General features: G+C 35.2%; 58 protein-coding genes (2 of these 58 cut by a window edge). 39 read left to right on the top strand and 19 right to left on the bottom strand.

Annotated features, from left to right (window positions below; all coding sequences use genetic code 11):
- Together ND812_RS04885 and ND812_RS04880 are read right to left on the bottom strand one after the other, a co-directional pair.
- Positions 1-242 carry the 5' end (the start) of an HXXEE domain-containing protein gene (locus ND812_RS04885; RefSeq protein ID WP_265374519.1) on the bottom strand. It extends 265 nt beyond the left edge of the window, so the window shows 242 of its 507 coding nt (coding positions 1-242); it begins with the start codon at positions 240-242; its stop codon lies off the left edge, out of view.
- A gap of 29 nt (positions 243-271) precedes the next feature.
- Positions 272-1,453, bottom strand: a complete 1,182-nt coding sequence (locus ND812_RS04880; protein WP_265374518.1) for a lactonase family protein — start codon at positions 1,451-1,453, stop codon at positions 272-274.
- Positions 1,454-1,802: 349 nt separating this feature from the next.
- On the opposite strand from ND812_RS04880, the gene ND812_RS04875 reads away from it, so the two are divergent.
- From ND812_RS04875 to ND812_RS04860, 4 genes are all read left to right on the top strand, one after another.
- Positions 1,803-2,222: a DUF4215 domain-containing protein gene (locus ND812_RS04875; protein ID WP_265374517.1), complete on the top strand. Its 420-nt coding sequence runs from the start codon at positions 1,803-1,805 to the stop codon at positions 2,220-2,222.
- Positions 2,223-2,447: 225 nt separating this feature from the next.
- The gene (locus ND812_RS04870; protein WP_265374516.1) at positions 2,448-3,545 is read left to right on the top strand and encodes an alpha/beta hydrolase; all 1,098 of its coding nucleotides are present in this window, start codon (positions 2,448-2,450) and stop codon (positions 3,543-3,545) included.
- A gap of 196 nt (positions 3,546-3,741) precedes the next feature.
- Positions 3,742-4,704, top strand: coding sequence for a DUF6242 domain-containing protein (locus ND812_RS04865; RefSeq protein WP_265374515.1), 963 nt, complete (start codon positions 3,742-3,744; stop codon positions 4,702-4,704).
- Between the two features lie 213 nt (positions 4,705-4,917).
- Entirely contained in the window at positions 4,918-5,376 is a 459-nt protein-coding gene (locus tag ND812_RS04860) for a DUF3995 domain-containing protein (RefSeq protein ID WP_265374514.1), read from the top strand.
- Between the two features lie 80 nt (positions 5,377-5,456).
- On the opposite strand, the gene ND812_RS04855 is transcribed toward ND812_RS04860, so the two are convergent.
- Positions 5,457-6,017 carry a phage tail protein gene (locus ND812_RS04855; protein WP_265374513.1) on the bottom strand — a complete coding sequence of 187 codons (561 nt, stop codon included), beginning with the start codon at positions 6,015-6,017 and terminating at the stop codon, positions 5,457-5,459.
- A gap of 31 nt (positions 6,018-6,048) precedes the next feature.
- A complete protein-coding gene (locus tag ND812_RS04850) occupies positions 6,049-7,434 on the bottom strand; it encodes a hypothetical protein (RefSeq protein WP_265374512.1) in 1,386 nt (461 codons plus the stop codon).
- Between the two features lie 536 nt (positions 7,435-7,970).
- On the opposite strand from ND812_RS04850, the gene ND812_RS04845 reads away from it, so the two are divergent.
- Genes ND812_RS04845 through ND812_RS04830 form a run of 4 tightly spaced genes read left to right on the top strand, consistent with a single transcriptional unit; the run spans position 7,971 to position 10,839 of the window.
- Positions 7,971-8,534: a dihydrofolate reductase family protein gene (locus ND812_RS04845; protein ID WP_265374511.1), complete on the top strand. Its 564-nt coding sequence runs from the start codon at positions 7,971-7,973 to the stop codon at positions 8,532-8,534.
- Positions 8,535-8,537: 3 nt separating this feature from the next.
- Positions 8,538-8,900: a DUF2200 domain-containing protein gene (locus ND812_RS04840; RefSeq protein ID WP_265374510.1), complete on the top strand. Its 363-nt coding sequence runs from the start codon at positions 8,538-8,540 to the stop codon at positions 8,898-8,900.
- A 21-nt stretch (positions 8,901-8,921) separates the two neighbouring features.
- On the top strand, positions 8,922-9,809 hold the full coding sequence (locus tag ND812_RS04835) for a hypothetical protein (protein ID WP_265374509.1): 888 nt from the start codon (positions 8,922-8,924) through the stop codon (positions 9,807-9,809).
- A gap of 55 nt (positions 9,810-9,864) precedes the next feature.
- On the top strand, positions 9,865-10,839 hold the full coding sequence (locus ND812_RS04830) for a hypothetical protein (RefSeq protein ID WP_265374508.1): 975 nt from the start codon (positions 9,865-9,867) through the stop codon (positions 10,837-10,839).
- Between the two features lie 38 nt (positions 10,840-10,877).
- On the opposite strand, the gene ND812_RS04825 is transcribed toward ND812_RS04830, so the two are convergent.
- Complete coding sequence (locus ND812_RS04825; protein WP_265375904.1) at positions 10,878-13,616, bottom strand: CHASE domain-containing protein; 2,739 nt, start codon at positions 13,614-13,616, stop codon at positions 10,878-10,880.
- Between the two features lie 144 nt (positions 13,617-13,760).
- Positions 13,761-14,207, bottom strand: coding sequence for an SRPBCC family protein (locus ND812_RS04820; protein WP_265374507.1), 447 nt, complete (start codon positions 14,205-14,207; stop codon positions 13,761-13,763).
- 87 nt (positions 14,208-14,294) lie between these two features.
- Here ND812_RS04820 and ND812_RS04815 point away from each other — a divergent pair, with 87 nt between their 5' ends.
- On the top strand, positions 14,295-15,101 hold the full coding sequence (locus tag ND812_RS04815; RefSeq protein ID WP_265374506.1) for an AraC family transcriptional regulator: 807 nt from the start codon (positions 14,295-14,297) through the stop codon (positions 15,099-15,101).
- A gap of 42 nt (positions 15,102-15,143) precedes the next feature.
- On the opposite strand, the gene creD is transcribed toward ND812_RS04815, so the two are convergent.
- From creD to ND812_RS04790, 5 genes are all read right to left on the bottom strand, one after another.
- Positions 15,144-16,475 (bottom strand): cell envelope integrity protein CreD, encoded by a 1,332-nt coding sequence (gene creD, locus ND812_RS04810; RefSeq protein ID WP_265374505.1) that lies wholly within the window; start codon positions 16,473-16,475, stop codon positions 15,144-15,146.
- 75 nt (positions 16,476-16,550) lie between these two features.
- A complete protein-coding gene (creC, locus tag ND812_RS04805; protein WP_265374504.1) occupies positions 16,551-17,990 on the bottom strand; it encodes a two-component system sensor histidine kinase CreC in 1,440 nt (479 codons plus the stop codon).
- A 4-nt stretch (positions 17,991-17,994) separates the two neighbouring features.
- Positions 17,995-18,672 carry a response regulator gene (locus ND812_RS04800; protein WP_265374503.1) on the bottom strand — a complete coding sequence of 226 codons (678 nt, stop codon included), beginning with the start codon at positions 18,670-18,672 and terminating at the stop codon, positions 17,995-17,997.
- A 147-nt stretch (positions 18,673-18,819) separates the two neighbouring features.
- The gene (locus tag ND812_RS04795) at positions 18,820-19,695 is read right to left on the bottom strand and encodes a DUF4349 domain-containing protein (RefSeq protein WP_265374502.1); all 876 of its coding nucleotides are present in this window, start codon (positions 19,693-19,695) and stop codon (positions 18,820-18,822) included.
- 123 nt (positions 19,696-19,818) lie between these two features.
- On the bottom strand, positions 19,819-21,075 hold the full coding sequence (locus ND812_RS04790; RefSeq protein ID WP_265374501.1) for a U32 family peptidase C-terminal domain-containing protein: 1,257 nt from the start codon (positions 21,073-21,075) through the stop codon (positions 19,819-19,821).
- A gap of 126 nt (positions 21,076-21,201) precedes the next feature.
- Here ND812_RS04790 and ND812_RS04785 point away from each other — a divergent pair, with 126 nt between their 5' ends.
- Genes ND812_RS04785 through ND812_RS04765 form a run of 5 tightly spaced genes read left to right on the top strand, consistent with a single transcriptional unit; the run spans position 21,202 to position 24,490 of the window.
- Positions 21,202-21,702, top strand: a complete 501-nt coding sequence (locus ND812_RS04785; RefSeq protein WP_265374500.1) for a hypothetical protein — start codon at positions 21,202-21,204, stop codon at positions 21,700-21,702.
- 47 nt (positions 21,703-21,749) lie between these two features.
- Positions 21,750-23,147, top strand: a complete 1,398-nt coding sequence (locus ND812_RS04780) for an OmpP1/FadL family transporter (RefSeq protein ID WP_265374499.1) — start codon at positions 21,750-21,752, stop codon at positions 23,145-23,147.
- 10 nt (positions 23,148-23,157) lie between these two features.
- A complete protein-coding gene (locus ND812_RS04775) occupies positions 23,158-23,640 on the top strand; it encodes a hypothetical protein (protein ID WP_265374498.1) in 483 nt (160 codons plus the stop codon).
- Positions 23,641-23,656: 16 nt separating this feature from the next.
- On the top strand, positions 23,657-24,076 hold the full coding sequence (locus ND812_RS04770; protein ID WP_265374497.1) for a hypothetical protein: 420 nt from the start codon (positions 23,657-23,659) through the stop codon (positions 24,074-24,076).
- Between the two features lie 3 nt (positions 24,077-24,079).
- The gene (locus ND812_RS04765) at positions 24,080-24,490 is read left to right on the top strand and encodes a hypothetical protein (RefSeq protein ID WP_265374496.1); all 411 of its coding nucleotides are present in this window, start codon (positions 24,080-24,082) and stop codon (positions 24,488-24,490) included.
- Positions 24,491-24,496: 6 nt separating this feature from the next.
- On the opposite strand, the gene ND812_RS04760 is transcribed toward ND812_RS04765, so the two are convergent.
- A complete protein-coding gene (locus ND812_RS04760) occupies positions 24,497-24,934 on the bottom strand; it encodes a bacteriohemerythrin (RefSeq protein ID WP_265374495.1) in 438 nt (145 codons plus the stop codon).
- A gap of 221 nt (positions 24,935-25,155) precedes the next feature.
- Here ND812_RS04760 and ND812_RS04755 point away from each other — a divergent pair, with 221 nt between their 5' ends.
- From ND812_RS04755 to ND812_RS04650, 22 genes are all read left to right on the top strand, one after another.
- The gene (locus tag ND812_RS04755; protein ID WP_265374494.1) at positions 25,156-25,692 is read left to right on the top strand and encodes a fasciclin domain-containing protein; all 537 of its coding nucleotides are present in this window, start codon (positions 25,156-25,158) and stop codon (positions 25,690-25,692) included.
- A 28-nt stretch (positions 25,693-25,720) separates the two neighbouring features.
- Entirely contained in the window at positions 25,721-26,182 is a 462-nt protein-coding gene (locus ND812_RS04750) for a c-type cytochrome (protein ID WP_265374493.1), read from the top strand.
- Positions 26,183-26,190: 8 nt separating this feature from the next.
- A complete protein-coding gene (gene nosZ / locus ND812_RS04745) occupies positions 26,191-28,110 on the top strand; it encodes a Sec-dependent nitrous-oxide reductase (protein WP_265374492.1) in 1,920 nt (639 codons plus the stop codon).
- 5 nt (positions 28,111-28,115) lie between these two features.
- Positions 28,116-28,727, top strand: coding sequence for a hypothetical protein (locus ND812_RS04740; RefSeq protein ID WP_265374491.1), 612 nt, complete (start codon positions 28,116-28,118; stop codon positions 28,725-28,727).
- Positions 28,717-29,103 carry a nitrous oxide reductase accessory protein NosL gene (locus tag ND812_RS04735; RefSeq protein WP_265374490.1) on the top strand — a complete coding sequence of 129 codons (387 nt, stop codon included), beginning with the start codon at positions 28,717-28,719 and terminating at the stop codon, positions 29,101-29,103. Before ND812_RS04740 ends, ND812_RS04735 begins: the two co-directional genes overlap by 11 nt.
- Positions 29,075-30,382 (top strand): nitrous oxide reductase family maturation protein NosD, encoded by a 1,308-nt coding sequence (locus tag ND812_RS04730; RefSeq protein WP_407658454.1) that lies wholly within the window; start codon positions 29,075-29,077, stop codon positions 30,380-30,382. Before ND812_RS04735 ends, ND812_RS04730 begins: the two co-directional genes overlap by 29 nt.
- Complete coding sequence (locus ND812_RS04725) at positions 30,379-31,086, top strand: ABC transporter ATP-binding protein (protein WP_265374488.1); 708 nt, start codon at positions 30,379-30,381, stop codon at positions 31,084-31,086. The genes ND812_RS04730 and ND812_RS04725 overlap by 4 nt, the downstream gene beginning before the upstream one ends.
- Complete coding sequence (locus tag ND812_RS04720; RefSeq protein ID WP_265374487.1) at positions 31,083-31,868, top strand: ABC transporter permease subunit; 786 nt, start codon at positions 31,083-31,085, stop codon at positions 31,866-31,868. The genes ND812_RS04725 and ND812_RS04720 overlap by 4 nt, the downstream gene beginning before the upstream one ends.
- A gap of 90 nt (positions 31,869-31,958) precedes the next feature.
- Positions 31,959-32,372 (top strand): LIC_11090 family protein, encoded by a 414-nt coding sequence (locus tag ND812_RS18430; protein WP_407658453.1) that lies wholly within the window; start codon positions 31,959-31,961, stop codon positions 32,370-32,372.
- A gap of 104 nt (positions 32,373-32,476) precedes the next feature.
- Entirely contained in the window at positions 32,477-33,262 is a 786-nt protein-coding gene (locus tag ND812_RS04710; protein WP_265374485.1) for a hypothetical protein, read from the top strand.
- Positions 33,263-33,341: 79 nt separating this feature from the next.
- Complete coding sequence (locus ND812_RS04705; protein ID WP_265374484.1) at positions 33,342-34,952, top strand: copper chaperone PCu(A)C domain-containing protein; 1,611 nt, start codon at positions 33,342-33,344, stop codon at positions 34,950-34,952.
- A gap of 152 nt (positions 34,953-35,104) precedes the next feature.
- On the top strand, positions 35,105-35,728 hold the full coding sequence (locus ND812_RS04700) for a GNAT family N-acetyltransferase (RefSeq protein WP_265374483.1): 624 nt from the start codon (positions 35,105-35,107) through the stop codon (positions 35,726-35,728).
- Between the two features lie 14 nt (positions 35,729-35,742).
- Positions 35,743-36,501 carry a phytanoyl-CoA dioxygenase family protein gene (locus ND812_RS04695; RefSeq protein ID WP_265374482.1) on the top strand — a complete coding sequence of 253 codons (759 nt, stop codon included), beginning with the start codon at positions 35,743-35,745 and terminating at the stop codon, positions 36,499-36,501.
- Positions 36,502-36,735: 234 nt separating this feature from the next.
- On the top strand, positions 36,736-37,035 hold the full coding sequence (locus ND812_RS04690; protein WP_265374481.1) for a PadR family transcriptional regulator: 300 nt from the start codon (positions 36,736-36,738) through the stop codon (positions 37,033-37,035).
- A gap of 27 nt (positions 37,036-37,062) precedes the next feature.
- A complete protein-coding gene (chrA, locus tag ND812_RS04685; protein WP_265374480.1) occupies positions 37,063-38,235 on the top strand; it encodes a chromate efflux transporter in 1,173 nt (390 codons plus the stop codon).
- 83 nt (positions 38,236-38,318) lie between these two features.
- On the top strand, positions 38,319-38,816 hold the full coding sequence (locus ND812_RS04680) for a DinB family protein (RefSeq protein WP_265374479.1): 498 nt from the start codon (positions 38,319-38,321) through the stop codon (positions 38,814-38,816).
- A gap of 1 nt (position 38,817) precedes the next feature.
- Complete coding sequence (locus tag ND812_RS04675) at positions 38,818-39,234, top strand: hypothetical protein (protein ID WP_265374478.1); 417 nt, start codon at positions 38,818-38,820, stop codon at positions 39,232-39,234.
- On the top strand, positions 39,215-39,664 hold the full coding sequence (locus ND812_RS04670; RefSeq protein WP_265374477.1) for a GNAT family N-acetyltransferase: 450 nt from the start codon (positions 39,215-39,217) through the stop codon (positions 39,662-39,664). Before ND812_RS04675 ends, ND812_RS04670 begins: the two co-directional genes overlap by 20 nt.
- Positions 39,665-39,692: 28 nt before the next feature.
- Positions 39,693-40,304 (top strand): FMN-binding negative transcriptional regulator, encoded by a 612-nt coding sequence (locus ND812_RS04665; protein WP_265374476.1) that lies wholly within the window; start codon positions 39,693-39,695, stop codon positions 40,302-40,304.
- A 71-nt stretch (positions 40,305-40,375) separates the two neighbouring features.
- Positions 40,376-41,938: an NAD(P)/FAD-dependent oxidoreductase gene (locus ND812_RS04660; protein ID WP_265374475.1), complete on the top strand. Its 1,563-nt coding sequence runs from the start codon at positions 40,376-40,378 to the stop codon at positions 41,936-41,938.
- 49 nt (positions 41,939-41,987) lie between these two features.
- Positions 41,988-42,563, top strand: a complete 576-nt coding sequence (locus ND812_RS04655; RefSeq protein ID WP_265374474.1) for an LBF_2127 family putative lipoprotein — start codon at positions 41,988-41,990, stop codon at positions 42,561-42,563.
- On the top strand, positions 42,533-42,895 hold the full coding sequence (locus ND812_RS04650) for a hypothetical protein (protein WP_265374473.1): 363 nt from the start codon (positions 42,533-42,535) through the stop codon (positions 42,893-42,895). The genes ND812_RS04655 and ND812_RS04650 overlap by 31 nt, the downstream gene beginning before the upstream one ends.
- On the opposite strand, the gene ND812_RS04645 is transcribed toward ND812_RS04650, so the two are convergent.
- Genes ND812_RS04645 through ND812_RS04620 form a run of 6 tightly spaced genes read right to left on the bottom strand, consistent with a single transcriptional unit; the run spans position 42,892 to position 54,263 of the window.
- Positions 42,892-44,205, bottom strand: a complete 1,314-nt coding sequence (locus ND812_RS04645; RefSeq protein WP_265374472.1) for a TolC family protein — start codon at positions 44,203-44,205, stop codon at positions 42,892-42,894. The two genes, ND812_RS04650 and ND812_RS04645, sit on opposite strands and share 4 nt — an antisense overlap.
- Before the next feature lie 53 nt (positions 44,206-44,258).
- Positions 44,259-47,324 (bottom strand): ATP-binding cassette domain-containing protein, encoded by a 3,066-nt coding sequence (locus tag ND812_RS04640; RefSeq protein ID WP_265374471.1) that lies wholly within the window; start codon positions 47,322-47,324, stop codon positions 44,259-44,261.
- A gap of 2 nt (positions 47,325-47,326) precedes the next feature.
- Positions 47,327-48,430 (bottom strand): beta-barrel domain-containing protein, encoded by a 1,104-nt coding sequence (locus ND812_RS04635; protein WP_265374470.1) that lies wholly within the window; start codon positions 48,428-48,430, stop codon positions 47,327-47,329.
- Positions 48,423-51,488: a peptidase domain-containing ABC transporter gene (locus ND812_RS04630; RefSeq protein ID WP_265374469.1), complete on the bottom strand. Its 3,066-nt coding sequence runs from the start codon at positions 51,486-51,488 to the stop codon at positions 48,423-48,425. Before ND812_RS04630 ends, ND812_RS04635 begins: the two co-directional genes overlap by 8 nt.
- Positions 51,489-53,075: a methyltransferase domain-containing protein gene (locus ND812_RS04625; protein WP_265374468.1), complete on the bottom strand. Its 1,587-nt coding sequence runs from the start codon at positions 53,073-53,075 to the stop codon at positions 51,489-51,491.
- Between the two features lie 6 nt (positions 53,076-53,081).
- Complete coding sequence (locus ND812_RS04620; protein WP_265374467.1) at positions 53,082-54,263, bottom strand: acetyl-CoA C-acetyltransferase; 1,182 nt, start codon at positions 54,261-54,263, stop codon at positions 53,082-53,084.
- A gap of 89 nt (positions 54,264-54,352) precedes the next feature.
- On the opposite strand from ND812_RS04620, the gene ND812_RS04615 reads away from it, so the two are divergent.
- Positions 54,353-55,750, top strand: a complete 1,398-nt coding sequence (locus ND812_RS04615; RefSeq protein ID WP_265374466.1) for a DUF6938 domain-containing protein — start codon at positions 54,353-54,355, stop codon at positions 55,748-55,750.
- A gap of 4 nt (positions 55,751-55,754) precedes the next feature.
- Here ND812_RS04615 and ND812_RS04610 read toward each other — a convergent pair whose 3' ends face one another.
- Positions 55,755-56,108 carry an Hpt domain-containing protein gene (locus tag ND812_RS04610; protein ID WP_407658451.1) on the bottom strand — a complete coding sequence of 118 codons (354 nt, stop codon included), beginning with the start codon at positions 56,106-56,108 and terminating at the stop codon, positions 55,755-55,757.
- A 99-nt stretch (positions 56,109-56,207) separates the two neighbouring features.
- Between ND812_RS04610 and lpxA the strand changes: the two genes are divergently transcribed.
- Together lpxA and galE are read left to right on the top strand one after the other, a co-directional pair.
- Positions 56,208-57,014 (top strand): acyl-ACP--UDP-N-acetylglucosamine O-acyltransferase, encoded by an 807-nt coding sequence (gene lpxA / locus ND812_RS04605; protein WP_265374465.1) that lies wholly within the window; start codon positions 56,208-56,210, stop codon positions 57,012-57,014.
- Positions 57,011-57,671 carry the 5' portion of a UDP-glucose 4-epimerase GalE gene (gene galE / locus ND812_RS04600; RefSeq protein ID WP_265374464.1) on the top strand. The gene runs 308 nt beyond the window's last position, so 661 of the gene's 969 nt are visible here — the first part of the coding sequence; the start codon lies at positions 57,011-57,013; its stop codon lies beyond the right edge, outside the window. Before lpxA ends, galE begins: the two co-directional genes overlap by 4 nt.

Genomic DNA, 57,671 nt, shown 5'->3' with positions numbered 1-57,671 from the left:
AAAAATAATAAAAAGGTAGAAATCGCATTCTGCTTTTTGAAAGCAAAAAATGTAAGAAGGAGTAGGACGACCATAAACATAAGATTGTTTATATAAAATACACTAACATCCATTTGGCCTTCTAATATAGTAGTGACCCAATAGGAAAATCCGTTTGATTCTTCAATCACATGAAAAAAAAATGCAATCGGAAAGAGCCAAATCAACTTTTGGTAAAAGGAATGTTTTTCAAATTCAATCATATTCTAGTCTCCTATTTACTTCAATTTCCTTAATATGATACAATCTCTACGGAAAATGTATTGATTCCAGCAGCAACAGGTAATCCGGCTATTGGAGTTAATCCACCAGTTTCAGAAATCGTGTAACCAGAAACATTCCCATCTTGTGTATTTGAAGTATACAAATACTTTCCACTTTGGTCTATACTGATCCCAATTGGGCTAAATCCAGAACTAAACGGTGACCCACTAAGAGACGTTAAAGTTCCATTCACTTGGTCAATTTTGTAAGCAGAAATGGTACCTTGTCCCGTTCCACTATTCGCAACATATAAAAATCGATTGAATGGATCAACAAGAGTATAAGCAGGAGCCGATCCTGCCGTAATCGTAGTTTGAGCTGTTAGAGTTCCATTTGTTTGGTTCCTAACAAATGGAAAAACATCTTGTGAAAAATAATTGGCTCCATATACAAATTGTCCATTGGGAGAGATTGCAACGGATATATTGTTCTCACTTGTATTGTAAACACCAATGGATGTTAACGATCCACTAAGAGAATCCAAACTAAATGCTTGGATTCCTGATACATTTGCAGCAGCACCTGTGAGTCCAACATACAAATGCCTTCCAGTTGAATCAAATACCAGCCTACCGACTGCTCCAGAAGTTGGATTCAAAGTTGCAGTAGCAGGAGATATGATTGATATATTTCCAGAGGAATCAATTGCCATTCTATGAATTTGTTGGGTGGTTTCAGAACTCGCAAACAAGTATTTTTCGGAAGGATCCATCACCAATGAATAGGGAGTAGATGGTAAAACCAAATCAGATGATTTAGTCGATAATTCACCATTCTCTGGATTCAGACTCAATGTAGATACAGAAGTATTACCAACATTAGCAACATAAACGATTGTCCCAGTTGAATTCGTAAGTGTAAACCGTGGGCGGTTTGTTAGTTGAAAGGGAGATCCAGGAACGGAGGTAATTTCACCATTGTTTGAATTGATTCGAAATACACTGATGTTACTTGTTGCAGATGTAGTTCCAACATTCGAGACAAGTAAAAAACGGGGTGTCTTGATTCGCTTTTGGAAAACTGTTCCACCACAAAATTGAAACCTATCACTCGTTGCGAGTAAAAGTATGATCGAATCTTTATATGATTTTGAACTCGAATCACAGACAGAATTGAGCTCTTTCGGTTTGCAATGAAAGGTAACTTCCATACAGACAAAAATGCTAATCAACAAAAATAGACGATGGATTGATTTCCCTAGTATGAATCCTGGGGAATTTTGAATCCAAATAATTTGCTTTTTCGATTCCATGGAGAATATAACTTAATCAAACGGAACCAATCAAAATAAAGTCAATTAATTGTTGAATCCAGAAAAATTGGCTCTCCGTAGTTGCCATATCAGCTACAGCAGGGACTGTCGCACCTACATTAACAGCTACAGGTGGCAACCTCCAAATTGTACTATCTTGGGATAAGTCGCAGGTGCAGAATCTTATAACCTCTATCATTCAACTTCAGCAAGTTTCACATCACAAACAGGTTCAAAAATTACTGGGGTGACTTCACCATATGTACACACAGGCCAAGTGGATGCAACTTCAAGGTCATATATCCTTACAGCAGTATGTGGTGGGCAAGAAGGACCAGCTTCGAGCATTCAAACAGCTACGGCAGGTCTTTGCGGTAACAATATCACTCAGACATATGCATCAGAAGCATGCGATGATGGCAATACGATTGATAACGGCAATGGGTGTTCAACTACTTGCAAACGTGTTGGTTTCTGTGGCGATGGTACAAGACAGAGTATTTTTGAAGCCTGTGACTCGTCAGGTGTGAATGCAGTAACTTGTGACTCGGATTGTACAGCTCCAGTATGTGGTGATGGCATTCGCAACGCAGCAGCTGGCGAAGCATGTGACGATGGTAATGTGAACAACGGTGACACTTGCAATAGCACATGTTCTGGACCTTGACCTTTCGAAAAATAGATAAGGTCACTGGATCCATGGTAACATTCAACTCTTCATATCATCATTCTCTGATTTAACATCTAAGAAATAATTTTTTCCCAACAATTGACGGGAATTCTCTTGTCACATAGAAAAAATGGAATCTGCTTTTCAGATGAATTCCTAAAAAAAATTACTTAAGACGATTTAAATTCATTCGAATTAACGATCCCAACTGTCGTAATAGGTATGAAACAAAGGAATCAATTTTTACATCTTCCCAATTGTTTTCGTTTTCACATGACTTTGGCATTCGTATTGAGTGCACTTGCGATTACATCATCTTGTTCAGCCCTTCCAAATGAAATCACAGGAAAGTCGGATGCAGACAATCATATGTTACTCTCCACTCTACTCCTCGTTCAACTCAGCCAAACAAACGTCCCACCGACTGTGAAACAAAATTCAACCTATACAGTTTCCAAATCGACATTTGTGTATGCACAAGCACTAAGCCATTCAAATTGGGGGACAAGCACAACCAGTGTTGTCAATTTAAGTTTAGATTTATATCTACCCGAGAACGCACCAACAAACCGACCTGCTATGGTCCTCATCCATGGTGGAGGGTTCACAACAGGATCAAAAGAAGATACAAACATCGTTGAGATTGCCAATTATTTTGCCAGTCGTGGCTGGGTTTGTATTTCCATCGACTATCGATTGGCATCTGCATACGGTACACTTTCTACTGCCTGGGGTACATATGTGTTAAACTCATCACTTACACCCACAGAAAAACAACAAAGTTATGCCATGTATCCAGCTGCTCGTGATGCAAAGGCTGCTGTTCGTTGGCTTTATGCCAATGCTTCAACATATGGGATTAACACTAATTATGTGACCGCGTTAGGTGGATCTGCTGGATCTTTTTTAGCCAATATGTTAGGGATCACCAATGTAAGCGATTTTCGAGATGAGAATTTAACTTTAACTGATTCCACTCTTTCAACAACAAACCTTACAGCCGGTTCCAAAATCCACACCATCATTGACCATTGGGGTGGGATCAATCATATGACATACCTCCAAGCCATAACAGGACAATCTAGGTTTGATGTTAACGATCCTCCTGTGAGCATTGTACATGGCACAGCTGATGCAGATGTTCCCTTTACACAAGCAGAAGCACTCCGAGATGCATACATTGCTTCCGGGGCATCCTATGAGTTTAATCCACTGGTAGGTGCTGGCCATGGGGCTTGGACTGCTACGATCAACGGTAAAACCTTATCTGAGAATGCATTCCAGTTCATTACTACCAAACAAAAGCTTACCGTTAACTAATTTGATCTTTTAGCGATAGAAGGCACATGCATTTTAGGACATCCTAATCGATACTATGTATGATTAATATATACCTAATTTTTAAAATACTTTCGGTATTTACCTAAAATTGACAACTAACAAATGCAGATTTTTATCTAATTAGATACTATATAATTTATTGACTCGATTTTTTTTGGGTAAATAGAACAATAGTTTGGATGGAAAAGTTTACACGACGACACTTATTACAAAATTAATTTCGCGAGACCAGTCTTCTCATTGTGGAGCCAATTTATTATCGTTTTCCAACTCTCGCTTTGCTTCCGATGGAAGTTTATGGACATCGCGAACCATCCCGACTGGAAATTGGGTATCTATAGCGTACGGTAATGGAGTATTTGTTGCAATTGCTGATGGAGTTGGAAATACAATGGCAGCTACTTCTACCGACGGAATCAATTGGACACAACGAACAATGCCAGTTGGCGCTTGGTGGATTTCAGTTACATTTGGGAAAGGACTCTTTGTAGCTGTTGCAAGTAGCAATAGTACGATTGCAGCTACTTCTACTGATGGCATCAATTGGACACAACGTACGTTACCTTCACCAACAACAGGCTGGCAATCAGTAACATTTGGAAATGGCGTATTTGTTGCCATTGACATTGCGAGCACACGTGCAGCTTCATCTACTGATGGAATCAATTGGACATTAAGGACACTCCCAGTTTCTTCTACTTGGTGGTCAGTCAGCTATGGAAATGGTCTATTTGTTGCTATTACTTTTGGTGATTCCATCGCTGCCACATCTCCTGACGGTATCATCTGGACACAACGTACGTTACCAAGTGCAATCAACTGGCAATCAATCACATTTGGAAATGGTATGTTTGTGATTGTTGCTGATAATAGCAATACCTCGGCAACATCCACTGACGGTATTACTTGGACCCAACGAACACTCCCGCTCAACAGGTATTGGTATTCCGTTACATATGGCAACGGTGTTTTTGTTGCAATCGCTTATAATTCTTCCATTGCCATCACATCAAATGATGGAATCAATTGGACAGAACGTACATTACCAAACGTTGCTGACTGGTATACTGTTGCCTATGGTGATGGAGTATTTGTTGCTGTATCATATGGTTCTTCCTCTGCTGCATCATCCCCTTAATTTTGATATTCTGGGCGCACATTTCCGGCTCTCCTTCGGCGAGGGCGCTCAGTCGATCCGGGGCGCAATGGATCAAAATATTATCCATATTTAAATACTTTCGAATTCAAAATCATCTAGAATCGACGGAATTCTATAAGGTTAATTCTTTTTCGAGATTCTAATTTTAATGAAAGGAGAGAACAAAAAAGTTATATCTCTTTCTGAAATTTTATGACTATATCGAGTGCAGCTGATATGAATACAAATTTCATTCTTTCCATTTTCACTTCCCTTTTACTCAACATCCTCGCCTGTATTCACATTTACTGGGCGTTTGGTGGTTTATGGCCAGGAACCAATCAACAAGATTTAATTAACAAAGTATTTGGACGGGGAAATCAATTTCCATCACCATTCAGCTGTTTAGTGGTAGCGGTTGGATTGGTTTTGTTTTCAAGTTTACCAGTTTTATGGTTGGTTCGAATCAATTTAGATCTAAGTCCGCAAATCACCAATCTGATTCGGTATAGCATGATTTTTGTAGCCATTGTCTTCCTTGTAAGAGGAATAATCGGTTATCTCCCTTGGGTCACCAAACATTGGGAGCCAATATTTGTACGCTATACAAAACGATTGTATAATCCAATTTCTCTTTTGATTGGATTTTCATTTTTACTGATGAGTATTTGATTGGGTGGAACTGAGTGAGGAAAAAACACAATCGATTGTAATTATCGATTGTGTTTTATTCTTGAAACGAATTTAATCGCTTAATTTTTTCGCATACAATAAGTCAAAGCTATGTTTTTAGGACGAGTTTCATTTCCATATCGAACTGTTCCATTAACACCATCTGTAGGACTTCCAATAGTAACAGAACCAGAACCAACATATGCGGTTCCAGCACCACTCCAAGCATTTTGTTGCATGACACTGGCCGAAATTCCTGTAACTTGGTGAAAGTGACCTTGGAAACTATCGTTTTGAAAATCTCCAATTGGTCTTGAACCCGCTTCATCTCTACCTGCTGCACCTGTTCCGATATCATCCCTTCCTCTTACAAAAGCTCCTCTTAAGTTTGGTGTGCCGTTCGTTCCATCTGCAGGTGCCCAACCTTCAGGGCAGTTGTTAAGATAAAATGCAACAACCGCACCTTCGGGAGCAGCAATGAGAAAGTTCTGATTGATCCTTGCAGAACTAATCACTTCTCCTGGAGCAAATAAGTTCATCGCTGCCGCAGCTGCCACTAAACTTGTTGTAAAAAATCCTAAAGTAATCCCAACACCTTTATAAAATCCGCTTCTCAAATATTCTTTAATATTACCTTTCATTTGTTTTTTCCTCTTATATTATTTAAACGTTCTAATTAAAAATACATGTAGAATCAAAAGTTCCTACATCATACGGACAAAGTATTCCAAACCCTTTGACTAAAATATTGTATGTAGATGTAAATCCACCTAAACTTACTGATATTGTGCCTGTTTTGTCTGTTGGAGGATACGATGCGGTGAACTTTCCAAATTCAGAAAATGGATCACCGAAGGCTCCAATGATTGGTTCCGAAGTGAATGTTGGATGGACAAATATGAAATTATTAAATGCATCATAACCTGCTGCATCTAACGCAGTTGTCGTACCAGCATTCACTTGGAATGGATTCGGTAACTCAGCTGAGTTATATAGGACAATCATCCTCACCATAACACCTGGATATACATTAATCGGCATGGAAAGATTTAGATTTCCATAACTTGCTTGGATGTATGATCCACCAATCACTTGGGCAGTATAACGAGCACTTAACCAATTCGGTCGTGATGTTACCCCCTTTCCACCTGCAAATGTCATTGTTTCCGCTGGCACTGGGTAATACGTTGCTGAGGAATTTCCTTTCACTTGAATGGTCAAGTCTCTTGAAAAACCAGCTGTCATCTTGGTGATTGTATTTTGAAACCGAATTGGTGTTACACTATCTCTTATATCACCACTTATGGTATCAAAAGAAGTTGGTGCAGTTGTTGGCCGAGTGACTCTTGCATTTAACGAATCATATACTTCAATATAGTATTCTAAACCAGCTGCAAAAATATCTGTTGCAGGAATTTTAGCCTGGTAAAACTGACCAGTACCATCATTTTCATCAGGCAACATAACAATACTTTTGAAAATAGAACCACTCCCTTGGGTTCTATAATAAAATCTTGCAGTCACAATTGCAGATGCATCCCAATCAAGAATACTCGTTCTTACAACCGCTGGTAGTCCCTCGATCAATCGACCAGGAAAAAAAGTAGCACCACCGATTGTAGGAGGATTGTTAGTTAATACTAAGTTTTGAGCTGTCAGAATATAATTTGAAAAGTGGTAAATAGAAGTTGTGACACAATGGTTCACTAAGTCAACATCACCACCATAACTTATATATCGTTTTGTTGCCGGATCATAGTGCTGGATCTGTAACGTTTTTTCACTCTTGCCTTGCAAAAATTCAGGTCGACCATCATAACATATTTTCATTTCTGCTGGTTTGTTGAATTGCAAATTCTCAGGCCCGAATTTATAGGCAACTTGGAGAGGTACAATCGAATCAGTTGCTGGTGGCAGACTTGTTTCCGAATATGTAATCACAGTTTCTTCATCTAACGCACCTAATGGTATCGTTAAACTCATGGTTGGAGCTTGGATTACAGCGCCAGTTTCAGGTGTAACAACAACCGAACTAGATGCAAAAAAAGAACCAAACATAAACATTTTGTTAAAATTGGAAATCTTGTTTTCGCTGCTACACATTATCAAATTGCAACAACTAACAACAAAGATCACAATCAATACTTTGCGCATGTTTTTTACCTTTTAGTTTTTTCAAATATACGAATCAATTATAGGAATTTCTTGATTCCAATAATTGACAATGTCGCCAAATCTGAGTAATCCGAAAGAAACAGTCAACTAATTTTTCGCATAACATAGAATTTTTAAATATCAACTATTGTTCGTTAATGCAAAATACATATCCATAAAACTTATATTCTTATACTTATCCCTAATTTAGCGAATGAATGATCTATAATATTTGTTATATTATTGTTTATATACAGGACAATTGACACTTGATTGCAAATCTTGAACAGAATTCAAAATGATTTCTTCCTAATTGAGATCCAAAATATCTCTTACAAACAAAAGTTTTATGTAACATTTGCTTAGAAAATTTCTAATTTGGCCTTTCCAAAGTCCAAAATGTACTTCCAAGACAAGACAAAGTTTATATAAAAAGGCGAATGAGAAAAGTTGTCTTTGGAATCAATGTATCGTCGGATGGATTTTATGGTCATACAGGAATGGTTGTCGATGAAGACCTACACCAATACTTCACCAATTTTTTGAAACAATCGGATCAAATCCTATATGGACGAATCACCTATGATCTGATGGTTCCATTTTGGCCTGAAGTCTCAAAAAATAAATCTATGTCTTCCGTTAGTAATGAATTTGCTCACGTTTTCACTTCCCTTGAAAAAATTTTGTTTTCTCATACGGTCACGAAGGTAACAGATCCCAAGACAACCATTGCTACTCGGTCACTCGAGGAAGAAGTGAAATTTCTTAAAAAACAAGTTGGTAAGGACATTAGTGTTGGTAGTTTAAGTATTGCTTCTCAACTTTCTAGCCTTGGTCTAATCGATGAATATCGATTTGTCATCCATCCCGTCATTGTGGGACAAGGTCCCAGGTTATTTAGTGATCATCTTTTGGAAACTCCAGTAAAATTAGATTTGATAGATGTCAAAACGTTTTCCTCTGGGAATATTGCACATCATTACCAAACTAGAAGAGAGAATTAAAGTATGGAACCTACCCTAGAGCACCATCAAAAAATTGCGAAAATGTCCTTTGCCTCCGTATATCCTATGTATGTTGCAAAAGTTGAAAAAAAAGGAAGAACTGTAAAAGAATTAAACCAAGTGATCGAATGGCTCACATCCTTTGATGAGAAAAAAATAAAAGAACTAATCAATGAAAATGTCACCTTTGATACATTTTTCTCAAGAGCTTCATTAAATGAAAATGCATCACTAATCAAAGGAATGATTTGTGGGTATAGAGTCGAAGAAATCCAAAACCCTTTGACAAGGAATGTTAGGTACTTAGACAAACTAGTTGATGAGTTGGCCAAAGGGAAATCCATCGATAAAATCTTAAGAAAATAAATACTTCCTTATAAATATTAAATGAATTCAAAAATAACGATACCTATTCTAATCGTAATTGTTCTTCTCCCATTCTCCATTTTTGGAGAATCAAAACTCTTCATGATGTATGGAATTAAACTCGGTCAAAAACGAAATTTAGTTTCCGATCTTTATGGCAAACCATTTAAATCCCATACATTTGAAGATGGATATAGTTACGATGCCTACAAATTAGAAGAACATATATTAGTTGTGGAATCTGAGAATAAAAGACCAGACTTAGTGTGGGCGATTCAAATCCAAGGAAACAAAAATCCAAAATACTTTGGGCTCAATGTGATAAATTTAGGAGATCCAATAGAAAAGGTTGTCTCTACATTTGGAAAACCGGACGAAATCAGAAAGGCATTTGATGAAGAAACGAAAGAAGAACTAACTTCAATACAATATTACTCATATGATCAAAGTAGAAATTTCAGCATTGAAGTTCAAAATCAAAAGGTTTCAAGTATTAAACTTACTTTTAAAGGCTCAGCTAATGTAAATGAAACACTGGACATCAATGAAACATTTAGAATCTTAAAAGAAAAAAACATATATCAGGTTGCACAATTATTGGATCAAAATTTCATTTTAAAAGAGAAAGATAAAAAAGAATTCAAAATGTCAGGAAATCCAATTCAGACTTTAAATTCTAAAAATGAAATATCCAATCGATTCTTTTTTCTCCAAAACTCCCTTATCAATTTGAATCCAAATGAAATTTTAGAAAACTTAGACTTAAGAAACAACGAACAATACATTTTTGGGAAGTATTTAAAATTTAAATCAGGCGAAGAAATGTTCCATTTATTCTTTTTGAAAACGTATGAAGGATGGACTCTAAAAGAAGTCAATATTGAAACTACTCCTAAATCTTCGGAATAAATTTTTAAGTTAATCCGATTAAACAAGCAAATAACAATTAATCAAGGCAAATCAAATGAAACAATATTCCTTACTATTACTCCTATTTATTTTCCCAACGATAATTTTGGGAGATGAAACCAAACCAAAAACACTCATTGACTATGAACCTATTTTAAGAAATGCAATCACACAATTTGAAACTGTATTTAAATCTTCGCCGACAAAACATGATCTTGTTGAACAGAAAGTAAATTTTATAATAAGACAAGCTATGAAAGGTGAAATTACATTTTTAATCGATGTCAATGGCAATCAAGATCTATCAGCTATGGGTTTTGTTGATTTTTACAATGAAAATAAAAAACCAGCAATTGTCATAGGAACTTACTTTTTAGATCAATTTGAGAAAAATCCAAGTATATTCTATTCTGCCTTAGTCCACGAATTCACACATGCTTATGATTTTTTTAATAGCCAACGGTATTTTTTATTTTATAAAAATAATCGCATCGTAAAGGCACTTTTTGAAGCTGATGCCTATGCAATTGAATCATTGTTCATTCAAAATTACCTTGTTTCTCAAAAAATCAAATTAACAAAATTCGAACAGTTTTTAATGGATGATTTTGAAAAAACACAATTGTCGAAAATCATTTTGATCAATCAAATTGCAAGTTTACCATTATTACACGCATTCCTCGAAATAAGAGATTCTAAAGATTCAATTGAGAAAAAAGTTACTTCATTGAATGACATTGGAAAAAACTTAATTGAAAAGTTCGATTCCATTAAATCTTTAAAAGACTATGATAACAAAATGGAGATTATTGCTTTTTATTTCACATATCATTTACTTTTAGACCAACTAGTTTACGATATTGAACAAAAGGAAAGTGAAGTGATGATTGAACCCGAAACCTTTTCACTGCAAAAATATCCAACACTCTATCAAACCAAAAAACAAATTTCTGAAAAAGTAAAATCTTATGAAAATGAATTTGAAGATTATATCATAAAAGAAAACCAACGAATTCGAACCGAAATATAATTGAATCTACTACGCCGTCATTGCTTTTTGATGTTCATTCACATTTTGGATTCAATTGATTTCGAAAATATTTTATAAATCGAATTGAGTAACTCAGATAGAATAATTGGTTTTTTTACACAATCATCCATTCCATTTTCGAGGTATTCTTGTATCTGTGAATCCATGTTATTAGCAGTTAATGCAATGATAGGCACCCTTTGGTATTCGTCTTTACGATTCCTGATACGTTTGGTAGTTTCCAAACCATCTAATTCTGGCATTTGAATATCCATAAGTATAAGATCATATTTTTTACTATCACTGACAAGAGATGCATCCAAAAGTTGAATCGTTTCAATTCCATTAGAAGCTATTGTTACATGAACTTTTTCTTTCTCTAAGACCTTTCTAACAAATTTCTGATTCAAGAGATTATCTTCAGCAACAAGAACGTTAATGTTTTTTAAATTAAATGTCTCAGGTGATTCTATTCGAGGAATGAATTGTTTAGGAACAGATACTTGGTGGAATGGAATCGTAAACTTAAACGTAGATCCAATATTCAAAATACTATCAACTTTGATTTCTCCGCCCATCAAATTGACTAACTGTTTTGAAATGTATAAACCTAACCCAGCACCTTCAAATCGTTTAGTTCTTGCATCTTCCAATTGAACGAATCGATCAAACAATCTTTTTATATTCTCATCTGAAATTCCTATTCCGGTATCGTGAACACAAAATTCGATAAACTTTCGACTTGGATCTAATTTGACTGCTAATGTAATGATTCCACTTGGAGTAAATTTTAACGAATTACTAATCAAATTGTTTAATACTTGTCTCAATCGATTTTCATCGACTAAAATATGTAAATTTTTATCTTCGATCATAAAATCTAAATTAAATTTTAGATTTTTTTCTATTACATCAGACTGAAACAGTAACTGTATGTCTCTGCAAAGTTTATAGACGTTTGTTTCAGTTGGGATAATTTCTAATTTATGATTTTCTAACTTGGATACATCCAATATATCATTGATGATTGTCAAAAGTGATAGAACAGACTTTTTAGCGTTATCCAAATAATCCTTTTGTTCCAGATCTACATTGGTTTCTTCTAATAAAGTTAACATTCCCAAAACACCATTCATTGGAGTGCGAATTTCATGACTCATGTTTGCGAGAAACTCTGACTTTACACGGTTTGCTTTTTCCAATTCGAAAGTTCGTTTCTCAACAATTTCTTGGATGTTCTTTTCTTTGCCAAGAATAATGAGCATAAGTATTCCAAGGAGTCCTGTTAATAAAGAAGAGATTATGAGTATAAATCTAGAAGCGTTAGTTAAGTTTTTCTCAAAATATTCTTTTGTAGCAACAATTCGAAATGTCAGCAGATGACTTCCGATTTTCATATTATGACTATGAGAAAAATCTGAGAATATTTTCTCCTGCGAAGCAATACAATTGTTATTATATACTTCATTTGTATGTTCATCATCACTTTCTAATATTTGCACACAAAGATTATTTTGATCACTTCCAATTAAAGATTTTTTAATAATAGATTTGATTTTGATCACAGCGGTGGCGAAACCATATTCACCACTGCTTCTTTTTAATGGATAAAAAACTAAAAAACCAGTCTTATCAATATTATCTTGAACTAAATTAATTTTCCCAGTGATCTCTAATTTATTAGATTCCATTGCTTTTAATAAGGCCTTTTTTCGAATTGGATTTGAAAATACATCAAATCCTACTGCAGAATTGTTTCCTTGGATTGGATAAATATAACGAACAAAAATATATTTTTCTTTCGTTGGAGAAAGTTTGTATTCATTTCCTTCCTTAAATTTAATTCCAATCGAACCAGGGTAATCAAACTTTAACTTTGATTCATATTCGATACGTTTTGCATTTGGTAATAGAACATTCCATGATAATGCAGAAACACTTTCTGTTTCATCTAATATTGACTTTGCATATGTATCAAAATCATTTTTACTCATGTTCTTTTGAAGGCCAATAAAGGATCCTAATGACTTAACAACTCGCAAATTTTCCAATATACGGTTTTCTATCTCTGACGATATAATTTGTCCGTCGGACTTAATTCTGTATTGGATAAATTCTTTTTCCCAATCTCTTGTTACAAAAAAAATTGTAAGTGTGAGAATAAATGTACCCATTGTGGCAGAAGTAAATAGAACCAAACGCATTCCTGTTTCTTCTTTTGATAACCATTTGTGAGTCAAAATTAGAATGGGAGTAAAGATGATGATTCCAATTGAATCACCTAACCACCATGTAAACCAAGTTTGGAACAAAAAATCATTATAAATAATACCAAAAGCCAATAATGAAAAGCTACCTATAAGGGAAGACACAATCGCTGCTGATGGGCCGGCTAAAATAAAAAAAGATAATAGATCCCTAACTGAAAAAATATTCAATTTTGAGTCAGAATATTTTTTAAGCAAATAGCCACCAAACAATGCAGAGATGGAATTCCCAATCGAAATAAAAACATTTTGAGGATTTTTTGTGATAGTTTGGAACCAGCTGAAATCTGGATCAAAAAATTGTGTGTTAGTAAAATATGCTGCTAAAAAAAGAGCAATCCAAATTCGATTACCAAAAATTAAGATAAAACCAAGTGCAAAACCTGCTGGTGGCCAAACTGGAGTGCTGTATCCATCAATCGAAGATAGATATAAACTAAGTTTTCCTGAAGTAAAATAAACTACAAAGACAAATAAAAATGCACCTATTTTCCGAAAAAAATAACTCATCTTATCTTCTAAAGAGTGCATACTCCTATAAAGACGAGTAAAAAATTAAGAATCCATACGAATTCAAAATATGAGTATCAATTTTTAATCAAATTTGAGTTTTTAGTGACATATAGATTTGAAAACGTAGGAAATTTGCGAGCATCAGACACTTCTATCTTCAGCAAGCATTCTTATTTTTTCTAATATTTCCCTCCAATTTTCCTCAGAGTGTTTTTGTTGTTCTTCAGAAAAAAATCCAGTTTGGCAAAGACGTAATACGACACCTTCCTTTTTCTCCACCAGATTCATTGCAATGACTGAATAATTTTCGGGTAGGTCAGGCATTCCGGAGAAACTTGATAAATAGGTATACTTTAATTCTTTTTGAAACTCTAAATTCAAAATTGTTCCTTTGTCTTCGTATGTTTTACCATCCCACTCTCCTTTGAACCGAATATCACTACCAATTGTCCAATTGGAAATTGTTTCAGTTCCATATAAATATTCTTTAATGGAATCTGGTGTCACAAGTAAGTTCCAAATTTTCTTTACATTAGAATGGATGAATATATTGAATTCAATTTTTAAGGTTTGATTAATTGATGGCATAAGTTTCATTTGTATCCTTTTTTTTTAGTATAAATGTTAAAAGAAGTTTTGAATTGTAAAAACACGTCAAAAATTGAAATTTGTTTCATGGAGCGCGATAAAGGTTTACCAACAAAAGGTGTTTTACGTCAGAAAAAAACTCATTCCAACACAATCCACCATCGATATTTTCCCAACGAATCTTTACTTTACTTCATTGAACATTTTTGGAGCGTTCAATGGGATTTACCAAAAAATGAAACTTACGTTGCGGAAACACTTCCTTATCCAAGTGTTCATATTGTTTTCGAAAAGAGAAACTCGATTGTTTATGGAGTTCAGCAAAAAAAATTTACGATTTCATTGAGTGGTAAAGGATCGGTATTTGGTATTAAATTTAAACCTGGTGGTTTTTATCCAGTTTACTTGGATAAAATTGCAAAGTTAACCAATAAAAGGATTCCTTTCATTTCGTTATTCAATCTTAAAGAAGATATAAAAATGGAAGCGAAACTTTGTAAAACAACAGATGATAAGTCAAAGATTGAACTTTTCGAATCTTGGATTCAAAATAAATCATTGAAGAAAGAATCAGAAATTGAGGACTTAAATCATATGATTGATGCTATAAAGTCGAATAACTCAATCCTATCCGTTGAACAAATTTCGAAAGCACATTCTATTCAAATCCGTACTTTACAAAGGTTATTTCGTGAATATATAGGTGTAAGTCCAAAATGGATAATCCAACAGTTTAGAATGCAAGAAATAGCGGAACGGTTAGAAAAAGATAATTCGATTCATTTCGCTGATTTTGCAAATGAATTTGGTTTTTTTGACCAAGCTCACTTCAACCGAATGTTTAAAAAAATGATAGGACTGAGTCCCGAAAAATATCTAGAATCATTAAAATAAACTCTGCAGTAAATTTAAAATTCACTACAGAGTTTATTAGATCTATTTAGTTTCTAAGTTCATACCGAATTGATACCAATTTACTTTTCTCGTAAAATGCATTACAAGCGCTAATATCATAAACAATGTAATTGAGCCAAGTAACAATGCCTGGTCTTCTGATGCCAATATGATATACAAAAATGAATATAAAAAGAGATAATATATTCCTGTCAAAATCCCTTTTTTCTTATTCTTTAAAGCATGGATTGCATAATAACCAATTAATATAGTCACAGAGAGAGAAGAGATCATGTAAGCAACGAAGTATCCGATATGTTCCGATAAGGATAGATTGAGAACATAAAAAATAACCATTGCACATCCAATTAAAACATATTGAATTGGATGTAATAAGATACCACCGAACACTTCCATGAGAAAAAATAGTGTGAAACTTGTGACGATAAAAAGTAATCCATACTTTACTGATCTTTCTAATTTTAAATAATGATCTACCGGAATCAATAGACTAACTCCAAATGCAGAGTTATGAATTGAGTTAAGGATCGAATCATCTAAGGAATGAATCACTTGCGGAAACGAACGAGAAAAATAAGAAGTTTCCCAAAGAGAACGAAAACCACCATCAAAAATTTCTCGATCAACTGGCAATATATTTCCATTGAAAGAAGGATCTCTCCAATTCGATTCCATCATCATTTTTGTTTTTTTTCCAATCGGAATGATTGAGAATGTATCAGATCCTTTTAAGGAAACATCCATATTAAAAACGGAATTCCCTTCATTCTCCTCCAAAGGAATCGGAAGGCTCATTCCCGAAGGAAAAAAGTTTGATTTTGTGCCTGGTGTAAATGTTTTCTCTTTGCCATTCCAAGTTAGTTTCAAGTCACCACCTAATCCTTTTAAGTCGGTTACTGAAACAATGATTCTAGCATCATCCCAATAAATATATGTTGTATCTAATGGAAAATCAGTTGATTTAACTGGCGAAAACTTTCCCTTAACATTGATTTTACTTGTATAAAGTGGAATATGATAAATCCCTCTTTGTCTTTCTTCGGTTACCATACCCACTTGGTATCCAAGATCTTCGGGTAGAAAATAAGCATACTCTGTAATATAATCCCACTTTTCTTTGGATTGTGCGTTCCCTGACTTTGGAATCCGTATGTTATATGGGATGACTAAAATTGGTCCGAGGAATGTTTGGTTTTGACTCCACTTCTCTCCTACTTCAGTAACTGCATCTATTCTAGATTGATTTCTTTCTTCGATTAAGGAACCGACCATAGAAAGGGGAATGATAAATAATATGATCATCACACCGAGGATCATAAGACGTAAATTGATAGACGAAATTAGTTTGCTCATACAAAACTCCTACAGATTTACTGTAAATGAAATTGGTGAGCTAATTATGATGACAATGTGAGGATTGTGTGAGGACTACGATTTTTGGAACAAAATGCTCACTTCCACTCCCTTGGGTGTTCTATTTTGTATCTTCAATTCTGCTTTATGAAAATCTAAAATTTCTTTTACGATGCTTAACCCAAGGCCAGAACTTTTTCTCTGACCAATTGGCCTAGGTAAGGAAAAAAATTTATCCGTAACCTTTGTTAAAGCATATTCAGGAATCAATTGACCTTGGTCAGAAATGATTAATTTAGCTTGGGAATGAGAGATAGATTCTAATTGGATCGTAATCAAATCGCTCGGATTTGCAAATTCAATTGAGTTACGGATGATGTTTTCAATGGCCATCCTTAGGTAGTTTTGATTTCCTTTAATCATTACCGAACCTTCTGGAAATATTTTTTTCACTGATAAGGATTTTCTTTCCAATTCAATTTCAAATCGGAACAATATTTCATTTAAAAATGAACCTAAATCAATAGTGTCATTTAATTCGATTGAATTTTTCCCTTCTAAAGAAGATAATTCTAATAATTGATCGATAAGATTTTGGATCCGTTTCGCCTCAGAATCAATTGTGTTTGTTAGTCGTTCTATCTCATTTGGATGCGAGTGTATTAATTCTACTGCTGCAAGTATAGAAGACAAAGGACTTTTCACTTCATGAGTTAATGTCTGCACATATGATTCTACATATTTTTTTCCTTCCAACTCGACTACTAGTTGGTCAACTTCCTTTCCCAATTCGTTTAGTTCTTTCATTCCTAATTTTGGAAACGGTTTTTTCTCCTTATTTCGTAAGGCTGTAATGTATTTAGACAAACGCAAAATGGGTCGAAAACTGATATAAGCAAGCATACTAAATACAATCGCAATGGATGAAGCTACGATTAAGGAGATTCGCCAAAATTTATGTTTTGCTTCCTCGATGAATGGAATGACACCTATTTTCGGTTTGATGACCGTTAAAACACCAATAATCTGATTTTGAAACCGAATGGGAGAGGCAATGAACAATGCTCCTTCTTTTTCAGTTTCGATCATTTTACTGGATCTAACTCCATATTTTCCTTTTAACGTTAAATAAACGTCATTGTATTTGGAATAATCTAGACCTTCACGATAACTTTCAGAATCAAAAATTACGATTCCTTTTGCATCAGTGATGTACATTTGAAGATCTGCATTTGTTTTTAATAATGAATAAATTTTTGCTTCAAAATTACGATTCCGCACATTTTGAAATGGTTTTCTAAATAATGATTCAGCTAAAGATTTAAGATGGTACCTTTCGTTCGGATTTGCATTAATTTGTTCTTCAACAATTGCAGAAAGGACATGAGTTGTGTCGTTTAATGATTCCTCGATTGTTTCCATATAACGAGGACGAATTGATTCTTCGGTTTTATCGATTAAGTAATAAAAACCAATAGATAGGATAAAAAAAAACTGATGATAATTCGTAACCAAAGATTCATATGATTTCCTTTAATCCATATCCTTGACCTCTTCTAGTTTCTATTGGATCAAAATTCGGATCTAATTCTTTAAATCTAGCTCTAATATTTTTAATCACAGTATCCACTGCACGATCAAAACTATCTTCAGGTTCAGTCCAAACATTGTCCATAATTTCTTCTCTCGTAAAGATTCGTCCAGGCCACTTAAAAAACAATTCCATCGTTTTGTATTCGTAAGGTGATAAATTCAGCGAATTTCCATTGAAATAAATTAGTTTTTTCTCCAGTGAGATTCTAATTTTTTGATTGGAGATCGGTTCATTAGAGACTGGATTTTGTGTTCGCCTAAGAATGGCTCTTATCCTTGCCAAAAGTTCTCTTGGACTAAATGGTTTGACTATATAATCATCAGCTCCAATTTCCAATCCGAGTACTTTATCGATTTCGAAATTTCGAGCTGTTAAAAATATCACAGGGATTTGGTATTTTTGACGGATTAATTTTAGAACTTCAAAACCATTTAAGTCAGGCAATCCAATGTCCAAGATCACAATTGAGATTTCAGCTGTCACCATTTTAAGTCCTTCTGATCCAGTGGATGCGATTGTCAGTAAAAATCCCTCTGACTCTAATGTAATTTGAATGGTCTCCTGTATGCCTGGTTCATCTTCGATGAGTAAAATTTTGATCATAGAAAATTAAATGAGTTCCCATTCGAATGAATGGAAACAATCAAAACATAGTGAATCAATATTGGTGAGAAATGCAATCAGTATTCGAAAACAAAAAAAGCATTTAACATCAATTCACAATCTTGTGGAACTGAATGAACTGTTTGGTTAATTCTTTTTTCTCATCCAATTCAGTACTTTCCTAGAGGGAAAGTACAATAATCCTATCAATACAAAAACGGGAGTCATCCAAACCAAAACATATGTGAGTTCTAAAAACAAATTGAAAATTCCTACAAATGCATTTTGGTATTGGGGTACGATGATTTTGTCAGCAGGAGTGGGAATGCTAAAGCTGACATTTAATGTAGCCCATTTTACTTTATCATTGATTTTCCATACTTGAAGTTCTGTTTGGTCGATCTCATTTTCACTTTCCGTAATTGCTTCTTCAATTGCAGACCAATTCCTTGAGTTACCTGTTGTTTGGTGATTGGCAGATACCCTTCTTTGGTAACGAATTTTTTCTCGGTTGGTTTTAATTTTCTCCCAAACCATTCCTTCTGTGTGATCAATCGTACTTATATTCTCACTAAGTAATGTCCCATACGTATCCAATTCCAATAATGCATCGTATAGTTTGTCAGAACGAATGTGCATTTTCACATTCATATAGGGTGATTCCGAATTCATCGCTGAACTATTTTCAATAAATCCATACTTACTCACAAAAACCAAAAAATCCTTTCTGGTTTTGATTAAATCCGAGGTTTGGTAACTTAAATCCACTTGGAATTCCAATAAACGATCTTGGTTATTTTGGATCGGAAGGAAAACAGGCCCAATGGTCGTTTCCTTCATCTGTGGAATGGAATCGGCACTTTCTTCAAATGAAGGAGAACTCGGTGCTACTTTTTTTTCTGCAGAGGCACTCGCAATTTTTCTCTCTTCCGATGCCACGGACATACTTTCCTCTTGTGCATTTCCGCAGCTCCAAAAGAAAAATAAAATAAGAAGGTAAAATGGTAATTTTATTTTTTTCACAACAAATCCTAATCAAAACAATCTAATTATCATTAACAAACAATCGGCAATTTATTCTCAACGAGAATGGATTGCTCAAGTTAAAAACAAATATTCATCCCATCGAATCCGATACTAAATCTCCTAAAGGATACGTTTGGTTAGAAAGGATTGTTTTGTGATTTCAAAGGGTACTGTAATTTCTGCAGATCCAATCCCCCCACTAACAACATCAACTAAATTGTTTTTGTAATACATTTCATTGACAACAAATGGAACAATATCCTCTGAAAGTGGATTGATTACTTCTAAAACATCTCCCTTTTCTATTTTGTTTTTTACTTCAATGATAACTCTTTGGTTCTTATGTTGGTATCCATTGACAAGACCTACGTAATGATGAGTTTTTTGTAGACTCGTTCCAAACTCATTGTTTTGAAAATTTTGTTCTTCTACTGGTATTTGGTCTTCCATATCTCTTGTTAAAAAACCTGAAAAATATTTTCTGGAAGAAAGTTTATCCAATTCTTCCAACCATTTCCGATCAAAACTCTCTCCACGTTTGATTCCATCTAATGTATTTCGATAACTTCTGGCAACCATGCCAACATAAAAATCATTTTTGGTTCTCCCTTCTACCTTTAGAGAATCGACTCCAGCATCACATAACTCTTGTAAAAATTCAATGGCACGTAGATCTTTGGAATTCATTAAAAATGTTCCATCCTCATCCGTTATCAGTTCCATGGGTTCATCATTTTGTTTTGGATTTGTAACATACACTTTATATAAATCACGACATGCATTATTACAAGATCCTTGGTTTGCATCTCGATTTTTAAAATAATTGCTCATAAAACACCTTCCACTATGAGCAATACAGATAGAACCATGAACAAAAACTTCAATCTCCATATCAGGTACTTTATCTTTTATCTCTTTAATTTCAGGAATGGATACCTCTCTAGACAAAATGACTCTTTTTGCACCATATGCCTTCCAAAATTCAACTGCGGCATAGTTCATTGTATTTGTTTGTACCGAGATATGGATATCTAAATCAGGATATGCATTTTTAGTAATATGAATCAATCCAGGATCTGCCATAATCAAAGCATCAGGTTTTAATCTTGCCATTTGTTCTAAATACTTATGATAAGAACCAAGTTTCGAGTTACGAGGTATGTTATTGACTGTAAAATAAATTTTTTTATTGAGGTTTCTTGCGATCGTGATTGCTGTCTGTAAATCCTCCATTGAGAATTCATTCTCTCTGGCACGTAATGAATAACGTGGAACTCCACAATAAACTGCGTCTGCTCCATACAAATAAGCAATGTTTAACTTATCTAGGTTCCCAGCAGGCAATAAAAGTTCTGGAATGTTTCTAAAAGATTTCATATGCATATTCCATTCGAAAAAAGTTATATCTTATCTAAAAGGAAAATATGATTCTATTCGTTTAGAGTGTTTCTAAAATAAAAAATAGAAAGACAAAAGATTCTCATACATAAACTTGAAACCACAATGTTGACTTATTTCATTTGTTTAACTTTCCATATCCTTGCGGCAATGGTTTGGGTTGGAGGTATGATCTTCTATGTGATTGTAGTGATGCCTGTCATTCGTAACCCAAAATTAAAAGAACAGAAGTTAACCTTACTTCAATTAACTGCCCTTCAATTTCGAAAAATTTCCTATATTCTATTTTTTATTTTGATCACTACTGGTTTCGGAATATTAGTTAGCAAAGGTTTATTAAGAGAGGACAATCTCTTTACTTTTTTTACGTCTTCGATTGGTTTTATGTTTAGCCTAAAGATTGGATTGTTTGGATTCTTATTTGTTTCTTCTGTGTATCATGATTTTGTTTCTGGTCCAAAAACATTTCGCTATTTAGAATCTGATCCCGTTCAATATGAACGGTATAGAAGGATGTCTGGTTTATTTGGCCGATTCAATTTATTACTCTCCTTATTCATTGCATTTTTAGGAATCATTGTTTCAAGAGGAGTCTCGTTCTTTTAGAATAAAATCCTCTTGACACTTCCGGTCTGGAAAATCGACTCAAATTAATGATTCCGAGTCGCAATTTCAAATTTATATTGATTCTAATTTCGATTGGGATCATTGCAAATATCCCTTCCAAAATAGAGGCGTTCCAAGGAATCATGCAACCAGCGTTTGGTGCAAGGCAAGCGGGCATGGGTGGGGCATTCCAAGCAGTTGGTGGATCAGTAATGGATTTAGAATCAAACCCATCCCATCTTGCACGTGTTCAACGAACGAAATGGGAATTGGGATCTTCATTTCATTTCCCAACCATTGAATATAATGATAGTTATATAGACCAAAATCCTTTAAAATCATACCAGAATAAAATTGTAGAAAACCCAAGAGCTGTTTTACCTTATCTAGGGATCATCAAACCAATCACTGAAAACATTAGTATCGGTTTTGCTTTGTATGCACAAGGAGGTGGAGGTGGTCATTTTAAGAATATCAAACGATTCACTCCAGATGGTCGGACAATTAATGATACATTTAATACTGTAATTCCAGTCATTGGCGAAACAAATTCAGCAGTGGAAGACTTAACCTTTCGGTTTATGACCGTCAAATCAACATTTGGTGTCGGTATCAAACAGGGGAAATTTGCATTCGGGCTTGGATTGGATTTTGTTTATGGTTTTATGCAATTAAAACGTACCTACCAGGATGAAACAAGAAGTCTTACGATTCCTGGTGGAATCAGATACCAAAGTGATTCTGCTTTTACACTTGGAGGTAAAATTGGATTTTCTTATGATATTACAGAAAACATAAGAATCGCATACTCATATACTTCTAGAAATGTATTACCTTTAGATGGAACCATGCATGTGGATTCCTATTTGCCAGAACGATCCTTCGGGACAAGAGTCTCTCGTTTTATGATTTGGCCAGATAAACATATCGCTGGAATCTCTTATCACAATGACCGATGGATTATCGACATGGACATTAAATACATTCCATGGTCCGAAAGTTTTAATTCTAGCAAATTTCGACTAGAAGATGTTTGGGTGAGAACTCCTGTTGGGGTCGAAACAAATGCCTTTCAATTTAATTTAAATTGGAGAAATCAAACAGTTCTCGCTTTGGGAACCGAATACAAATGGAATGAAAAATATAAAACACGAATGGGTTATAATTATGGAAATAATATTATTCCCGCAAGTGGAGTAAGTCCAATGTTAGGTGCAAGTATAGAACATCATTTGTCTTTAGGAGGAAGTATCACATGGAATGACACGTCATTTCATATCGCATGTGAATATGGATTCCCTAAAAAAACGGTTGGAGGTAAAACTTCTGACTGGACATTATCACACTCTATCTTTTCTACTTCTGAAATACATCCTTTGCAATATTCGTATCAAAAATCGATGAGTGTCTTTAGCATTTATTTAGGACTAGAACAATACATTTAAAGGAAAATTTATGAAACATTTACATTTAGCAAAAGTTGCAATTTTATTATGGTTATTCACAATGATAACCTTGGGTTATTTTTTTTACTTTGGTAATACGACAAAATCTCTTGATACAAGAACTGCAATTCGTTTAACGCCTGCTGAACGACAACTGGTACTGACTGAAATGAGAGCATTATTGGAAGCACTGAATGGTATGTTGGCTGGTCTTGGTGAGAAAGATTATGAAAAAGCAGCTAAGTCTGCAGACGCCGTTGGTATGGGACTTGTGGCAAGTTTAGAACACCAAGAAAAAACAATTTTGTTAAAACTTCCTGTTTCATTCAAAAAATTAGGTTTTGGAACACATGAAAAATTTGATGAAATCGCTTCTAAAATCCGTAAAAAAGAAGAGATCCATACTCTTTTAAAGGAAATGGATGAACTTACAAAAAACTGTGTCGCATGTCATGCTGGTTATAAAATCGAATTAGAAACAGAAGCTAAATAATTTATAATTTAGAAACATGCCAAAAATATCGAGATACTTTATCAAATCAGGAATGTTATTTTTGTTTTTTGGTGTTGTGATCTATACCTTGAGCGAATTTCCTGAATTACATTTCAAAGTACCACTCCTACCAGTTTATTGGCATATGATCGCCATTGGGTGGATCACACAGATCATTATGGGTGTTTCACTTTGGATGTTTCCGAAAGGAAAAAACTCCATCTCGAAAAATGGATCTACTTTATCTTGGATTTCTTATATTTCCCTAAATCTCGGATTAGTGTTTCGATTTTCTACTGAACCATTTCTAAATGTTGATCGCGAAATGGTTAAGATTCCATTTTTACTTTCGATTTTTTTACAAGTTTTGGGTATCTTATGTTTTATCTTAGAGATATGGCCAAGACTTACACATATGAATAGGAAACCTTCTTAAGTTATGTTCCCAATTCAATCGGTTTGGTTATTGAGAATTTCATTAGTTTATCTGCTGTTAGGTACCTTATTAGGTGCGCTTCTCATGTCACAGAAAATTTATTTATGGGATCATTCACTTTGGTTTCTTTTACCAATTCATTATTCGATCATGGTTTGGGGATTTTTCATTCAATTCATTATGGGAACTGCCTATTGGATGTTTCCAAAACATTTATCAGATTCACCGAGAGGTTCTCAATTTCAAGCGTGGTTACTGTTATATTCTTATAATATTGGTTTCGTTTTTTTTCTTGTGATTCAAATAACTCAATTGCCAAACGATTTTGAACGAGTCGCCAAAATACTCATTAGTTTAGCAATTGTAATGTTTATCAAATTAATGTGGGTTAGATCTATTTCTTACAATTCTTAATAAAGATTATAAGACTAATTTGATAAAAGGTTTATAATTCATATCCTCTTTTAAAATATGATTGGATAACCAAAGTCTCAAAAATTGAATCAGATCGCTAAAGAATTGGTTCAATTCGGCATCATCTGTTACTAAATTACCAGTTGTTAATCTTTTTTTCAGTTCCAATATTTTATCAGTAAAACGATCATGTTGTTTTTTGTGAGCTTCCAATTCTGGGTATTGGTTCAACTCCATCACTCGTTCTTCAATCAAAAAATGACTAATGGTATAGTCTTCTAATTCAGAAACTGCATCAATCAGTAACTTTGTATGATTCGATAAATGAGTTTTGTTTTCCTCAAAAATGGATTCAATTTGATTGATGAGTCGAAACAATTTTTTATGTTGAGAGTCAATCTCTGAAATATTGGTCTCATATTTAACGTCCCAATTTGCGATCATAACTACCTCTTACTTTCCATTTTTTCCTAACACCCTTAGAAACAAGGTTTAAATCCTTAAAACCCGCCAATCCACCTAGAACTTCGATTGATAAATATCAACCAAATCTTCCCTGTTCCGCTTGATCCAGATCAATGTAATTCATCTGAGACTGGTATTAAATGATACTAGATTTAAAAATTGGGCGGAAACAAATGAAAAACAGATTCTTACAAATAACAATGATTATAATCCTCCTCAGTTTTGCTATTGTAGGCACAAACTGTGGAAAAGGTGACGATGCAGATGCAGGAAAAGGAATCTCTGCTGTATCTGATGATAAGTCACAACAGGATGTTCTGAAAATTGCGATTGGATCCAAAGACCATACCACTCTTGTTGCAGCCGTCCAAGCGGCAGGTCTTGTTGATTCACTAGCAAACCAAGGACCATTTACAGTCTTTGCACCAACAAATGATGCATTTGCAAAATTACCAGCAGGGACAGTCGATGATCTTCTGAAACCAAGCCAAAAGGATACTTTAAAAAATATTCTAGAGTATCATGTGGTGGTTGGTAACCTAACGGAAGCTATTCTAAAATCTGAGTTCACTGGAAAAGACGATGAACTTGGTATGGCAAATGGTGCTCACACCAAAGTAACCGTTAAAAATGGAAAAACACTAATCAATGGCGCAACCATCATTGTTTCCATTCCAGCAACAAATGGGATCATCCATGTTGTGGATACAGTGTTACTTCCACCAGAAAAAAAATAAGTCACTATCAATCAAAGGAGCAGTAACAATGAATCGATACAAATCAAAAGAAGGATCCATTCGACTAAAAATCGGAATCACAATGGGTCTCATATCGTTTTTAACAATTTTCGCTTGTGGAGGAGAGAAATCAGAAGAAACACCTACATCTAACGCTGGTTCAAAGGGAATTGGTCCCGTATCTTCAGTCACTATTGGTGCACTTGACCAATCAATGGCTGATAGAGGGAAAAAACAATTTGAAGCAAAGTGTTCAGCATGTCATAAATTTGAAGAAAAGGTTGTAGGCCCAGCTCTTCAACGTGTTACACAAAGAAGAACTCCTGAATGGATCATGAATATGATTCTAAACCCAATGGAGATGACTCAAAAAGATCCAATTGGACAAGAGTTACTTGCTGAACACCTCGTACAAATGACATTCCAAAATGTGAAAGAGGAAGAAGCGAGAGAGATACTCGAATACTTCCGTAAAATGGATTTAAAATAGGTAACCATATGTTAAAAAAATCAAACATAATTGTTGTTACACTAGGAATTGCCCTTTTTGCATTGATACCAAATTGTAAAAAGGGAGCTGCAACAGCCACATTAGCTTCAGATGCAGCATCTAGAGTGTATGTAGCTCCAGGAGAAAAGGATGAAGTATATGCCTTTTTATCTGGTGGATTTAGTGGCCAGATGTCTGTGTATGGAATTCCATCAGCTAGACTTTTCAAAATCATTCCCGTGTTCTCTGTATTTCCAGAGAATGGTTATGGTTTTGACGAAGAAACCAAAGACATGTTAAAAACAACTCATGGATATGTTCCATGGGATGATAGCCATCACGTTGAAGCTTCGATGACAGATGGAAAACAAGATGGACGTTGGATGTTCTTAAATGCAAACAACACCCCAAGACTTGCAAGGATTGATCTAAAGTCTTTTGAAACAAAAGAAATTTTAGAAATTCCTAACACTGCTGGTAACCATGCGTCACCTTTTGCAACTGAGAACACAGAATACTTAATGGCAGCAACACGATTTTCTGTTCCTGTTCCACAAAGTAATGTTTCTATAGATAGTTTTTCCAAAGGTGGGTTCAAAGGAACAGTCACTATGGTCAAAGTAGAGAAAAACACAGGAAGACTTTCTATCGAATTGCAAGTGTTAGTTCCTGGTTTCGATTATGACCTTTCCCATTGTGGGAAAAAGAAATCTCATGACTGGTGTTTTTTCAGTAGTTATAACTCTGAACAAGCACACAAAATGTTAGAAGTTGGAGCTTCCAAAAAAGATAAAGATTTTATCTTAGCATTCAACTGGGTTCGAGCAAAAGAATGTAAAGACCAAGGTAAAACCTACAACTTTGGTGGTGAATACGTTAATAACTTTAAAGAAGAAAACAAACCAGCCGTCTCAACAAAGTTAAGTGGCGTCAAGATGTTAAATCCTAAAGATTGTCCAGGTATGATGTATTACATGCCAACTCCAAAAAGCCCACATGGAACCGATGTTGACTCAACAGGCGAATACATTGTTGGTGGCGGTAAATTGGCTTCTGTCATTCCAGTTCACTCATTCAGTAAAATGATTGAAGTGAAGGATAAAAAAGAACATCACTCAACTGAAATTGAGGGAATTCCAGTTCTTAAGTATGAATCAACACTTGCTGGTGAAGTACAAAAACCATGTCTTGGACCACTTCATACAGAATTTGATGGCCAAGGTTATGCATACACTTCATGTTTTGTGAGCTCGGAAGTTGTGAAATGGAAACTTGGAACATGGGAAGTTGTCCAACACTTGCCAGCATATTACAGCGTTGGTCACTTATCAATCGTTGGTGGAAGTTCAACTGAACCTTACGGTAAATATCTAATTGCGATGAACAAAATCACAAAAGATCGTTATTTACCAGTTGGTATGGAGTTACCACAAAGTGCGCAACTTTATGATATCTCTTCTGGGAAAGCAGAGTTACTCTCCGATTTTCCAACAGTAGGTGAACCACATTATTCACAAATGATTCCAGCAAAACTCATCATGGATAAAACAGCTAAGTTGTTTCCATTGGAAGAGAACAAACACCCTTATGCGACAAAAAGTGAAAATGATGCAAGGATTGTAAAACTAGGTAACACTACTCACATTTACATGACTGCTATCAGATCTCACTTCAAACCAGATATCATTGAAGCAAGGACTGGAGAAACATTGTATTTCCATGTTACTAACTTGGAACAAGACTATGATATCCCTCATGGATTCGCAATCGGTGGAGCACCTAACATGACAAACTTACTAATCATGCCAGGTGAAACAAGAACCTTCAAGTGGGTAGCTCCTAAACCAGGAATTTATCCTTTCTATTGCACTGATTTTTGCTCTGCTCTACACCAAGAGATGCAACAATACATCCGTGTAAGTCCGTGAACAATATGAAAGATTTACTTTTCCAAACGTTAAGTAAAAAAAACCGACTCCTAATCTTAGGGGTCGGTTTATTCCTCGTGTTGGTCTATTTTATCCCAATCTGGGCTATCTCTATTTCAGCACCTCAATACCCTGAGGGACTTGGAATGCAAATATGGATCAATCAGATCACTGGCGCAACTCCGTATGATTTAAAAAATATCAATTTGTTAAATCACTACATCGGTATGAAAGAAATCATTTCAGAATCAATCCCTGAACTTCTTTTTATGCCTTATGTTTTAGCATATTTGATTATTGGTGCCTTTATCACAGAATTAGTTCCGAAAGTTGGAATGGCAATTCTTGGTATCATCAATCTAGTCATCGTTGGGCTCGTTGGTTTGTTTGATTTTTGGAGATGGGAGTACAATTATGGACACAACTTAAATCCAGATGCTCCTATCATCATTGAAGGAATGGCTTACCAACCTCCACTTCTTGGTTGTAAAGTGATGTTGAATATCACTGCTTGTAGTTATCCTTCTTATGGTGGTATGATTTTGGCATCTAGTCTCGTCTTACTTGTCTATATCCTATGGGATGAAAAACGAAGGAAAAAATCAAATGTGGTTTAAACATCATAAACTCATTTTTTTCACACTCACAGTTGTTCTTTGCAACTGTGGGGAGGTGAAACCAGAAGCTCTTACTATAGGAGAAAAAAAATGTGACCATTGCTCCATGTCCATCGTTGATATGAGATTTCATACGCAACTTATCACTTATAAAGGCAAACGATATCATTTTGATGCAATAGAATGTGCAGATCAATTTATAAACCAAAAACAAATGAAACCAAAACAGATTTGGGTTTCAAATTATTTACAATCAAACGAATTTATACCGAAAGAAAACGCAATCATCATCCAAACCAATAAAATTCGATCTCCTATGGGCGGGGGATTAGCCGCTTTTAAATCTCATGAAGACACAATCCCTTTTCAAAATTAATGGGTGTAGCTTTTTCTCTAGTAAGATACCAAACCAATTGAAATACAATTTTCTTATAATCATACTCTTCTTCATTCATTTATTTCCTTCATCGATCGTTGGAAAAAATATCACAGTTTGCAAAACATGCCAAGTATCCTCTCTCAAACAGGCGATTCAAATTGCGAGTGAAGGCGATACAATCCAAATTCAAAAAGGCATTTACCAAGAAGGATTCATTCCCATCGCAAAATCAATTTCGATAATTGGTGAACCAGGTGTCATCATAGATGGTTTAAAAGAAAAACATGTGTTCGGAATCTATCATGATTTTGTTAAACTTCAAAACTTAAAGATCGTTGGAAGTGGAATCTCTGATTTAGCTGAATATGCAGGTGTGTATGCAGAAAAAGTAAAACATTGTTATTTCGAAAATTTGGAATTGGAAGACAATGTATATGGTTTTTATCTTTCTGAATCATCAGAGTGTCTCATTCAAAATAGTTCTTCCATTGGAAATGCAGAAAACGAAGTTTTGGGAGGAAATGGAATTCATTTGTGGTCATCCCATAACAATCAAATTATCGGAAATCACTTAGAAAAACATAGAGATGGAATTTATCTAGAATTTTCTGAACATCTAAAAATTGAGAACAATGAATCGAAAGAAAATATCAGATATGGAATGCATTTTATGTTTTCCAGTGAAAATCGTTTTACAAATAATATTTTCAAAAACAATTCCGCTGGTGTTGCAGTTATGTATAGCAAAAGAATACTAATGGAAAAAAACCAATTTATCGAGAATTGGGGTGAAAGTTCGAATGGAATTTTGTTAAAAGATATGACTGAAAGTGTATTATCAGAAAATTTATTCCAAGGAAATACGATTGCAGTATTTGCAGATGGCATTACAAAAATAGAATTCCTAAAAAATAATTTCATCGATAACGGATGGGGAATTAAAATTTTAGGGAATACTGATCATAACAAAATTCAAGATAATAATTTCATTCAAAATGTTTTTGATATTAGTACGAATACAAAATCAACAACCAATGTATTTTTAAATAACTATTGGGATCACTATGAAGGATACGATTTAAATTTAGACCAATATGGAGATGTTCCTCATAAAACAATACACTTCTTTGGTTATTGGATTGCCGTTTATCCTTTTCTCATGATACTGTATGAATCACCTGTTGTCTTATTCCTGCAAGGGATCGAAAAAGCATTTCCCATCGTTACGCCCATTGAGTTTGAAGACAAACAACCAAGAATGAAGGTTAGAATATGATAACAGTGAATGATTTATATATCAGTTACGGATCTAATTCATTTGCAGTGAAAGATGTAAACTTTTCCGTAGAATCAGGAAACATTGTATCCATCATTGGTCCAAATGGTTCTGGAAAAAGTTCTCTTATTAAAGGTATTCTAGGACTTGTCCGTCCGAATAAAGGTTCCATACAATTTAATGGGAAAGAAGAAAATTCGTATACAATCGGTTATATGCCACAAACTCCTCGATTCCCAACGAATATCAAAGTGAAAGAACTCATTTCATTTTTTAAGAAATTAGAATCAGTTGATGAAACGAGATTTGATAAATTATTCAATTTACTTGATTTAAAACACCATCAAGAGAAAAAAATCGGAAACCTCTCTGGTGGAACCAAACAAAAAATCAGTATTTTACAATGTTTTTCAAAACAAAAAGACTTATATGTGATAGATGAACCAACTGCAAGTTTGGATCCATACATTTCACATTTATTAAAAAATCTTTTGATCGAACAAAAAAACCAAGGATCACTTGTATTATTTTCCACCCATATTCTATCCGAATTACAAGAATTAGCAGATCGATTTCTATTATTATCTGAGGGTTCGATATTAATTGATGATACACCTAAAAATTTCCTAGAAAAAAACAACAAAGTGACAATGGACGAAGCTTTGATGCATTTCTGGAATGAGGAATACAAAACCAAAGTATGAAAGAAATATTACTTTTCGAAATCAAAGAGAACATCCGAAGCAGATGGATTTTCATTTATTCCGGACTCTTAGCCTTTGTCATGATAGTATTGAGTTTTTTTGGAGACCAAAATGGCATCCGATTACTAGTGAGCACAATGAACTTAACTCTAATTGTGATTCCACTGTATTCCATTACCTTTTCTGGAATGACATTCTTAGAATCGATGCCATTTTCTGAAGTGTTATTGTCAAAATCTGTAACACGTAAGTCCTTATTCTTTGGAAAATTTTTTGGAATTACAACTTCTTTATCCATCGGACTTTTACTTGGACTCGGAATCCCTGGTTTCTTTTTATTTATGAGTGATGCTAAATTTCTTTTTTTATTTTTGGAACTATTGATTTTTGGAATCTTTTTAACTAATATTTTTGTAGCATTAGCTTTTTTAACCTCGTCTTTTATCAGAAGAGGTGAAATCGTACTCACCATTTCTTTGTTAGTATGGTTGTATTTCTTTATCTTCTTTGATGCTATCGTGTTTATGTTGAGTTTGTATCTTGGTGACTATCCAATTGAAATTCCATCACTGATCATTATCTTACTAAATCCAATTGATTTGGTAAGGATTTTCATCCTATTACAAACCAGTGCGGCAGCCTTACTTGGTTTTTCAGGGGCCATTTTACTCAAAACTTTAGGAATGGCAGGTGTTCTTTTGATCACCATATTGTTCCTTTCGTTATGGGTGAGTATTCCTCTCTTAATCTCTTATTTAAGATTTCAAAAAAGAAATTTTTAGAAAAGATCTCATTCTAACTTCCTATATTTTTTAGAAACTTGATTTAGATCATGGAAGGATTTGTTTTTTTAATGCAAACTAAGTCCAACCATGAGGAAATGTTGGATCACTATCATAACGATGTTAGTCTTGGTTCCATTTTTAGGAAAAATCCTTTTTTTGGAATCAGGACTCTTTGCACAGTCGTTGTACCAATTATCAATGGTCTGTCATTGTAACCATAACTCTGAGTCGGAAGTTCACCATGATTCACAATCCACTCCTAAAAAAAGAATGACCTGTCATTTGAAAAAGACTTCCGGTACTCATACTTGCACGTGCTCCAAGAAAAAAATGGCCACAAAAATCATTCAATCCCAATCAATGAATCCGAGTTATGTGAATTCTATCAAATTTCAAAACCGAATTCGATTTGATTTACTGCCCATTGAATCTTCTTTCTCTTCAAACTTACCTCTTGGTTATAGCCACCTTCCTGACAAACCACCTAGACATTTGACTTAATTAAACTTAAGTCATTCATTCACTCAATTCATGACTGAATGTAAAACAAGTCACTTGGAATCCATTACCAATGGAACCTTGGATCAATCTAGTAAGGTAATTTTATGTTCTCAAAAACAATTCAAATTTGTATCATCAGTTTATTCCTAATTCAATGTAGTCTCACTTCAGACAAAGCAGGTATCGAAACAACGAACCTTTTGTCTCTTCTTGCTGCATCAAACCTAAATCCCAATTGTGGAATCACTCAATCACAAGTAATTCCAAGTAACCTAACCCAAGTAGAAAGTAAACCAAGGGTAAAGTACAATATCTCAGATTGTAATGACGTTGGTTTTGCCAATTTGGGGCTAACCCAAACAGGAATCACAAAAGGGGCAAGTGGTTCTTCTTCGAGCTCTGTTTTATCAACAACGACAGATGTAATGTTGGCAACTAACAAAGGAGGAACCAATATAGAAGTAACATTCACTTTGAATTCTGCATCAAGCTCAATCGATGTCATCGCATATGGAAGTGGCGCACCAACATCAGGTCCCACATATCGTTTGCTTGCTGGTGCACAAACACAATATAAAAATGCAGCAGGTGTTTATGGGAATACGGGAAAAGGAGGTTCGGTCTCTGCTCCTATTCCAAATGTTGGAACAAACTACACGTATTGTTTAGATTTCCAATACACTTCTGGTGGTTCTCGATTTCTCAATGGATTTAATAAACCATGTGCTGAATTAACAACCACTGAAAGAGGATCCATGTCTTATTATCCCATCATGCAAATGATGAATGTTCCAACTTACACTGGTGGAAACTCACTAGGTTTTGTATTAAATGGAGCGACAATCACTTCATTTACAATTGGATCCATCGTATCCAATACAGAAATGTAAACCGCTCTCCAAACACTCGTCATACTAACGGAAAGATATTCGTTAGTGTGACTTTTTTGGAAAAGGAAAATGTAATTTTATGAAACTTAAAAAAATTCTCATCATCATATCTATACTGATTTTTTCACCACTCATGGCAAAGGAGATTAACATCACCAATGCTTATTTAAAGTATACGAATGGATCAAATTCTGCAATTTATCTTACGATATCCAATGTTTCAAATAAAGATATAAAACTTATCCAATCCATTTCTGAAGTCGCAAATCGAGTTGAATTGTATGACATGCAAAAAAGTGAATATGGCAAAAAGATGGTTCCAGTCTCTGAGATTCCAATTCCTAAAAAAACAACTGTCACCTTATCATCCCAAGGATTTCACATAATGGTATTTGGAATCAAATCTCCACTGAAATTAAAAGAAATGATTCCATTACGATTGGTTTTTAATGATGGTTCCGAAATTGAAATACAAGTTCCAGTTGAAACATCTTCACCAAATCTTACCTCAATCAAAAATCCATCCTTAACAAAAGATCAGATTCCAAAACCTTCAAGTGTCACAGAAGAGGAAACCGAGGACCATCAATTCATAAACAAAGTTGAGAACGAAGAAGAAGACCATTCCCATCACGACGAACATGGAAATGGTGATCATCATTCTCACAATCGTGCTGATATGATTGGACCTGCAGGAATCATGAACCCACACATCCATGAAAAAGGCAAATGGATGATCGATTATCGCTATATGGGTATGAAGATGTGGGGGTTACAATCTGGAACGAAAGGGTTATCTGATTTCGGTACATTATATTTTCCTTATACAGATCCAACGGTAGCAATGCCAACAGGAAGTTTGATTACAAGTTCTCCTATTGGAACAACGATTCCCATATTATCGCAGAACAAATACAATTATATGTCTGTACCAACAGATATGGTGATGGAAATGAATATGGCAAGTGTTATGACATCGATCTCGGACAGATGGATGATTATGTTCATGGTGCCCGTTGTCAAAAATCGAATGACGATGTTATCAAGTAATTTTGATCGCGCCCCTATGAGTTCAGCAGGTATCGGCGATGTTAGTGTAAGTGCCGCTTACAGGCTTATCAAAACAGACCATCAAAACTTTTTTACAGGAATGGGGATGTCTTTGCCCACTGGATCCATCGATGAACGAGATAATATGCCAATGATGGGAAAACAAAAAGTTCCTTACAATATGCAACCAGGTACAGGAACTTACAATTTACTACCTCAACTTTCCTACAATGGACAATATAACCGATTTTCTTGGGGAGTTTTATCACAAGCAAATTTGCGTATGGGAAAAAATGATAACAATTATAAGTTTGGGAATCGTTATGAAATATCAAGTTGGATATCGTATCTATTATTTGATTCGATGTCTTTTTCATTTCGAGTGGCAAAACAAAGATGGCTCAATTTACAAGGATTAGATGCTACACTTGACCCTAAAATGGATCCTCAAAATGATCCTTATAGACAAGGTGGAATGAGGAGTGATTGGTATGTTGGACTCAATTTCCTTGTCACCAAAGGAATGTTATCTGGCATTCGATTTGGATTCGAATACGGACGGCCATTCCATCAAAATTTAAATGGACCACAATTGGCAACACGAGAACTGTTCAATGTGTTTGCTTCCTATAGTTTTTAAAATTGTTTTACAAATTTTGGGGCGCACATCTCCGGCTTTACGCTCCAATCTTTGTTTACACAAAGGATTTCCGCTACAATCCGGGGCGCACCCATTCGAATCCAATAAATTTTCGTTGTGTATACAAGCCAATAACAATTACAACTTCAATTATGCCATCCCAAGAGACTCCAAAACCAGTTACCATCCGCAATGCTAAACCTGAAGATAACAATCATATCGTCCCTCTCATCCATTCCTCAGGACCACTTGCATGGAATTTTGTATTCCAAGAAGGTAACCTAACTGCATTTGATTTTTTAAATACCGCTTACCCAAAAAAAGGAAACACTGTCTCGTATACAAATCACTTTGTCGCTGAAAAAGAGGGACAAGTGGTTGGATCCATCTTACAATATACCCAACCAAGTTTTTTATTTCTCACAATCGGTACAGCATTACAAATTCTATTGTTATACAAATGGAAAGCACCAAAGGTAATGGCACGAGGTTTAAAAACAGAAACAGTCATCCAACCACCTAAATCAAAATGTTTGTATTTAGGTCATATTGCTGTTTTAGAATCACATCGAAACCAAGGGATCGCCAAACAACTCATCGAGTTTATGATCCTTAAAAATCCAGGATACAAAACAATCGCTTTAGATGTTTCTGCAGAAAATCCTTCTGCGATTGGCCTCTATCAAAAATTAGGATTTGTTATCAAAGAAACAAGGCATCCGAAAGGTTGGGAAGGTAAAATTCCATCTCATTACTATATGGAAAAAGAAGTGTGAATAGGAATTTCCTTTTGGAAACAAACTCGGAATTAGAATCAGAAATAAAAGAAAATGGTTATTTTCTCTTAAAGGATTTTTTTCCAAAAGATACCATTATTCAAATCAAAGGTATCCTCGATAAGGCAAATGGTGAATGGAAAAAACATAACTCCAATCCCAATACAATCAATAGTGCTTACCTTACTTCCACAAAATTTTTACCGTATGAAAAAGAACGAGACCAACTATTTCAATTCATCGCATCCATACCTATAATAAAGATTTGTAAGACTCTGTTTATATCCGATTTTTATTTTCTCAATACGCAGATTTTTTTTAATCCCATTGATTTAAACCAAAGACCTTATTGGCATCGTGATATCCAATATATGGGAATCTCTGAGGAAGAACAAAAATCAAAAATCCTAAAAGATTTTGTTTGGCACTTTCGTATTCCATTAGAAGAAGATCCTGGAATTTGGATTGTCCCTGGCTCTCACAATCGATGGGATACAGAAGAAGAAAGAAACATTCGTTTGGAACTTGGAAGTCATCAAAATGATGAACCTATCAAAAATGCAATTCTCATCCCTCATCAACCAGGCGATCTATTTGTTTTTTCTGCTCATCTATTACACAAAGGTGAATACGGGAAAAATCGATTTTCGTTTGATATTCTATTCACGAATTTTCCTGAATCAAAAGATGTGGTAGAGAATTGGGATCACTTTCCCAACTGGGAATTCAGTTCCTTAACACCATCACAAAGAAAGATGTTTATAACGAAGTAAATCTGCTTCTTATTCCAATCCAACCTCTTTGCGCCAGCGACTGTAGTGGAAATCCTTTCCGGAACGGAAAGATTGGAACGGAAGGCGCGGTCGGTTTAGAATTGGTTTCGATTCCAAATCCATTTCGAGGCGCCCCACTTCTCTTTGTAACAATCTCAAATTGGATTCATTCTATCTAAAAGGTAAACATTTTTCATTTGACTATCAATTTACGATATCGTAATTTGATTTTGAATGCGAATTAATGAATTTTTTTCCAGTTTTATCAAAATTCATATTTTACACCACTGTTTAAACCAAGAAATTTACGGTGTTTGGATGATGGAAGAATTGCGAGAACATGGTTATAAAATTAGTCCAGGTTCTTTGTATCCACTTTTAAAACACCTAGAAGAAAAAGGACTCATTCGTTCCCGCATTGAACAATCGGGTAAGGTAAAACGTAAATTCTATCGTATCACACCAAAAGGTAAAAAAGAACTTACTTCCGCAAAAATAAAACTCAAAGAATTGATTGGTGAAATACTTAATTAAATGGAAACAAAATAAAATAGGACAAATATGAAACTATTACAAATTTTCTTCACTGCGCTCAAACTCGGATGTACTTCGTTTGGTGGTCCCATTGCCCATTTGAGTTACTTCCATGATGAATACGTGACCAAAAAAAAATGGATCAGTGCTCATGCATATACTGACTTAGTCGCCTTATGCCAATTTTTACCAGGACCAGCCAGTAGCCAGGTGGGCATGGCAATTGGACATTCTCGTGCTGGGATATTGGGCGCTATCCTTTCTTGGATTGGATTTACATTACCTTCTTTTTTGATTCTGGTATTGTTTGGTCTAGGTTTAGGGACAATTGATGTTTCAAATCATAAACACTGGTTACATGGGTTAAAAGTTGTAGCTGTGGCTGTAGTAGCGCAAGCGATCCTAGGAATGGGGAAAAAACTTTGTCCGGATAAAGAGAGGTTAACTATTGCCATCATAACATGTGTTATATTATTACTCTATAGTTCAGCAGTTTTACAAATCTCACTTCTGATTTTCTCTGGCTTGTTTGGAGTTTATTTTCTCAAATCAAATGAAACATTACCACACGAACCGATCCAAACTGGCAAAAAGTTGATTGGTTTCCTATTTTTATCACTCTTTTTTATTTTTCTATTCCTATTTCCACTTTTACGAAATGTTTCAAATACAACAGAGGTTCAGTATCTTGATAGCTTTTATCGCGCAGGAGCACTTGTGTTTGGAGGTGGACATGTTGTACTGCCTTTATTACAAGCGGAAGTTGTCCCAACTGGATGGGTGAGTAATGATTTATTTATGGCAGGCTATGGGTTATCAAATGCAATCCCTGGACCTTTATTCGCATTTAGTGGTTATTTAGGAGCTGTATCATCAATATCACCAAACGGATGGTATGGGGCTATCATTTGTTTGGTGGCAGCATTCCTTCCTTCATTTTTACTCATTGTGGGAGCTTTACCTTTTTGGGAACAATTGCGAGAAAATCTATGGATCCGAAAGGTTATGTTAGGGATCAATGCATCCGTTGTGGGAATCTTACTAGCAGCCTTTTACAATCCAGTTTGGACAAGCGCAGTGTATGCACCAAAAGACTTTGCACTTGTGGTTGTGGGATTTTTACTTTTGGAGTTTTGGAAATTTCCTTCCTGGTTAGTGGTCATCGCTACAGTCGCAGTTAGTTTTATTATTTACCGTTAGGATTGTTGTCGAATCCGTAACCAAAAGAAACAAAATATAAATTTCTCATTGTCTCCTAAAATAATAATGAAAATTCTTTCTTTATGAAAGATTTTTTCCTTCGGAACAATGATTACCACCTTTGGGCTACAAATCTTCTCTACCATTCCATCGAAAAGTTATCCGATGATGAATACAAAAAAGATGTTGGTTTGTTTTTTAAGTCAATCCATGGAACACTCAATCACTTGTTAGTTGTCGAAAAAGTATGGTTCTCAAGACTCTCTGGTGAAGTTTATGTTCCAACATCGCTTGGCGAAGAATTGGAAACAAATAAGGACAAGCTAAAAGAACAACTCCAAATTCATATTGGAAAGTGGAATGGTTGGATTCAGAATTTCGATGATTCAAGCTGGCAAAATGTCTTTCGTTACAAAACCATGCGAGGATTCGAAGCCGAACTATTGTACTGTGATGTTGTTCAACATAATATGAATCATAGAACCCACCATCGGGGACAAATCACAGCTGCCATCACACATTTAGGTGGTATCGCTCCAGAAATAGATTATGTTTATTATTTGCAATCATTAGGAAAATGAAATGTGGAACCCATCTAAGAAAACAAGAACCATCACAAGTAAAATCTTATTTGTAATTTTCTCCTTGGCATCACTCTTTCATATATTTGCGTTATTACAGATAATTCCTTACCAATACCTTTGGGGAGGAAGACTTCAGTCGATCGAAGAGATGTATCTAATGGAAAGCATATCATTGATTGCTAATGTTTTTTTTGTGTATTGTAGTTATTTATACCTACAATACATGAACAATGGTTTGGTTCCGATATGGATCCGTATCATATTCGGATTTATCTCCGCTGTATTTTTTATGAATACAATCGGGAATATAGTTGCCGTTACAAATTTAGAAACTTTACTGGCTACACCTATCACTGCCGTTTTATCAGTGATTAGCTTCACATTGGTATTAAAATATGAAAATCAGACAAGCTAACTATCAAGACATTTCCAAACTCGCAGAACTATTCGATTTATATCGTCAGTTTTATGGCCAAAAAAGTAATTTAGCAGGTGCTTCACGGTATTTACTAGACAGAATGGAACACGGACAATCAGTTCTATTTCTAGCAGAAGACCCAAATACTGGAAATTTTTTAGGGTTCACTCAATTGTATCCCGTTTTTTCCTCCATTTCGATGCAACGTTCATACATTCTAAATGATTTATATGTTAAATCTGAAAATAGAAAACAAGGAATCGCCAAACTGTTGATCAATGAAGCAAAATCTTTCACAAATTCATTCCAAGGAAAAGGCTTAGAATTATCAACATCGATTCACAATAAAGAAGCTAGATCCTTATATGAAAAAGAAGGATTTGTAGAGGAAACGGAATTTTTATCCTATTTCTGGAAATCAAATTAAAGAAACTATTCTAGAGAGGTAAACTGTGATGTACATTCCCGAACATTTTCGAATGGATCCTTCTTCCATACTTGATTTTGTAAAAGAAAATGCATTTGCAATACTCGTCTCAAATCTTGATGGGAAGATGGAAGCGACTCATTTACCTCTGTTGCTTTCTGAAGACCAAAAGTTTCTGATTGGACATTTTGCAAAACCAAATCCTCTGAAACATTCTCTAAGCCAAGAGGTCCTTTGTCTATTTTCTGGTCCTCATTCTTACATCTCACCTTCTTGGTATGAAACCAATCATTCCGTTCCTACATGGAATTATACCGCAGTTCATATCAAAGGGATTTTAACTTATATGGAAGATCCTCTAGAAATTCAAAAAAGTTTAAAAACACTCGTAGAGACATTTGAATCTAACGACTCGAGTTACAAACTAAGTGAAGTTGATAAGGATTATTTGATCGGATTACAAAAAGGAATTGTTCCGTTTCGAATTCAAATCACAGAAATGGAAGGAAAAAAGAAGTTAAGCCAAAACCACTCAATGGAACGAAGGTTACGAGTGATTGAGAATCTTGAGAGAATGCCTGGTGAAAATGAAAAAGCGATTGCCAAATTAATGAAACAATCCTTAGATCAGAATTCATAAGAATTGTTCTCTTCAATTTCTGAATTGGATTTCTTTTTCTTGAATCGATCAACTGAGTTTAGTGAAATACATTGAAATTAGAATTAAATGTCCGAGTTACACCTGAGATAGCCTCCAATCCGGATCACCTTTTACAATTTGTATCCAAACAGAATAAAATTCCGAAACAAGAAATCAAACATATTGAATGTACAGCTAGGTCCATTGATGCAAGACAAAAACAAGTTGTGTATCAATTAAGATTAGATGTTTACATCAATGAAGAATTTATACCTTTTCAATATTCCATTCCTGATTTTCAAAATGTAAAACTGGAAGAACCAATCCTCATCATTGGAGCAGGTCCTGCTGGTTTATTTGCCGCCTTGCGTGCATTAGAACTTGGTAAAAAGCCAATCATTCTGGAAAGAGGGAAAAATGTAAAAGATAGAGTTTCTGATCTACGTGGCATCAATGTACACCATGTTGTGAATGAAGATTCTAATTATTGTTTTGGCGAAGGTGGTGCTGGAACTTATTCTGATGGAAAACTTTATACTCGATCCAAAAAAAGGGGTAATATCCGAAAAGTTCTTGAGTATTTAGTTTCATTTGGTGCCACAAAACAAATCTTAGTCGACGCTCATCCTCATATTGGAACAAATAAACTACCCAGAATCATTCAGAGTATAAGAGAATGTATTCTCTCTGCTGGTGGAGAAATCCATTTTCACACAAGAGTCACTGATCTTATCATGAATGGAAATTCGATCACTGGAGTTAAATCGGCAGATGGTCAAAAATGGATGGCAAAAAAAGTCATCATTGCAACGGGTCACTCCGGTCGCGAAATATTTCAGTTATTACATGAGAAGGGAATCGAAATTCATACAAAACCACTTGCCGTAGGTGTTCGAGTGGAACACCCACAAAGTTTAATCGATTCCATCCAGTACCATTGCCAGACAAAGAATCCTATATTACCCGCATCTGAATATTCATTAGTAAAACAAATCAATGGTCGTGGTGTTTATAGTTTTTGTATGTGTCCAGGCGGAGTGATTGCACCATGTGCCACAAAACCAGGAGAAGTAGTCACCAATGGTTGGTCTAGTGCAGAACGTTCTAGACCAACAGCCAATTCAGGAATTGTCGTAGAACTTCGATTAGATGATTTTAAATCTTTTGAATCCTTTGGAGTTTTTTCTGCCTTACAATACCAATCATCGATTGAACAAAAAGCCTTTTCAATCAATGGGGGAACACAAAAAGCACCTGCCCAACGAATGGTCGATTTTACAAAGAACATTGTATCCTCAGATTTACCTAAAACTTCCTATACTCCAGGGCTTGTTTCTGTTTCATTAGCGGAAGTTCTGCCTCCACTCATTGTAGATGCTCTCCAAAAAGGTTTCAAAGAGTTTGATTCTTCTATGAAAGGTTATTTTACGAATGAAGCGATCCTCCATGCTCCTGAAACACGGACATCTTCTCCAATTCAGATTCCGAGAAATCCAGAAACCTTAGAACACATTACGACTCTCGGATTGTATCCTTGTGGTGAAGGTGCAGGGTATGCAGGTGGTATTGTATCAGCTGCCATTGATGGTATGAAATGTGCTGAAGCTGCGCTCACAGGCCAATTCACCAAATAAGAAAATGGATTGATTCCTCAACCAAAGTGATTATTTTATGATTCCAAAAATGAAACAATACTTCGCCCTTATCATCATATCCCTTTTATTCCAATGTTCTGCTGACCTTCGCCAAGTCCCCCCGCCAACCAAAAATGGCAATCTCTCTAGGAATAAAGTAAATTTACCTATAGTCATCGGTAAGTTTGAAATACTATCAGCAGATCGAGGTGTTTACACAGATGCATGGCGAATGGCTTGGAAAGGCCATTTACTATCCTCTGGAATATTCACAAAGGTTTACAATGAATTGGATCCTAATGAAGTTAAAGATTTTTATACAATCGATGTTGAAATGAAAACAAACTTTTCAGACAGATACAATTGGTGGTATACTTGGCCTGCTTTATATCCATTCACTGCGATCTGGCCCATTCAATATCGGTTAGGTGAATATTCGGTCGAATTTCATTACAAACTCTATTTAAACAAAAATTTGCAAAAAGAAGAAACTATCATCAAAAAAGGAAATGCAGAAGAATTTCTCTACGGATTCTTTAAGGTTAGAAACTTTCATAGAATGATCGAAGAAACAAATTTAGAAGCGGTGAATGTATGTTTAAAAAACTTAGAATCTTCACTATAATTCTAACAATCTTATCTTTAGTAGGTTGTGTGAGTATTCCGTTCCATCCTGCAAATCATACAGAAGAATGTAAGGCATACTATTTCCAAACCAAACGACAAGTAACTGAAGTTTTTGATGAAAACACTTTAACTTTAGGACTTGTGGTAACACTATCTCTACTCAATTCAGCAATTTCTCCAATTTTTTTAGCACCAATCCTTACTACACCTTACATTCATTATAAAAACAAAGTCAAATCTGATGAAATATTGAACCAATGGAAAACAGAAAAGTGTGGAATGATTGGTAAAAAAGAAATAATCTCGGAAAGACCACCAATTGGGCTTTAATTATTTAAAAACTTCATCGTATCGCCTAACAAAAGGCCAATCTGAAGTCTTAATTGGATCAAATCATATCGATTTTGGATTTCATTACGCATTACATCCCGAAGTCGCCTATCGACTGTTTGTAATTCAATAATGGATGCCGAACCTGTTTTATATGCTTTTTCCATAATTTGATAATTTTCTTCTGCGATTCTTTTACTTTCACGAGAAATATCATACAATTCAACTAGATTATTGTGTTGTTGGATTAGTTCAAACAAATACAATCCGGTGTTTTCTCTTAAAAATTGAGATTGTGACTTTGCTAGTTTCACTTCAATTTTGGATTTATCAAATTCATTTTTATCTAACCAACGATTGAATAGAGGAAATCGAAATCCAAAATTTCCTCCCACATTCAAATCTGAATTAGATGATCTTGCATAAATACTGTAATCATTTCGACTATAATCGTATACTTGCACAGGATTAGTCCAAGTTCCACTTAGTCCAGAAAAAGATTCACGTGAATTTTGATTGTATATGTTTACAAAAAAATCAGGAACCCATAATTCATTGAAACGAACCTGTTTTTGAATTTCTAAGATTTTGATTTGATTGACTGTTAGAATTAAATCAAAATTCACATCAGATAAATTTCTTTCATATTCAGCTAATGTTGATTCAAGAGGAAGGATTTTGTATTCTCTTTCTGGAATTTGTTTTAAAGTAACATCTTTTAATAGAAATTTTCTTCTAAAAATTGATTGGCTTTTCTGTTGGTCAAGTCTAGATTTAATCGCATTGTATTTATAAAAGAAATAGTCTACTTTTGAGTTTTGAGTTACCAAATAAGATTCTATTCCCTGTTTATAAAGTTTTTGTACAGTTTGAAATTGTTTGTCTGCATCTGATTCATTAGAAAAATCATAATCGTAAAAGGCCAAAAGTTTTAAAGTTTCGGCATACTGAAACGCTTGGTCAAAAAGTTCTTTTTGGTAAAGAGCACGATATTCAAGAAGTAATCGTTCGTATTCCAATTCTAGAATCATATTGGTAAGGATTGTATTACCTTGCTCCATAAAATTCCAGTTTAGATTTAATGTTGTACTCCAACCTTTTCGGTTGTATCCATCTCCTCGAAGTGATTCAAAAAAAGGAGAATGTTCCAAATTCACAGATGGTAAATAACGTAAGTTTCGTGAATCGATATCCACTTTTTTACGTTGGATTTCCATTTCCTTTAATTTTAATTCATACGATTTTTCTCCAACTAACTTTGGTAAGTCATAAAAACTCACCACCTCTGCCAAAAGGTGTGAATTTGACATAATTAGTAGGATGATAAAACTAAGAATTTTCCGAAAATTTGTCACTAATTGAATTATCGGATCGCTTCTTGTTTGGAATGAAGTAATTGGTAAATTCCACCTTTGGAAAGTAACTCTTTGTGATTCCCTTTCGAATCCAATTTTCCACGTTCTAAAACAAAAATTTGGTCATAATTTCTGATGGTATCCAACCGATGAGCAACCGTAATGATCGTAGAATTTGCAAAAACAGAATTGATATGTGACAAAATACGTGATTCCGTCTCTTTATCAAGAGAAGATGTTGGTTCATCTAATAAAATCAAATTAGGCCTTTGTAAAAATAATCTTGCTAAAGATATTCTTTGTTTTTGGCCACCTGAGAATAAAAAACCTCGGTCAGAAAATTCAGTATCATATCCCAAAGGTAATTTTACAATATCATCATGGATGCAGGCAAGTTTTGCGGCTTCAACCACTTCGCTAAGTGTTGCCTCTGGTTTTGTGATGGATATATTCTCTCGAACCGTTCCTGAAATGAATGGATTTTCTTGGAAACATACACCAATTTTGGTTCGTAAGCTTGGTAACCAAATTTCATTTAATGGAATTTCATCTATTAAAATCTCACCTTGGGTTGGATTATATAATCCTAACAATAATTTTATAATTGTTGATTTGCCACTACCACTACGACCAACAAAGGCTACTTTTTTTCCAGGTTGAATTTTGAGTGATAAATTACGAATTCCTGATTCTGGTTTTTGGCTGTCATAAGCGAAAAAAAGATTTTTGAATTCAATATTACCTTTTACCTCAGGTAAATCAACTTTGAATAAGTTGTCCTTATCAGAGATTTCACTATCCAAGGATTCAAAACTTCTGAGACGATTCCAAGCTACATTTGCTTTTTGAAACTTCAAAAAATCTTCATATAATGATATCAATGGCGTTCGGATATATGTGATCAATCCAACAATGGCATATAAAGTTCCCAAGGTCATTTGGTCATGTAAAATCAACAAACTTCCAACCAATAAAACGATAACTATCGTTATCTGCTTAAAAAACTCTGTATTCGCTGAAAGTAAATTGGAGTAAAATAGTTTTTTACCTTCGGAATTTAATTGAGCTGTTAGTCTTTTCTCAAAATCCCATCTGTGTGAATATGTTGCTCCTAAATTTTTTATCGTTTCAAATCCATTGATTGATTCGATAAAATAACTTAAAGTTTCTGCTCTTTTTAATGATTCCTTTTTTGTTTCTTCAATGATTTTGGGTGATAAAAAACGTAAGACCAAAATTTCTGGTATGATAAATAACATGATGATGGCTAATAACACTGGAGATAAAAAAAGGAATATAACGAAAACCAATGAACTAAAAATCAGATCAAAGATTTTCATAGCACCTTGGTCTGAAAAAAATAAAATAACCGATTCAATTTCTTCCCAACGATTCAGAATTTCACCCTTTCTATTTCTTTCAAAAAATGAAATCGGAAGTGAAATTAATTTAACCAAGAATCGTATAGCGATTGTTTGATTCACTCGATTACTTGTAAAAAATATTACGTTCGATCGAAAATACCCTAAAAAAGACTGTGTCAAACTTAATACAACTACTGACACAATAACTGGTAAGAAAAAATCCCGACTCTCCTGTAATAAGACAGCATCGATCAAGTATAAGTTGACTAAAGGAATAAAAACCTCAAGTCCCTTCAAAATAAAACTAGCAAGTATACCTGCTTTTAAATATTGAATCGCTGGTAAAAAGTACTCACTGATTCCGCTAAAAAAACGATTTTTCCATTCCCATGATGAACTTGGAATGACTTTGGGAACAAAATAAATCACAATGTCCGATGATTTTTTCTCCCATTCCTTTCGATTAAGAACAAGTTCGCCCATCTCTGGATCAAGAATTGTAACACTCTTTTCTCCAATATGTTTTACAATGACATACTTTGAATTTTCTAAATAGGAAATTGTTGGAATTGAATTAATTTCCGATTCATGTTCCCTCCAGTTAACAAAATAACAATTACCCTTTTCTTCACCAAAACATTGTTTCCAATGGTAAGGCAAAATATCTGGATCAAAATCTGGAAACATTGGGTCAGAGTCATATTCAGCAAATGAATAACCCCAATACTTTAGAATCATCTTGCGACATACATCACCTGATTGAAATTTTCCTTCTTGGAATAAAAATGGAAAAGAAATCTGATTCCGAATTGGTGGAGAAAATTTTAATTTAGGTAAAAAATGAAAGGTATCTTCTTCATAAACATTCGTTTGTTCAAAATCATCTTCATTAGATTTTTCACCTAAATTAAGTTTCCTTTCACTCATGATCGAGCGAATTGTGATTAGCAAACTTTCGGATTTTTTGAAGAATTGTTCGGCACTTTTAGAAGATAATTCATAAACGAAACTATCTTCCACTGCAGTTACTGTAGCATTCCTTACTTTTTTTTCAAGAACACCCATTTCACCGAGGACAGATCCCGCTTCAACAAATGAAAAATAATCCTTTTGCCAAGTTGATTTTGTAACTTTAAATTTCCCTGACTTGATAAAAAATAACGATGAACTTTTTGAACCTTCTTTGATCAAAACCTGGCCAGAATTTATTTTTCTTTTGATTAATAATTTAGAAAGTTCTTGGATTTCAGAATTAGATAATTTTCGAAAATAAGGATGAATTCTAAGCTCATCTCTTAATTGTACATTCTCTTTATATTCATCCCAAATTCGTTTTCGATCTTTATCAGAATTGATAAACTTCAAAAAGGATGAAGCTGAAAGTGTTAAAACTTTGGAATTTTCTTCAATGTAGTATAATTGTTTTCCAAGGGAATCTGAGGTGAATTCAGAAATCCCATAAAGGGATTCTTCCTTTAATGTTTTAATCAATAACTCATTCTGATTGATTTTTAATTTGATTTGAATTCTTCCCGTTTCTAACAATAAAATGGGAGTTGGATCGTTTTCATTTCCTCCGATTTTGTCACCAGCAACTAATGATCTAAATTCAAAAAGTAAAATTATTTTCTTCTGATCGGAAGAAGAAAGTTGAGATAAAAAACTATCTTCTTTTACTAAATCTGAAATATCTTTGAAATTTCGTTTCAAATTTAATTCCTTGGATCAGCGTAACGAAATAAAATTTGATAAATATTTTTTCTATCAATGACAATGTCTGCAACAACTTTTAGTCCTGGGAATAACTGAAACTTTTTACCATCTTGGTTTAAGTCTTGTGTTCCCAAAACTAAAATCACACTAAACGAATCCTTTTCTTTTGTATTGGGAATGATTTGAGAAACAATTCCTTCTACAACACCAAAATCATTTTGGTGAAATGCTTTTACTTTAATCACTGCAGACAGTCCGAGTTTTACAGCACCAATGTCTTTACTACTAACTTCAACGATTGCTTCCAATGGCTGGCCTTCTTCCATTAGTGCAGCCACTGTTTGTCCCCGGATGATGTTTTGACCTACATTGTTAACAGCTAATTCACCAATCACGCCAGAAAATGGCATACGAATTACCGCATTGGCTACTCTTTCCTTTTTTAATTTGGTATCTCCGCGAAGACTTGCGATTATATTTTCTTCCCGTTGGATTTCATCTTTTAAGTTTCCAAATTCTTCATTAAACTCTAATAAACTTTGGTCATAAATGAACTTAGCACCAACTCCATTTTGAAAATCCATATAAGCTTTTTTTAAACTTACAAACTTACTTAATACACCTCCAGATAAGGAAGATCCAGAATTGTTTTCTAAATTATAAGCAAGATTTTTTGAAATTTTTTCTGCTTCACGTTTATTACGAATTAATCTCTGTAATTTTTTTTCTTCGTAATCTAAATTATTCGCATCTTTTGAAAGTTCAATTTGTTGTTCGGAAAATTCTAATTCCATAATGGGATCTCCTTTTTTAAGAAAATCACCTGATTTAACATACAAATTCGTAAGTGTACCTGTTTCTAATGCTTCAACTACATGATAATTTCCTTTGGGGCGAATGTTACCGTTAGCTTGTACGACAACATCGACTCGTCCAAAAACTAAAAACAAAACAAAACAGAAAAAGAAAACTGCAATGAGATATATGCCCTTCCTTTCCCAGTTAGGTGCTGGATGTTTCAGTAATTCATCATAATAAGAAGCCGAATGCCTAGATTCCCAATTGGAATCTGTTTCTTTTAAGTTCTTAAATTTTTTAAACATGGCTTTCCTCTTCGGTTAACGTAGGAAACAAATGATAGTAGTAACCTTTCGTTTGGATCAATTCAGCATGCGTACCCATTTCAACGATACGACCTTCATCTAGGACAATGATTTTATCTGCACTCACTGTACTATGTAGTCGATGCGAAATTTGAATGACTGTTCGATCCAAAAAGACAGTTTCCCATTGTGATTGAATGTGCGCTTCTGTCTCTGAATCCAATGCAGAAGTAGGTTCATCTAAAAATAAAATACTTGGATTCGTTACTAAAGCCCGTGCAATCGCAAGTCTTTGTTTCTGACCTCCCGATAATCCAACTCCAGACTCACCAATTTTGGTTTCATATTTCATCGGAAATCTATCCACAAACTGATCAACAGAGGCCAACTTGGCACCAGCTAATAATGATTCCATATGAAGTGATGGATTTTTTTTAGATAAATTTTCTGTGATAGTTCCAGAGAATAAAATGGGATTTTGTTCTACTGCACCAAATTGGATTCTAACTTCTTCTGGATCAAGTGTAGATAAATCAAACGAATCCACAAAAACTTTCCCTTTCGTTGGAGAAAGTGTTCCCATCATAATTCGCATCATGGTCGATTTACCACACCCACTTCGGCCTACGATCGCTATTTTTTCTCCTGCTTCAATATCCAAATTGATATCTTTCAGAATTTCAGGAGAACCTTCCGAGTATCGAAAACTTACATTGTCTAATTTAATTCTACCCGACAACCTCGGTAGTTCACCAAACGGCCGTAAACTGACCATTTCACCGGGAAGCGAATAAATTTCAGTGAGTCTCATACGAGATTCTCTTAATTCGTTTAAATCCTCATACAAATGGCATAATCTTACAATTGGCTCCATGAGTAAGGAATACAGGATTAAAAAACCTAAAAAACTTCCGAGTGATAATCGTTCAGCTAAAACAAGATTTACTCCATAGGCGATAACTGAAATCAAACCAATTTGCTCAAAGAATTTGCTAATCAATTCAAGGATGTGTACTCTTTTTCCCACTCTTAAGTTTGTTAAGATCGTCCTTGCAATTTCATTTAATCCTTTTGCAAGATAACGACTTTCGATTGAAGAAGCTTTGATCAATTGAATTCCTGAAAACAAAGATAGAAAAAAAGAAGTAGTTTTTTTCTTAGAATCGAAACTATGTTTTTGCAACTTTTTGATTTTTGAACTGGAACGAACGACTACAATTGCATAAACGATTAAGAAAAATAATCCTACAAATGATAATCCACCATCCAATCGAAATAAAATGAATAAATAAATCGGAAGTGTGATAAGGTCCAAAATTAAAAACAAACCCGATCTTTGTGTGATTTCTAAAATTCTTTGGTTTTCTTTTAGTCTTTGTGTAAAATCTCCAGTTTCAAATTTTCGAAACTCTGGTAGAGTTAGATTCAAGATATGTTGAAAAAATCGAACAAAGTAATTATATTCCAAATTTTGCATGAGTCCAATCGAGATCAAATTTCGGAACAGGGAAAACAAGGATTGAAAAAATACGGAAAGAGTTACTCCAAATACAATTGTAAATAAAAAGTTACGATCAGAAAAAACTAAAACTTGGTCAACAATCTGGCGTATTAAATAAGGCAATGAAAGAGATAAGATTGCTGAAAAAAAAGTCGCCACCATTACCCAACGAATTTCTTTCTTTTTGGGACTAAATAACATCCTTAGTTCTTTAAAAAAACTAATCAAACTTACTTCTGCTGACAAACTGCTTGGAGCAAGAGAAAATTGTAAAATCACTCCGTCCCAAAGTTTTAGAAATTGTTCAGTTGATAATTCATACACACCTTTAATGGGATGTGAGATTAAAATTGCATCTAACTCTGAATCAACTAAATACAATAAACACGGTATATTTTCATCATCAGTAATGAATACAGGATTCTCTAAACTATTTAATTCTGAAAATGGAATATGAAGTTGTTTTGTTAAAAAACCAAGTTTTTCTAATTCAATTGCTAATTCAAATATCCCAGGAACAATATTTCGACTTAGTTCATTTTTTATTCTAATTTTCCAATTTGAAGGGAGTGCTTTATCAAATGTCCTTAATGCCAATTCGGAACAAACCAAACCAACTAGGCTCATTTGGTCTGTTGTCACTTGTTCAATTAAAATCGTTCGAGTTGTTTTTCTGATTTCAAATCGTTTAGAAACAAAAGGACGAATTGAATTTTCTTCTTTTTCTTTGGATTTATATGTGGAATACCGTAAGAGTCGTGATTGGACAATCTCTTCAAGTTTGTTCCCTTTTTCCGCACCAATAACCTTACGAAAAACATTTCCTGGAATTTGATAGAGTTCGGAGTCTTCTGCTGTGATGGCACTTGCTAATCTTTTTTGTTGTTTAAAGATTGCAATTTCACCAAGTATATCCCCCGATTTCATGATCGAGATGATTTTCCTCGGATTTTCAGTTCTGATTTGAACTTTTCCAGAACGGACGATGTAAGCTGATTCTCCAGACTCACCTTCAACAAAAATGAATTCACCTTGAGGAACTTTAATGAGTTGTATCGATTTTAGAATGGATTTAATTTCTTCTGGAGACAATTCATCAAAAAAACTTAGTTTGCGAACGTAATGGAATTTTTCTTGTTCTTCTTCTCTGTGTTTTGCTTTTTCTGCAATTTCAGGATGAGATTCAACTAACTTCAAAAAACGAGAAGTTGGCAATAATAAAACAATAGAAGGTTCTAGTGCATAATAATCATGTTTTGATGGTGTTTTTGTTAAAGTGATCCTTTCTCCTATCGACTCACCTTCTTCAACGAATGCATACCTTCCTAAATGAAGATCCTCTTTGTTCTGTTTCATTCCAAATTTGCCAGTGAGAACAAAATGAATGTATTCAGGCATTTGGTTTGCTTTAATTAGTATTTGTCCAATCCGAACAAATTTTACTTCGATAAAAGGAATTAATGCTTCTCGTTCTGAATCGTCTAACTCTGCTAATAAATAATTAGATCGAAATACATTACGAATTTTTTCAAGATTACGCCTAACTTCTGATTGCATTTATTTTTCCGCTAACATGAGCATATGAGTCACAGGGAAATCATAAGGGATCAAATCGGTGATTTGTTTTGGATTTGGGATCCTCGGTAAAAAAAGTTTGATTTTGCCTTCATAACGATTTTTAACGAGCCATTCATTTCGATAGGCACGGGAATTTGGAGAAACTTTAAATCCAATTGATTCTAATTGTTCTTTCCACTCGTCAAAACTCCAAAAACAAAAGGTCTCGTGCATTTCACTTTTCCAATTGTCTGTATAATCTTTCTTTGAGATGTATTCGCAGATATCCTTAAGTTTCATACGGTGGTATTCTATACCATCGACTAAAATGGAGGTCGTCCTAAGCACATAACCTTCCTCTTTGCGAAAGTCTTGTTGGAATTGGAAAAATCGTTGTTTTGTAGATAAGGATTCCAAGTATTCTTTGAAACTAACAAAATCCTCTGGACCAAGTCCTTGGTTTGTACTCGAATCCTCTTCCATCCAGACATAAACTTCCGTTTCTTTGTCTGCTGGTCCGACAACATCCCGGTTGATCCAAACCCCACCATAAACAAGTTCCTCATAACGGTTTTTGATAAATGCCAGTAGTTGGGACCTGTCACCGTACGATTCGATTTCATGGGTGAGAGAGGATGTATGTATGGCATTCATACTGAGACGTGGATACACAAGTCCACTCACTGCATTTTTACGCAAAAAAAAGACATTGGGATTTTGGAACTCACCATTTTCTTTTCTTTGTTCACAGATATGGTAAAGATGGCGGGCGATTTCCACTCCATAAAAATCTGATTCCGTATACTTAGGATCTTGGCAGACAAGTTTAATCCATGAACCAACAGCACAACCAATGTCCCCAATTCGACCAGGTTTCAAAAAAGGAATCGTTTCTTGGAATTTGAGTTCTGCGATTTCATCCATCTCACGGACATAGGTATTATAATCCCGAGATTCGGTTAGGTCCCCATCATCTCCGATCAGAGAATCTGAAAACAACATATCTACTTTTTCAAATAAACCATAGTCCTTCCACAAACGGATACAGGCAGGATCAAGATTTTGTTTCGATTGTTTATGTTTTAAAACAATACTTTCTAATTCTTCCCAAGGAAGTTTCGTTAAAAACGAATCAGCAGAACCAGGGACTTTTTCAACTGGTAGGACTTTGAATCCAAGTTCAAGATACAAGTTCGCCACTGGTGTGGAACAAAGGACAATTGTATTCTCAGGAGTTAATTTTAACATTAACTCAGTTTCTACTTCAATTTTTTTAATTGTATACGAAGCAAAGTTAGGTGACTGACCAATATCATCAATGGGAATTACAAAACTTGGAATGTTGAGTTCTCTGGAGAAATCTTGAATCATCATCGCCCTTTGGTAAAGGGGAAGTGGGTTACGCCTTGTGTTGTTATGATTGGCCGATGTAACGGCAAAGATGATGGCTCTTGGGTGTTTGGAAATTTGTAATGGATTTCCAAACACATCCAATTCTTCCGAGAGTCCCATGTTCACCAAACGAAGTAAGTATTCCTTTTGGTACCTGGTGAGGAGATGGTGACGCCCCGGAAGGAGTAGGTACATTTTGTACTATGCTTTAGGGTTTTCTAAAACAATCGCGATTCCTTGTCCTCCGCCGATACAAAGAGAAGCAACGCCATACTTCACTCCACGTCTTTGCATCTCAAGCGCAAGAGTTAATGTCACTCGGTTACCCGATGCTCCGAGTGGATGCCCAATCGCAACGGCTCCACCATTCACATTGGTAATCTTTGGATCGAGACCAAGTTCCTTTTGTACCGCCAAATACTGAGCCGCAAATGCTTCATTCACTTCTACAAGTCCAATGTCTTTTAAACTCAGCCCTGCTTTTTGTAATGCAGCTGGAATTGCGATTGCTGGTCCAATTCCCATCTTAGCAGGATCACAACCAGCGTGGCCCCACGATTTTACAATCGCGAGTGGTTCTTTACCGAGTTTTTTTGCTTGGGATGCGGATGCTACAATCATAGCGGAAGCTCCATCATTGATTCCTGATGCGTTTCCTGCAGTTACCGAACCATCTTTTTTGAAGGCAGGTTTTAAAGTCGCTAGTTTTGCTCCACCTGCTTTTCCTTTGATGAATTCATCCTTATCGAACACAATTGGATTTTTCCCATTGATCGTGATGGGATGGATTTCATTTTTTAGAATTCCCTTATTAGTTGCTTCTTCTGCTCGTTCTTGTGAAGTTGCTGCCCATGCATCTTGTTCTTCTCTGGAAATTTTGTATTGGTCAGATAAGTTTTCTGCCGTCATCCCCATCGGAAGATCTACATAAATGTCAGTTAATCCTTGAGCGAGTGAATCTTCAAATTCTGCATTTCCATAACGAACTCCAAACCTTGCATTGCGCACAACATAAGGTGCATTGCTCATGGATTCCACTCCACCAGCAAGAACAGTATGTGCTTCACCTAACATGATTTTTTTAGCAGCTTGGATCACAGCTTCCATTCCTGAACCACAAAGTCTATTGAGTGTTAATGCAGGACTTGCAATCGGAACTCCTGATTTTAGGCCGATGTGACGAGCCAAATAAATTCCGTCTTTTCCTGTTGGGATAACATTTCCAAAAATACTTTCTTCAATTAAAGAAGGATCAACTCCAGTTTTTTGGAGTGCTGCTTTTGATACTTCGACCCCAAGGTCTACGGCACTCATGTCTTTGAGTGTTCCGCCAAAACTACCGAATGCGGATCTCAGTCCGCCCAAAATGTAAACTTGTTCCATAGATACCAGGAATGGGCAAAATTGGTCACCTGTCAGCTAAGAATTGAAATTTCACTTGAAAGAGAATGCCCGTTAAATAGACTTCCTGCATGAATCGAGAACCAATGTTCGGCCTAGACACAGGTTTTATATCCAAACAAACCGCAGGCCTCATTCGAGGGATCCTCCAAAAACGTTATTCCATTGGAGAAAGTTCCATTCCCTTATTTTCTTCCCCTTCCCCATTGTACCCAGGTCTAGAACTCATTTCTGACAAAGGACAAAATCCCATTGAAACAAGATTACTCGTGGGAAGCATTCGGATGGGATACGGTCACCACAGGATGGCACTTTCTGTGTATTCCCATTCTTTGAAAAAAAACATCCCTACTTACTTACACGATTTACTTGCCATCACTTCCCCGGAATCGAAAGCCATTGCCGACATTGATTCTGGATATAGTTTTTTTTCTCGGATGAGCTCTGAGATCGGTGGTCCTGTGGAATGGATATGGGGACAACTTATGTCTCAAGGAAATCTCACCTCTCTTGAACTTTCTTGCCAACTTGCCTCTCTTTACAAAGGACTTATGAATGGAATTCCAAAAGATTCGCCTGTCATCACCACATACCCGTTAAATGGTCAGATTGCAGTTGCCTCTGGTTTTAACAAAACCATTCATTTGATTTGTGATAACTACCCTCAATACTACTTACTTGTTCCTGGCGCATTGAACTTAGTCCAATCCCCTTCCTCTTATACAAAGTTTATCGAAATGGGTGTACCAAAAGACAATCTCGCTGTCGCTGGACATTGGGTATCAGAAGACATTGTATCAAATGCTGTCACTGATTCTGAAAACCGTGTGAGAAGGATTGATTCCAAAAAAATCCGAAGGTTCTTAATCCCAATTGGTGGAGCAGGTGCACAAAAAGGTTATATTTTAGATCTCATCCGTTTGACCAAATCGTATCTCACCAACAGAAAAGCAGTGTATTGGATTAACACTGGTGACCATGTGAAAGTGCTCAAGGCAATTGAAGAATATTTGATTTTTCAGAAAATCCCATATTTATCGATTGATTCTTGGGAAGACCTACTAACATTCATTACACGCCATCCTCTCAGGTCAGATGACAATGAAAACAATCCTCCTGTTGTATTGTTTCATTTTCCAACTCACACAGAAGCATTTTCAGCAACCGACAAACTCATTCGTATTGCAGATGTCCTTGTCACAAAACCATCTGAGTTGGCGTTTTTTCCAATTCCGAAACTGTTTATCCGAAGGGTTGGAGACCATGAAGCTGCTTCGGTTGTAAGGTCTTTGGAACTAGGAGAAGGAACTGTGGAATGTCGAGAAGTGATGCATGCAAAGGAACTGGTTCAAATTTTCACTGAGTCCGACGATTTGTTACTACGAATGAACGAATCCATTATCAAAAATACAATCGAAGGGATCTATAACGGAAGTAAAACGGCCGTCGAAATGGCGACCGCGACTTAAGAAGTTAAGAAGAGAACTTTTTCTCTAACTCTTGTTTTGTGGATTCCCAAATCGCTGGAATTTTTTTTCCTTCGTTAATGGACGAATCCACGTCTCCTGCCTTCACAAGAGCCTCCGCTTTGACCACCACTTCAGAAAGACCTGCCAGTCCAAAATTGGCAGCAACTCCTTTGATTTGGTGGAGTTCGGATTGTAGTTCTTTTGGATCCTTCGATAACATCAAACGGTTCAAATTCTCAACCCGAATCGCCATATTTTCCAATAGGGAAGTAATCATTTCCTTAAGCCATGCTTGGTCTTCAGGATCATTCATATCCACAAGAGATTCGATTCGCGACCAGTCTATTAACAAGTTCACACCACCCATTCAAAAGATAACAGACTCATAAAAGCGTGTAAATTACATTTTAAAAAATCATTTGCAGGTCTTTCCAATTGGTTTTTTTTGTAATTCAATATGAAAATACACCCCACTGCCATCATCGATCCAAAGGCGGAATTACATGAATCCGTTGAAGTAGGTCCATTTTGTATCATCGAAAAAGATGTGAAAATTGGAGAAGGAACCGTCATAGAATCCCACGTAAAAATCTTGTCTGGGACACGGATTGGTAAGTTTAACAAAATTTCCTCGGGTGGTAGTTTCGGTGGTTTGCCACAAGATTTAGCCTTCAAACCCGAAACCAAAACGTATTTGGAAATTGGGGATCACAATCATTTTAGAGAAAATGTAATTTTTCATAGGGGCACTGTGGAAGGGAAAGCCACTACCATCGGAAATCATAATTATATGATGGGAAATGTCCACATCGCACATGATGCCATTGTAGGTGACCATAATATCATAGTCCAAAACACAATGCTTGCTGGTCACGTTGTGATTGGGAACAAAGTTTTTATATCGGGTTCCGTTGGAGTTCACCAATTCGTTAGAGTTTCCGATTATGCAATGTTAGCAGGCTTAACAAAGGTAGTAAAAGATGTTCCTCCGTATGCAACTGTCGACGGTCACCCAGGTCTTGTGGTGAGTTTGAATGTTGTCGGAATGAAACGAGCTGGAATTTCTGCTGATGTTCGTCTTGCGATCAAAAGAGTTTATAAAACGATTTACCATAGTGGGCTCAACACAAAACAAGCATTAGCTGAACTTAAAAAAGACCCAAATCCTGCTCCAGAAGTAGAAAAAGTAATCGAATTTTTTGAAACAAGTAAACGAGGAGTTGTGGACCATCGTTTTGTTTCTGGTGGATCCGACGAAGAATGAGAGTTCTCGTTACCGGGGGAGCCGGATATATCGGAAGTCATATTGTCCTAGAACTTATGGAACTTGGACATGAAATCATTATTGTAGATGATATGCAAAAAGGAAACGAAGCCAATTTGTTTCCTGGAAATGAATTCATTAGAGGGGAAATCCAAGATCCAGAAATCCTAAAAAAAGCATTTTCCAAAAAGGTAGATGCAGTATTCCACTTTGCCGCTTGGAAAGCAGCTGGTGAATCCATGACAGATCCATTAAAATATACAATGAATAATTTAAATGGAACCTTCACTTTGTTAAATGCCATGATCGAGTACGGTTGCCAGTATTTTGTATTTTCTTCTTCTGCTGCAGTGTATGGTGCTCCTAAATATTTGCCGATAGACGAAAACCATCCTTTACAACCTGAAAATTATTATGGTTATACCAAACTCTGTATTGAAGAAAATTTGGAATGGTTTGATAAACTGAAAGGTTTAAAGTCAGCTCGACTTCGTTACTTCAATGCAGCAGGTTACGATCCAAAAGGCCGCATCAAAGGTTTAGAAAAAACTCCAGCCAACTTACTACCGATCATTATGGAAGCGGCATCTGGAATGCGAAATGGTTTTGAAATTTATGGAATCGATTATGAAACAGAAGATGGAACTTGTGTTCGTG

Origin of the sequence: Leptospira limi, from assembly GCF_026151395.1 — a bacterium.
Taxonomy (GTDB): domain Bacteria; phylum Spirochaetota; class Leptospiria; order Leptospirales; family Leptospiraceae; genus Leptospira_A; species Leptospira_A limi.
Note: the sequence above shows the minus strand (reverse complement) of the source record. Positions and strands in the feature narration are given on the sequence as shown.

What these genes read in the sequence shown, in the direction of transcription:
- ND812_RS04880 (WP_265374518.1), bottom strand. Translation starts at nt 1,453, where the DNA reads ATGGAAGTTACCTTTCATTGCAAACCGAAAGAGCTCAATTCTGTCTGT.
- ND812_RS04870 (WP_265374516.1), top strand. Translation starts at nt 2,448, where the DNA reads ATGAAACAAAGGAATCAATTTTTACATCTTCCCAATTGTTTTCGTTTT.
- ND812_RS04860 (WP_265374514.1), top strand. Translation starts at nt 4,918, where the DNA reads ATGACTATATCGAGTGCAGCTGATATGAATACAAATTTCATTCTTTCC.
- ND812_RS04855 (WP_265374513.1), bottom strand. Translation starts at nt 6,017, where the DNA reads ATGAAAGGTAATATTAAAGAATATTTGAGAAGCGGATTTTATAAAGGT.
- ND812_RS04850 (WP_265374512.1), bottom strand. Translation starts at nt 7,434, where the DNA reads ATGTTTGGTTCTTTTTTTGCATCTAGTTCGGTTGTTGTTACACCTGAA.
- ND812_RS04845 (WP_265374511.1), top strand. Translation starts at nt 7,971, where the DNA reads ATGAGAAAAGTTGTCTTTGGAATCAATGTATCGTCGGATGGATTTTAT.
- ND812_RS04840 (WP_265374510.1), top strand. Translation starts at nt 8,538, where the DNA reads ATGGAACCTACCCTAGAGCACCATCAAAAAATTGCGAAAATGTCCTTT.
- ND812_RS04835 (WP_265374509.1), top strand. Translation starts at nt 8,922, where the DNA reads ATGAATTCAAAAATAACGATACCTATTCTAATCGTAATTGTTCTTCTC.
- ND812_RS04830 (WP_265374508.1), top strand. Translation starts at nt 9,865, where the DNA reads ATGAAACAATATTCCTTACTATTACTCCTATTTATTTTCCCAACGATA.
- ND812_RS04825 (WP_265375904.1), bottom strand. Translation starts at nt 13,616, where the DNA reads ATGAGTTATTTTTTTCGGAAAATAGGTGCATTTTTATTTGTCTTTGTA.
- ND812_RS04820 (WP_265374507.1), bottom strand. Translation starts at nt 14,207, where the DNA reads ATGCCATCAATTAATCAAACCTTAAAAATTGAATTCAATATATTCATC.
- ND812_RS04815 (WP_265374506.1), top strand. Translation starts at nt 14,295, where the DNA reads ATGGAGCGCGATAAAGGTTTACCAACAAAAGGTGTTTTACGTCAGAAA.
- creD (WP_265374505.1), bottom strand. Translation starts at nt 16,475, where the DNA reads ATGAGCAAACTAATTTCGTCTATCAATTTACGTCTTATGATCCTCGGT.
- ND812_RS04800 (WP_265374503.1), bottom strand. Translation starts at nt 18,672, where the DNA reads ATGATCAAAATTTTACTCATCGAAGATGAACCAGGCATACAGGAGACC.
- ND812_RS04790 (WP_265374501.1), bottom strand. Translation starts at nt 21,075, where the DNA reads ATGAAATCTTTTAGAAACATTCCAGAACTTTTATTGCCTGCTGGGAAC.
- ND812_RS04785 (WP_265374500.1), top strand. Translation starts at nt 21,202, where the DNA reads ATGTTGACTTATTTCATTTGTTTAACTTTCCATATCCTTGCGGCAATG.
- ND812_RS04780 (WP_265374499.1), top strand. Translation starts at nt 21,750, where the DNA reads ATGATTCCGAGTCGCAATTTCAAATTTATATTGATTCTAATTTCGATT.
- ND812_RS04775 (WP_265374498.1), top strand. Translation starts at nt 23,158, where the DNA reads ATGAAACATTTACATTTAGCAAAAGTTGCAATTTTATTATGGTTATTC.
- ND812_RS04770 (WP_265374497.1), top strand. Translation starts at nt 23,657, where the DNA reads ATGCCAAAAATATCGAGATACTTTATCAAATCAGGAATGTTATTTTTG.
- ND812_RS04765 (WP_265374496.1), top strand. Translation starts at nt 24,080, where the DNA reads ATGTTCCCAATTCAATCGGTTTGGTTATTGAGAATTTCATTAGTTTAT.
- ND812_RS04760 (WP_265374495.1), bottom strand. Translation starts at nt 24,934, where the DNA reads ATGATCGCAAATTGGGACGTTAAATATGAGACCAATATTTCAGAGATT.
- ND812_RS04755 (WP_265374494.1), top strand. Translation starts at nt 25,156, where the DNA reads ATGATTATAATCCTCCTCAGTTTTGCTATTGTAGGCACAAACTGTGGA.
- ND812_RS04750 (WP_265374493.1), top strand. Translation starts at nt 25,721, where the DNA reads ATGAATCGATACAAATCAAAAGAAGGATCCATTCGACTAAAAATCGGA.
- nosZ (WP_265374492.1), top strand. Translation starts at nt 26,191, where the DNA reads ATGTTAAAAAAATCAAACATAATTGTTGTTACACTAGGAATTGCCCTT.
- ND812_RS04740 (WP_265374491.1), top strand. Translation starts at nt 28,116, where the DNA reads ATGAAAGATTTACTTTTCCAAACGTTAAGTAAAAAAAACCGACTCCTA.
- ND812_RS04735 (WP_265374490.1), top strand. Translation starts at nt 28,717, where the DNA reads ATGTGGTTTAAACATCATAAACTCATTTTTTTCACACTCACAGTTGTT.
- ND812_RS04730 (WP_407658454.1), top strand. Translation starts at nt 29,075, where the DNA reads ATGAAGACACAATCCCTTTTCAAAATTAATGGGTGTAGCTTTTTCTCT.
- ND812_RS04725 (WP_265374488.1), top strand. Translation starts at nt 30,379, where the DNA reads ATGATAACAGTGAATGATTTATATATCAGTTACGGATCTAATTCATTT.
- ND812_RS04720 (WP_265374487.1), top strand. Translation starts at nt 31,083, where the DNA reads ATGAAAGAAATATTACTTTTCGAAATCAAAGAGAACATCCGAAGCAGA.
- ND812_RS18430 (WP_407658453.1), top strand. Translation starts at nt 31,959, where the DNA reads ATGAGGAAATGTTGGATCACTATCATAACGATGTTAGTCTTGGTTCCA.
- ND812_RS04710 (WP_265374485.1), top strand. Translation starts at nt 32,477, where the DNA reads ATGTTCTCAAAAACAATTCAAATTTGTATCATCAGTTTATTCCTAATT.
- ND812_RS04705 (WP_265374484.1), top strand. Translation starts at nt 33,342, where the DNA reads ATGAAACTTAAAAAAATTCTCATCATCATATCTATACTGATTTTTTCA.
- ND812_RS04700 (WP_265374483.1), top strand. Translation starts at nt 35,105, where the DNA reads ATGCCATCCCAAGAGACTCCAAAACCAGTTACCATCCGCAATGCTAAA.
- ND812_RS04690 (WP_265374481.1), top strand. Translation starts at nt 36,736, where the DNA reads ATGCGAATTAATGAATTTTTTTCCAGTTTTATCAAAATTCATATTTTA.
- chrA (WP_265374480.1), top strand. Translation starts at nt 37,063, where the DNA reads ATGAAACTATTACAAATTTTCTTCACTGCGCTCAAACTCGGATGTACT.
- ND812_RS04680 (WP_265374479.1), top strand. Translation starts at nt 38,319, where the DNA reads ATGAAAGATTTTTTCCTTCGGAACAATGATTACCACCTTTGGGCTACA.
- ND812_RS04675 (WP_265374478.1), top strand. Translation starts at nt 38,818, where the DNA reads ATGTGGAACCCATCTAAGAAAACAAGAACCATCACAAGTAAAATCTTA.
- ND812_RS04670 (WP_265374477.1), top strand. Translation starts at nt 39,215, where the DNA reads ATGAAAATCAGACAAGCTAACTATCAAGACATTTCCAAACTCGCAGAA.
- ND812_RS04665 (WP_265374476.1), top strand. Translation starts at nt 39,693, where the DNA reads ATGTACATTCCCGAACATTTTCGAATGGATCCTTCTTCCATACTTGAT.
- ND812_RS04655 (WP_265374474.1), top strand. Translation starts at nt 41,988, where the DNA reads ATGAAACAATACTTCGCCCTTATCATCATATCCCTTTTATTCCAATGT.
- ND812_RS04650 (WP_265374473.1), top strand. Translation starts at nt 42,533, where the DNA reads ATGTTTAAAAAACTTAGAATCTTCACTATAATTCTAACAATCTTATCT.
- ND812_RS04645 (WP_265374472.1), bottom strand. Translation starts at nt 44,205, where the DNA reads ATGTCAAATTCACACCTTTTGGCAGAGGTGGTGAGTTTTTATGACTTA.
- ND812_RS04635 (WP_265374470.1), bottom strand. Translation starts at nt 48,430, where the DNA reads ATGTTTAAAAAATTTAAGAACTTAAAAGAAACAGATTCCAATTGGGAA.
- ND812_RS04630 (WP_265374469.1), bottom strand. Translation starts at nt 51,488, where the DNA reads ATGCAATCAGAAGTTAGGCGTAATCTTGAAAAAATTCGTAATGTATTT.
- ND812_RS04625 (WP_265374468.1), bottom strand. Translation starts at nt 53,075, where the DNA reads ATGTACCTACTCCTTCCGGGGCGTCACCATCTCCTCACCAGGTACCAA.
- ND812_RS04620 (WP_265374467.1), bottom strand. Translation starts at nt 54,263, where the DNA reads ATGGAACAAGTTTACATTTTGGGCGGACTGAGATCCGCATTCGGTAGT.
- ND812_RS04615 (WP_265374466.1), top strand. Translation starts at nt 54,353, where the DNA reads ATGAATCGAGAACCAATGTTCGGCCTAGACACAGGTTTTATATCCAAA.
- lpxA (WP_265374465.1), top strand. Translation starts at nt 56,208, where the DNA reads ATGAAAATACACCCCACTGCCATCATCGATCCAAAGGCGGAATTACAT.